Raw genomic sequence first — 46,915 nt, 5'->3', positions numbered from 1 at the left:
GGCGGGCTTGGTCGATCCGCCTATCCAAAACCGACTACCGCGGCGGGGGCGGGGCCCCGCCCGCCGCCGCGTTCACGTATCCCGGGCGCGCACACGCTGCTCGGCATCCCGCTGCGGACGTGCGTGATCGACTTGCGAGCGGATCAGGGTTGTCAACAACGCGGCGGGATCACCACCCGGCCCTGTCATGCGGCGGGTGAGCGTGACCACCTGAGATGCAAGGACCGTGATCACATCCGCACTCCCCTCGGGCCCGCGCGCCAGGACCAGAGCACGTGTCGCGTCATCGAGCCGGTCGAGTGTGGGATCGCCGCCCAAAGCGATGCCGAGCAGGTCGACCGGGATGTGACGGACGACCGCCACGGCATCGCCGACGGACTCGTCGACCCCGAAGTCGATGCCCGACCGGTTCCTCGGTGTGGCGGGGCCTCGGGTGGTTGGGGTTGTCGGCGCGTCGGCGGGGTTTTGTTGTATCGAAGAGGACAAAATGGGGCGGGATTATTGGTTTTTGTATGTCCTTGGGTGTTTTTGTGGTCGCGGTCGTCGTGTGGTGCTTCGTGTGCCGGTTGCGGCCTGTCGGTAGGTGTGGAGGGAAGCGGCTTGTCCACCTATCTGTTCCGGCTGGGGAAATGGGCGTTTCGGCGTCGGCGGTGGGTCGTGGGTTTCTGGCTCGCCGTCGCGGTGGCCGCCATCGTCCTGGCCATGGTCAGCGGTGGCCAGACCAACGACAGCTTCACCATCCCGGGTACCGAGTCGCAGCGGACGACGGACCTGTTGGAGCAGAAGTTGCCGGCGCTCGGCGGCGCGCAGACCCAGGTGGTGTTCGCCGTGAAGAGCCCGGCCAAGGTCACCGACCAGGGCCCTCGCGCCGGGATCGAGGCGGCCGTCGCGCAATTGCGGACCGTGCCGCAAGTGGCCTCCGTGTCGGACCCGTTCACCGATCAGGGGGTCGCGCCGGACCAGCAGGTCGCGTTGGGCTGGGTGCAGTACACGGCGCAGCCGGCGGACGTCGAGGATTCCACCCTGGACAAACTCGAGGATGCCGTGGCGCCGGCCAAGCAGGCCGGTGTCCAGGTCGAGTACTCGGGCAGTGTGTATCCGGGCTGGCGGATCACCCCCTCCGAACTGCCCGAGCTGATCGGTCTGGCGATCGCGCTGATCATCCTGCTGATCACCTTCGGCGCGGTGGTCGCCGCCGGCGTGCCGATCGTCAACGCGATCATCGGCGTGGTGATCGCCCTGATGGGGGTGACCGCGCTCGCGTCGGTGGTGGACATCGCGTCGGCGTCCACGACGGTGGCACTGATGCTCGGTCTGTCCTGCGGGATCGACTACGGGCTGTTCATCCTGTTCCGGCACCGCAACAACCTGATCGCCGGCATGACGCCGGAGGAGTCCGCGTCGCTGGCCCTGGGCACCGCCGGGAGTTCGGTGGTCTTCGCCGGGCTCACCGTGATCATCGCCCTGTGCGGGCTGGCCGTCGTGGGCATCCCGTTCCTGACCCTGATGGGACTGTGCGCGGCGGCGGCGGTGTCGGTCGCGCTGCTGATCGCGCTCACCCTGCTGCCGGCGATCCTGGGCTTCGCCGGTCCCAAGGTCGCCAAGTTCATCGACACCCGGTTGCGGCCCGGGCACCACGAGGAGGTCGCGCGGATCACGGCGACCGAGCCGGCCCGGACGTTCGGCGCGACCTGGGCGCGCTTCGTGGTGCGTTTCCGGATCCCGGTCCTGGTCCTCGGCGTCGGCCTGTTGCTCGTGCTGGCGATCCCTGCGGCGAGCATGGACCTGGGGCTGCCCAGCGCCGCGTCGCAGCCCGAGTCCTCCACCCAGCGCAAGGCGTACGACCTGACCGCGGAGAGCTTCGGTCCCGGCTTCAACGGGCCCCTCCTGGTGGTCGCCGACGGACCCGTCGACCAGAGCGGCGTGCAGGCGTTGGTGAACGCGCTGCGGCAACAACCGGACGTCGCGGCGGCGGGTCCGCTCGCCGTGAACAACGAGGTGGCCGTGGTGCGGGTGATCCCGACCACCGGACCCAACTCCGACACCACCGCGGACCTGGTGCACCACATCCGGGACAACCGCGCGGCGATCGAGAACGGCGTCGGCGCGCCGATCCTGGTCGGCGGCAGCACCGCCTCCAACATCGACGTGTCCACGAAACTCTCCGACGCGCTGCCGGTGTTCCTGCTGGTGGTGGTCGGGCTGGCCTTCGTGCTGCTGACCTTCGCGTTTCGGACCATCCTGGTGCCGATCAAGTCGATCCTCGGCTTCCTGCTGTCGATCGGCGCGGCCTTCGGCGCGGAGGTCGCGATGTTCCAGTGGGGCTGGGGCAAGGACATCTTCGACATCACCCCCACCGAGACGATCAGCTTCCTGCCGATCCTGATGCTCGCGATCATCTTCGGCCTGTCCAGCGACTACGAGGTGTTCGTCGTCTCGCGGATCAAGGAGGACTACACCACCACGGGCGATGCCCGAGGCGCGGTCGCGCGCGGCACCGGGTTGTCGGCGCGGGTGGTGACGGCGGCGGCGCTGATCATGTTCTCGATCTTCGTGGCGTTCATGTTCACCGACGACCCGACCATCAAGGTGATCGGCTTCAGCTTCGCGGTCGGTGTCTTCCTGGACGCCTTCGTGGTCCGGCTCACCCTGGTCCCGGCGACGATGGCGATCGTCCGGGCCAAACTCTGGTACCACCCGCAGTGGTTCGCGAAATACGTCCCCGACCCGGACATCGAGGGCAAACGCCTGGAGGAACGGCTGGCCGGCCCGGCGCCGACGGGCGGCGCGGGGCACTGATCCGGGTCGAAATCGGGGCGTCGGCGTGGCCCTCGGGGGGGGCGGGGCCGGGGGCCGGGACGAGGATGCCGGTGCACCCGAGGAGGTCGAGCGGTGGACCGGGTTGCCGTACCTGTACACGGGGCCGGTGTCCCACCGCCGTTCGATTCGGCCGAACCGGCGTTTCGCGGCCGAGGGATGGGAGTCCGGTCCGGCGTTGTCGACGGCGAAGTCGAGATCGCCGTACGTATCGGCCGCGCGCTCCACGGCCGTGCGTGAGACTTCCGCAAACTGATACTTGCGGCATGCGCCAATAGGCAAGAACCATGCGCGGAATGACTGATCCGGGTGCCATTGCTCTCGACATCCTGGATTCCTCGGCGGAATCGGCCGCGGGCGGGAATAGAGCCCACAAACGGGAAACATCATCGCCACGGGATCCGTTTCATGTCCCTCGAAGGTAGGCAGCCTGACGCTCGTAGTCGACGTCACCAGGGACGGCTGGCGGGTCGGTTCGACCGAGAAGAGCGGCAGCAACATCTCCCACCTGTCGGATACCGCCCTTGCCACCAACCGGTCCGGTTCGCAGAACTGGTGCACCGAGGTGACCGCTTACTGGTCTGGGGGGAACGTGCTGACCGGCCCGCCGTATTGCAAGAACTGGTGACCGCCCGCACGTGAAGTTGCCCGCGGTCTTGGCCCAGCCTGTGCTGGGCCCACCCCCCCCGGGTGCCGGGGGGGGGGGTTGGGTAGTAATTGGGGGGGGGGGGGGTTTTGAGGCCGGGCCGCGGGGTTGTGCGGGGGGGTCACGTGCCTCCCCGCCCCGCTTTATTCAAACACTTGCCCCCCCCCCCCTGTTTTTGTCCCCGGGGCGTTGGCCCCCCCGTGGGGGGGCCCAAGACCGCAGGATGCCGTTCGTTCGGTGAGCTTGACTCTGTCGGGGGTCTTGGTGTTTCCCGGCGCGCGAGCGTGATCGGTGGGCATGATCGGGGCTGTTTTGAAGGCCGATCGGTTACCGAGGTGTCCGTTGTCGCTCCTTCCCCGTTCCGGTGGGCAAGTCCCTTCTTTGACTGTGCAGATCCCCCGGGCGAGCAATCCGGCCGGGACGACGGCGATGTGGGCCGGAGACCGGCTGGACGGGCTGTGGAGCGACGAGGACTTCGCGGGCTGGTCTCCGCGCGACGGGCGTCCCGGGCTCTCGCCTGCCGACTCGCCACCGTCTGTGTGCTGCAGTTCCTGCTGGGCCTGTCGGACCGGCAAGCGGCAGAAGTGGTCCGCTGCCGCGTCGATTTCACATATGCCCTGTCCATGGAGCTGGACGACCCCGGCTTCCACCACAGCGTGCCGGCCGACTTCCGCGAGCGCATCGCTCAGGGCGACCGCGCCGACCAACTCCTCGACCTCGCGCTCGCGCGCCTGAAGAATGCCGGACTGGTACGCGAGCGCACCACGCAACGAACCGACTCCACTCGCGTCCTGGCCGCGGTGCGTGAGCTGACCCGGCTGGAACTGGTCACCGAGGCCGTCCGTGCCGCGCTGGAAGACGTCGCCCGCGCCGCTACGGTCGTCCGGTCCGCCTGGGCGAGAACCCCACCCGGCCCAAGACCGGAATCCTCGCTGCCGGCGACGACGCCCACCAGCTGTTGGAACGCGTCCACCGCCACGGACCGGGCTACCGACCCGGCCCGCAGGCCGAGGCCCTGCGGCGGATCGTCCCGCAGAACCACTACCGCAACGCGGCAGGGCGCCTGCGCCGGCGCACTGTCGCCTTCCTCCTCGGCGCTCGTCTCGGCCCTACGACACCACCGCACGCTACGTCCGCCGCGGGCACATCATCCGTTGGAAGGGATTCGCCGCGCATGTCACCGAGACATGCGCCTCCGACACCGTCAACGTGATCACGGATGTGGCCACCACCTCGGCGGCAACCAACGATGCGCGGGCCCTGCCCGGCATTCACACCCGCCCGGCGCGTCGCAGCCTGTCGCCCGATGAGCACCTGGTCGACGGCGGCTACACCTCCGTGGTCCACCTGGAACGGGCGATGCGCGAATACCGGGTCACCGTCAGCGGGCCGGCACGGCCCCTACCCGACCTCCTCGCCCACCGCGGCACCCCTGATCGTGGCGCGGTTCACCAAGAGTCGGTGCCGCCCCTGCCCGGCCCGCACCCGCTGTACCACCACCGCCGACAGCGCCCGGACCGTGGGCTTTCCCCCACGAGAACTCCGCGACCTGCAACTCCGCGTCCGTGCCGAGCAGCAGACACCCGAATGGGAGACCCGCTACGCGGTCCGCTCCGAAGTCGAGGGCACCATCGACGAGTTCGCCCACGGGCACGGAATGCGCCACTGCCGCTATCGAGGACAGCCGAAACCCACCTGCAACACGTACTCACGGCCAGCGCCGTGAACATCGAACGACTCAGCGGCATGCCACCGGCCGAGGAACCCCGATCACCACGACCGCCGACCGCCTTCCAATACGTCCTGGACCAACATGAGATCCCCCGATCGAAGTCTTGGCGAACCCTCGGCACCTGATCTCGACCGAACCAAGATCACCGACAGAGTCGGGCTCACCCCACCCAGGTCCACCTACCGGTTCGGCGACGCCGACCAACCCTTCGCGCAGGACTCCGGCCCACCCGGGGGTCTCCGTTGCCTGTTCGAGCGTTCGTACGACCTCCTGTTTCGTTCGGTTGCGCAGCGAACCGTGGCCGCGGCGACCGTCGCGATCTCGTCGCTCAGGGCGAACAACTGCGGCGCGTCGGCCCGATACAGGGCCGGCACGTTCTTGTCGAGGATGCCCAGGCACAGCGTCAGCGCCGCGGCTGATGACGGCCGTGACGACAATCCGTGAACACGCGGCCCGGGGTGGAATGGGGATGTAGTCGATATCCCATACCAGTCTGCGCCATTTGACGTTGCACACAGGCGCCCTGACCTACGGTGATCCCGGCTGAGGGGGTCCGATCCAAATCGGACCCCTGATTGCGCCCCCGATCGCGGGGGCCATTGCCGCAGCTCTTGGTCGGCGCGGCAGTCACCGTGCGTGGTCGAAGCAGGCCCCCGATCGAGCGTCGGCACGGGGCCGGCGTCGACATGTTCTGCGCTGGGGCGCCACCGGGGCGACGGCGCCCCCGGCTCTGGGAAACCCCGAGTGGAACGACTGCCGGCAGCGGTCGACGTCGGCGTCGGTAGCGTCGGTCTTGGACCGCAACAGCCAGATCGGCTCGGCCTCTCAGCCGCTGGGCAGCCGGTCGACTCGGAGCCGGACGATGGTCCCGGAGATCATCGGCAGCTCGCCGTCGAACCCTTGCCACGCGCTGCGTCGGGTCAGCCGGGGGTGGAGCCGATCCCACGCGGTGGCGACAGCGGTCCCGTAACGTGTGGTCTCGGTCGTTGTCACGGCCTGCGGATCGCCCCAGGTTTCGGGTTGCCCGAAGACGAACTCGCCGCCGTGCTTGGGCGGTCGCCCACCCGGCGGGTCGTAGACCCTGGGCGGGGTCGGGCAACGCAGTACCCGATCGGAGCGCATCCGGCCGAGCACCTCGACCGGCAGATCGCGCAGCAGGTATGCGATCCGCGGCACGTCGTAGCCGGCGTCGAAGGCGACCAGGACATCCGGGTCGCCCGGCTGCCACCGGTCCACGTCCGTCAGCGGTGATTCCCCGGCACGGTCCCGCGAGGGACCGACTCACGCCACCTGGTACTTGACCACCGCGTCGCCCGCGTTCGCGGCCGCGGTGAAGAATGTCCCGAGACGGACGAGCCTTTCGCACAACGACTCCTTCAAGGCGTCGTCCCACGGCACGAGGAGGTCCGACGGCGAATCCACGTCCTCGGCGAGCACGGGTTCCACAACCCGAACCCGTTCCGCGACGTCGACGTCGCGCAGGAATCGCGCAGCCTCGCGAACGTCCGAAGGCTCAAGCACCCATACCTCGGTACCGAGGAACCCGAATTCCGGGTGGACCTCTCCCTCCGTACGCACATCGCCTCCGTAGACGGGCAGTTGACAGGCCCCCTCTGCTCTCCCGCCGAACGTCAGCACGGCGTGCATGAGGTCGCCGAGGCGCTCGACCCCCATCACCATTCCCGCGCATCCAAGGGGGCCGAACTCCGGATCGAACCAGTACGGCACCATCGCGCCCAGCTCCTGCGGAGACCTGGTGGCCACCGTCTCGCCGGAGAGTCGCCGCCAGAAGAGATCCACACCCACCGTGACTCCTCGCCACTACCAACCATGGGCACCCGAAGCCCGGTCGGCAACAACGTAGGACGCGCCTCGGACATCACCTGCCGTATTGGTTGAACGACAAGGTGAGTACCTGTGTTTGAACCCCTTTTCGGTAACCCGGTCAATCGCCGGCGGCACTGTCCCTGCTCATGGAGCAGGGTGCCGAATCTGGCAGGCTGGTCGATTGATGGACAGCGATGGCGGTCATGCGGTGGCGGGCTGGATCTGGAACGCGAACGTCCGACCCTTCCTGGTGCTTTTGGCGCACTACGCCGGATGCGACTTCGATGGCACCGACTGGCAGGCCGTGGAGAGCGGCCTTGAGGCCGGCGATGATGAGTACCCGGATCGCTGGTACAGCTACCCGCTCGTCGGTTCGGAGCATCATGTCGAGGTGTACCTCGCCCAGGCAGTGGGCGGCGATGAGGTTTCCGTCCGGGTCACAGGGATTTCCGACGGCGAACTGCTGGTGAGAGCGGACACTTTGATTGCGGCCTTCGCCGCCGGCTCCGTGGCGTGACACGGTTGCCGACGGCGGGACGCCGGCTGCCGCGGTCGCGGGCGGTCTACTCGGCGGAGCCGGATGGACCGCCCCGGGGTCGGGCGCCGGTGATGAGGTCGAGGGTGGACTCGACCGAGTTGAGTTGAGCGCTGATGCGCCGGACCCACTACCCACTTGTCCTTTGGGAACAAGGCGGCGTGCGGGGCGACGGTCCCCGTGATCAACCGGCGGATCTCGGTGAGTTTCTCGCGCACCGCGGCGTGCTCGTATAGTCCGGCGCCGAAGTACGGATCGACCTGCTGTAGCCAGGGCACCTCGTGCCATCAGGTGGCCGAGTTCGAGTGTGACGAGCTCGTCCAGGACGGCGCGCAGGTTCTCGGGGGCGGGCTCGTCGACCGGGCACAGCCATCCCAGGGCGGCGACGATCCCGACCTCGGCGGGGCGTTCGGGGTCCGACCAGCACGCGTGGGTGAACCCGGCGGCGTCCTTGACGGACCGAAGCCGGCTCTTCCTCGCGTCCCGATGTCGCGATCTCCTCGAGTTCGCGACCGGCGATCCTCCGGCGTCCCGCCCTGCGGATCCCAGCGTCCACTGTTCGTCGGCGGGCGTGTCGGCGGACCTTCTCCGCCTCGGTGGTGGTGATCGTCGGCTTCATGGGCCGGTGAAGTAGGCACGTCACCGGCCAACGCGGCGGGTGCCGCGGCTCGCCGTCGACTGAGGCGGCCGTGCTGCGCCGAGCGCGGCGGTCAAGTTCGCCTCGGCGCCGCAGCGGATTCGGGCAGCGCGCGAGCCGGGGGTCCGCGTACGCCAGGCACGTCGACGCCGGACCTCGCCTGGCGAGGACGGCGTAATCCGCCTCGCCGACGGGAGGGCGCGGAGTGTTGTCCTCACCGTCGTCGGGTCGTTGGGCCCGCAGGAGGGCGTGGGCGCCGTGTCGTGAGACGGGGCCGGAGGGGGATCGGGCCGTCGCACCACGGGCGGACCGCGCTGCACCGGTCTCGGGTCGCCAGTTCCTCGGGGGTCCACTCGGATGCCTCGGGGGTGAGGCGTAGCCGCTCAGCCGCTGTGGCGCGGTTGCGGTGGAGGAGCCGCACGTCGTCGGTCGCGGGGCTACCGGGCGCCACGCGGCTTCCGTGTGCCCGAACCGGCGGGGATCTCGGATCAGTTGCCGAGGTTGAGCGTCCCGGTGTTCCCCAGGGTATTGGTGACGTAGACGTTGGCGAACGCCTTCTCGGTCGCTCCGCTCACCCGTTCGACGTGGGCGCTCATCGTGACGCCCACCGGAACGGTGCTCTTGTCGTTCTTGTAGACGGGTGTCACCTGGTAGAAGACCGCTTCGTCCGCAGGTGCGCATGCTGGGCGTGCCCGTGTTCAGGCCGGACTGCCGGCAAGGGACGAGGTTGTACCGTGTGAGCGCATCGTTGCCTCGTCCACCGAGGATTCTCGGCAGGCGTGACATGGGCTTGCACACAGGGTGCGGCGGGGTTCGGGACATGGCCGTCGTTCAGGACGTACGTGTCCCATTCGCCGTTGCCGAGGTTGGGGATCACCTCGGCGCACTGCGCGCCTGCGGCACCGCCCTCTTTCGCCTCGCCGAAGGGGAAGTCACCGCAGATATCGGCAGTGACGAGCTTCGGCTGAGCCTTGAACCCGCCGCACGTGCCGGCGGTGCGGGCAGAGATCGGCGCGGGCGCCCGATCGGAGCGGCGGCGCGGGTATCGGAGGTGGCAGCCACCGCAGTCGTCCAGGCGGTGGACGGCACGACGAACTCAGCGGCGTGTCCGCGAGTGGAACATTGGCTACAGAATGTGATTATTCGGTCATGTCTGCCTCGATCTTGTCGGATGAGCCCGCCGCGGTGCCGACAGGCGAGCCCTCGTTGCTGGATCCCCGCCGGCGCAACATCATCTTCGTGGCGATCGCTGCGGGCATGCTGCTGGCGGCCCTGGACCAGACGATCGTCGGCGCTGCGTTGCCCACCATCGTCGCGGACCTCGGCGGCGGCACGCACATGTCGTGGGTCGTCACCTCGTACATGCTCGCGTCCACTATCTCGACCATACTCGTCGGCAAGTTCGGCGACCTGTTCGGCCGCAAGATCGTCTTCACGGCGTCCGTCGTGGTCTTCATCGGCGGATCATTCTTCAGCGGGCTTTCCCAGAGCATGATCATGCTGATCCTGTTCCGCGGCGTGCAGGGCATCGGCGGCGGCGGTCTCCAGGTGACCGCCATGGCCCTGATCGCCGATGTGATCCCGCTGCGTGACCGGGGCAGGTACCAAGGCGCCCTCGGCGGCGTGTTCGGCGCGGCCACCGTACTCGGGCCGCTCCTCGGCGGCTTCTTCACGGACCATTGGTCGTGGCGGTGGTGCTTCTACGTCAACGTTCCCATCGCTGTGGTCGTCGTCCTGCTCGCCGTGCGGTACGTGCCCTCGCTCGGCGCCGGCGGGCGTCGGAAGGTGGACTATCTCGGCATTGCCCTCGTGGCCGTCGGGTCGTCGGCGCTGATCCTCGCCACGAGTTGGGGCGGCAACGAGTACGCCTGGACCTCGCCCACGATCATCGGCCTGTTCGCGGGCGGGGCCGCCGCTCTCGCGCTGTTCTGCCGGGTCGAGACCAGGGCCGCCGAGCCGATGCTGCCGATGTACCTGTTCCGGAACTCGGTCTTCGCGGTCTGCTCGGTGCTGTCGTTCGTCGTCGGCTTCGCGATGCTCGGAGCGATGACGTATCTGCCGTCCTACATGCAGTACGTGGACGGGGAGTCCGCCACGTTCTCGGGCGTGCGGACACTGCCCATGGTCGCCGGCCTGTTGGTCACCTCCACGTACAGCGGCAACGTCGTCGGCAGGACCGGCAAGTACCGGCGGTTCCCGATCGTGGGCTCGCTCGTGACCGCGCTCGGCCTCTACCTGCTCTCCCTCATGCATCGCGGCACCAGCCCATGGCTGGACTCGCTCTACCTCCTGGTCCTCGGGGCCGGACTCGGCCTGAGCATGCAGGTGCTCACGATCGCGGTGCAAAACACCGTCGCCTACAAGGACTTGGGCACCGCCACCTCGGGTGTGACGTTCATGCGCACGCTCGGCAGTTCGTTCGGCGCCGCGGTATTCGGCACGATCTACGCCAACAAGCTCGGCCCCGCACTGGAGTCGGCAGTCGCGCGGGCAACCGCGACCGGAGCCGCGACACCGCAGGAGCTGGCCCCGGCCGTCGGCGATCCGGCCTCGCTGCACCGGCTGCCGACGGTCACCGCCACCCCGATCATCGACGCCTACGCGTCCGTCATGGATACGGTCTTCCGCTGGACGGTGCCGGTCGTACTCGTCGGCTTCGCCGTGTCGCTGTTCCTCAAGGAAGTACCCCTGCGAGATACGGCGCGGGCGGGCTCGCGCGATGTGGACGGCGGACTGGGCACGCCGACCACCGACGAATCCCTCGCGGTGCTGGAACGCGCGGTGTCCGTCCTGCTCAAGGGCATCACCCAAAGCTCTGCCCGTCAGGTGCTGGAACGCTCCGGCACCCGCGTTCCACCGGCTGCGGCCTGGGCGCTGATGCAGACGGACCTCTATATCGGCGTGCTCGGCGTGGCGCGGCTCACCACCATCGCGGAGCAGCGCAGAATGCCGGACGAAGTCCTTCGCCCCGCCTTCGACAGTGCTGTGCATGGCGGATACCTCACGGAGGAAAGCGGCGTCTACACGCCGACAGAGCGCGGAGGTGTCGAGGTGCGGAAAGTCCAGGAGGCCGCGCTCGAGTGGCTCGCCGAGCACGTCGAACGCGTCGAAGGCCGGCCCGGCACGCTCGACGTTCGCCGTGCTCTCGACTCCATCGCGCGGCGTCTGCTCACCGAGGACCTCGCGGCGGGGATGGCGACCGCAGGCGGCGCCGAGCAAACCCTGGCTGTGGTGGGCGGCCGATAGCCACTCGGGTCCGGGCGGCGCCGGCCCTCCGGACGGCTGGGCCGTCTCCGTCCGGCCCGCGCGGCAAGGAGTGTGGTGTGCCGGAACACGAACGCGAACACGAACGACGCGGCGGAAGTCCCGGGGATGTCCGGGTACCGACTGCCGGCGCTGCGCGGTGATAGCGGTGGGCGCGTGCGTCGATGGCGATGGCGTCGACGGTCCGGACGAATCCGCTCCGGTCGACGTCGCGCGCCGCGCGCCGCACGCCCTGTGCGGTCGCCGAGGCGTCATCGTCGGCCGGGGGCGGGGTATTGAGGGGTGGTCGTCCGGGTCGGGGTGTCGGGCGGCTCCGGGGGTGCTGCCAGGCGTACCGCTCCCGCCACCGGCTCCCCGGTGTACACCGTCAGCGGTAGTCCGAACCGCTCCCGGAGTCGATCCCGGAGTGCCTGGGCCAGCGGGGGACGGCCGACGATCACGCTTCCCCCGGCGACCACGCGCGTGATGTCGGCTCCGCGCGTGACCAGGTGCCCGACGAGGGTGGTCAGGTCGTCCGCGCCGGTGAGCACGGCGGTGCGGGCGGCGGGTGAGCCCGCGTCCGCCGCGTCGAAGACCGTGGGGGCCCAGCGGGCCCAGGAGCGGGGTGGGGTGCTCTGCATCGTGCCCACGACGTCGCGCAGCGAACGGGCGCCCGTGTGCGCGAGCAGTGCCGGCAGCAGCGGGTCGTCGGTGTGCGCGCGGTCGTGGGCCCGGGTGAGCGCGCCGACCGCGTCGCGTACCGTCCCCCACGCCGATCCCGGGTCGCCGACCAGCCAGCCCCAGCCGCCCGCGTACAACGATCCGCCAAAGGTGTCGCGGGCAACGGCGATCGAGCCGGTGCCGACGACGAGCCCGGCGGCCGGGCCGCCGGCCGGCACCGCCGCCTCGAGCAAAAAGGCGTCGTTGACCACCCGGACCGGGACGGCGAGTTCGGCCTCCATCGCGGTGCGCAGTTCGGCGCACTCGGTGTCCGAGTCGCAGCCGTGTGCGCCGATCCCGACCGCGATCGGTGGACTGCGGGTGAGCGCGCGGATCGACGCGCCGAGTGCGACGGCCTTGCCCCGACTGTCGAGATTGGTCCAGTCGCCCGCCGGGTGGGTGACGTCTTCGAGCGTGTCGCCCTGCAAGGTGGCGAGGCGCAGCCGGGTCTTGGTCCCGCCCGCGTCGACGCCGACGATGTACTGAGTTTCCACGTGTGCCGGCACTCCCGTGCGTATGCGTCGTGACGACCGGCCGGGTGTCGGCGCGGTCTTCGAGGAGGTCAGCGGGCGCCGCGGGCCGCGTCGTAGAACGCGAGGCAGGTGGCGAGCGTCTGTCGGGCGGTGCGGACGGTCGAGCCGGGGGCGACTGCGTCGTTGACGGCGGCGAGCAGCGCGTCGAGGGTGTCGGAGGGGTCCGGGGGCAACGTTTCGACGGTCCACGCGCCGCCCTCCTCGGCCACGCCCAGGGTTCCGGTGGCGGTGGAGTGGAACACGGCGCCGCGCGAGCCGACGATGTGCGCGCGGGTCGACGACGCGCCGGCGGGGCTGATCCAGGTGTCCTCCACGGTGACCACGGCGCCGCTTTCCAGGGTGAGGACGGCGTGTCCGTAGTCCTCCAGGGGCAGTTCGCGGTGGACGAGGTTGGCCGTGGTGCCGGTGATCGCGGCGACCGGTGAGCGGAACAGCGCGGTGATGCGGTCGATCTGGTAGACGGCGTGGTCGATCCAGGCGCCGCCGGCGGTGCGTGCGGGGTCCGCCCACCATCCGGGTTCGCCGGCTCCGGGCCAGGCGGCGGGCAGTGTGCTGTGCATGGCGAAGGTGCCGGCGCGGAGTTCGCCGAGTCGTCCGGAGTCCACGAGGCCGGACAGGCGTCGGGCCAGGGGGGAGGTGTGGCGGGATTCGCTGGGTACGAAGACGATGCCGGCGCGTTCGACCTCCTCGACCACGCGGTCGGCGTCGGCGAGGTTGGTGGCGAGGGGTTTGACGGACACGATGTGTTTGCCGGCGCGGGCCGCGGCCACGACGAGGTCGGGGTTGCGGTCGACGCTGGTGAAGCAGGCGATCGCGTCGATCTCGGCGTCTTCGAGGATGAACGCCGGGTCGGTGGAGGTGCGTTCGCAGCCGGTGAGACCCGCGACGTGGGCGACGCGGTCGGGGTCGCGGTCGACGAGGGCGCGCAGTCGTACGCCGGGTTCGGCCGCGACGCGGCGGGCGAAGGGGATGGCCGCGTACCAGTGGTCGAGACCGATGACGCCGATCCGCAGCGGGGCGGGGGTGGCCGTGGGCATGGTGATGCTTCCTTCGGGCTGGGTGGGACGTGGGCTCGGGGTGTCACGAAACGGCGTCGCGGGCGGACGCCGGGCGGGAGGGCGTCGCCGTCAGGAGGCGTACGGCGGCCGGAACGTCGTGGTCAGGTCCACGAACCGCCGTTCGCGCGCCGAAACCGTCACCGCCGTCATGATCTCCAGTGCGTGGCGCGCGTGTTCGGCGGTCAGGACGGGCGTGGCCCCGTCGAGTACGACGTCGGCGAGGTGGCCGACGAGCAGGGCTCGGCCGTAGGTGTGGCGCAGGGTGTCGCGGGCGAGCGGCTCGGTGGGTTGCACCCAGCCGTCCACTCCCGGGGCGATGCCGGTGCGGTACAGCTCCAGGTCGGGGCCGTCGGGGCGAAGCACGCTCAGCACCCCTTGGCGGCCGAAGATCTCCAGCTTGGGGCTGCGGGAGGCGTGCACGTTGAAGGTGCCGTCGACCACGGCGTAGGCGGAGTCGCCGAAGTCGAGCATGAACAGGCAGTTGTCCGCGGCGGTCACCGACATCTCCAGGCCCTCGAAGGGTCCGCCGCGGACGGTGCGCACGGCGTCGGTGACGCCGGCGAACGCGGCGACCCGCAGGGCCGGTCCCAGGATGCCGGTGATCTGGTGGATGCCGTACACGCCCATGTCGAGCAGTGGGCCGGAGCCTTCGCGGTAGAACCAGCTCGGATCGGACTGCCAGCCGTGCGGGCCGCCGCCGGGTCCGGCGTGTGAGCTGCGGACCCGGGCGAAGGCGACGCGGCCGATGGCGCCGTCGCGCACGAGTGTCGCGGCGCGCGCGTAGGGCTCGTGGAGCAGGTCGGGTGGGGCGCACACGAGGGCCAGGTCCTGTTCGTGGGCCATCGCGATGAGTTCGTCGGCCTCGGCGAGGGTGGCGGCGAGCGGCTTCTCGACGGCGAGGTGTTTGCCCCGGGCGAGGATCAGGCGGGAGGTCTCGGCGTGTACCGGGATCGGGGTGAGGTTGACGACGGCGTCGAGGTCGGTGTCGTCGAGCATCGCCTCCAGCGATCCGTGCGCGACCGGGACGCCGAAGCGGGTGGCCGTGGCGCGGGCCAGGGCGAGGTCGGGGTCGGCTATCGCGACCACCTCCACCCGCCCCGCGTAGTGGTGGATGTTGGGCAGTACGCCGTAGGGGGCGGTGGCGATGCCGCCGCTGCCGAGGATCCCCACCCGCAGGACGTTGGCCATCCCGACCTCACTTCCATAACCGGAAACTTTCTTTCGGGATACTAGCCCTCGATCCGCCGCCGCACCAGAGAGTTGCCGTTTCGATCCGAACGAGCGGGCCGAATGGGGCATTGCACCCCCGATCGATAACGAATGAGTCACGGCTTGCTCGGCCTATTTCTTGAAAGAAACTTCCTGATACATTCCTGGCGTCATCAACCCGGGATCAACTCGGGGTCAACCCGGGAGCCACACCGGATCCACCCGGGAGTCGAGGAGGAGCCCATGGCCGTCAAGGGAACCCCGTCGTGGCTCGGCGATCAGAACGCCGCGACGGCCATGCGGCTCCTGCTCGACCACGGGCCGCTGAGCCGCAACGGCGTCGGCGAACTCAGCGGACTGTCCCGTCCGACCGCCACCCAGATGGTCGGCCGCCTCGCGGACAAGGGCCTGATCGAGGTGGTCGGCGAGGAGTCCATCGGCCGAGGCCCCAGCGCCGCGCTCTACGGCGTGCGCGACGACCTCGCCTACGGAATCGCCGTCAACGTCGACCAGCAGGCCGTACGGTCCGTGCTGGTCGACATCAAGGGCACCGAGTATCCGATCGCCCACGAGGCGGTCGCCGCGCTGCCCCCCGAACGCGGCGCGGCGCGCGACGTGGCCCGCGCCGTCCTGGCGGCCGGCCGGGCCGCGGGCGTGGGCCTGTCCGCGATCCGCCACGTCTGCGTGGGCGTACCCAGCAGCGTCGACCCCCGCTCCGACGAACTCAGTTCGGTACAGGGGTTGCCCGGATGGTCGCGCCGAAGCATCCGGCGACAACTGGAGCAGGCGCTGGGCTGCGAGGTACACGTCGACAACGACGTCAACCTCGCGGCCGTGGCCGAACGCCGCGCCGCCGGCCTCGCCCCCGAGGACACCTTCGCGTTGTTGTGGATCGGATACGGCATCGGCCTCGCGGTCGACGTCGCGGGCACCGTCCTGCGCGGCGCCTCCGGCGGAGCGGGCGAGATCGGCAACCTGCCGGTCCCACGCGGCGTGTTCGACCCGGAGACCGAGGCCGACGACCTCGAAGGGCTCCTCGGCGCCCAGGCCCTCGACCGCATCGGCCGCGAGGCCGGCGCGGGCGGGCACACGTTCGAACGGGTGCTCGCCGGCGAACCGTTGCCCGAAAGGGTGCTGGAGATCTACGCCCCCCGGCTGGCACAGAGCGTCATCCCGGTGCTCGGCGTGATCGACCCCAGCCTGGTGATCCTCGGCGGCCCGGTCGGCCGGGCCGGCGGATCCCGACTGGCCGAACTGACCCGACGGGCGATCCGCGATCACACCCGGTGGGACCCCACGGTGCATGTCACCCGGGTCTCGGACGACGCCGTGCTCGGCGGCGCCCGGCACACCCTGCACGACCGGGTCCGCGAGACGTTGCTCGCCCGTGCCGTCGGCTCGGACGAGGACGAGAACCGCGCGCACGTCATCGCGGCCAAGCCGCGCGACCTCGGCTGACCCCACACCGCCGGCCGCACCCGCGCGCGGCCGGCCCCACGACACCGGTCGACCCCACGTCGTCGACCGCGCACATCACCATCACGGCCGACGCCACGCCGTCGACCGCACCCCACGGTCGCCTCACCCGCCACCGGCCGTCCCCGCCCCGCCGACGCCTCGGGCATCCCGCCGTCGCCGCGCCGCGGGACCGGCATCCCCACGGAGGACCCGCACCACGACACGTCGTGCTCTCCCACAGGAAGGCTTCGCGATGACATCGGCGAATCCCATCCCACCCCCACGACCCCTGCGCCGCGCCGGCGCGCTGCTCATCGCGCTCGCGGCCGGCGCCACACTCGCCCTCTCCGGTTGCGCCGTCGCCGAGGACGGTCCGGTCGCCGCCGCGGCGCCGACCCACCTGTCCGGCACCGTGCAACTGTGGCACCACTACAACGGCCGCGAGGCCAAGGTCGTCGCGTCGATCGTCGACGACTTCGAAAAGCGCCACCCGGACGTCAGGGTCCGCGTGCACGCCGGACAACAGGACACCAAGATCACCCAGGTGGTCTCCTCCGGCGGCGACGTCGACGTGATGCTCACCAACGTCAACGCCACGCTCGGCACCGCCTGCAAGACCATGTCGGACCTCGCGCCCTACATGCGCCGGGACGGCGTCCCCGACGACGCCTTCCAGGGCATCTTCGCCCAGGCCACCGCGTTCGAAGGGCGCCGCTGCTCGCTGCCGACCACGTCCGACGTCTACGGCCTGTACTACAACACACGACTGCTGGCCGAGGCCGGCTACACCACCCCGCCGCGCACCCTCCGCGAACTGGAGGACATGGCGCTGAAACTCACCACCTACAAGAGCGACGGGTCGATCGGGACCCTCGGCTTCAACCCGCTGATCGGCTTCCAACAAAACACCTCCGCCACCCTCGGCGGAACCGCCGGGGTGACCTGGACCAAGGACGGCGACTCCGCCGTCGCCGACTCTCCGCAATGGGCCGAACTCATCGCCTGGCAGCACGACTTCGTCCGCAAGATCGGCTACGACAAGCTCAAGACCTTCACCGCCGGCCTCGGTGACGAGTGGTCGGCGAACAACCCCTTCCAGAACGGGCGCGTCGCGATGACCCTGGACGGCGAGTGGCGTGTCGCGTTCATCGAGGAACAGGCCCCCCACCTCGAGTACGGCACCGCCCCCTTCCCCGTCCTCGCCGGCAGCGGACAGGAGTACGGCGGCGGATTCGTCTCCGCCGCGGACATCGGCGTGGCCAAACGCTCCGGCAACAAGGAGGCGGCCTGGGCGCTGGTGAAGTACATGACCACGGACACCGACGCCGCGGTCAAGCTCGCCAACGGCCTCAAGAACATCCCCACCCTCAAGAGCGCCGTCGCCTCGCCCGCCCTCCAGGCGTCACCGCAGTACCGGACCTTCATCGAGGCGTCCGCCCACCCGGCCGGCAACACCAGCCCGGTCACCGAGATCGGCTCCACCCTCACCGCCACCATGGACGACTTCTGGACCGACTACCAACGGGGCTCCGGCGGAAACCTGAGACGCCGACTGGAGAAGGTCGACACCGACATCGACAACGCGCTCGGCCTGCGGCGGGCGAAGTGACCATGCCCGACGCGAACCCGATCGCGACCGTCCCGCGTGCCCGAGCCGCGGCCCACCACACCCCGAACACCCCCGAGGCACACACGAAACGGGCCGGCCGGCGCCGCACACTGCGCTCGCGGTTGTCCATCGGATCGATGGTGATCCTGCCCCTGATCGGCCTGGTGGCGTTCTTCCTGTATCCGCTGTGCGCCAACCTCTACTACTCGTTCACCAACTACGACCTGGTGGGCTCGCCGAAGTGGATCGGCCTGCGCAACTACGACTACCTGTTCACCCAGGACCCCCGCGTGGGCGGCGCCGCCCGCAACACCCTGTGGTTCGTGGTGATCCTGGTGCCCGTACGGATGGCGTCCTCGCTGGGCATCGCGCTGCTGCTGACCCGACGCAAGCGGGCCGCCGGATTCTGGCGCACCCTCTTCTACCTGCCGGCGCTCGTCCCGCCGGTGGCCTCCGTCGTCGGCTTCGTGTTCCTGTTCAACCCCGGAACCGGGCCGATCAACACACTGCTGCGCAAGTTCGGGATCGACGGACCGTTGTGGTTCAACGACCCGTCGTTGTCCAAACCCTCGCTGCTCCTGCTCGGCGTCTGGATGATGGGCGACGTCATGGTCATCTTCCTGGCCGCGCTGCTCGACGTGCCCAAGGACCAGTACGAGGCGGCGGAACTGGACGGCGCGAGTGCCCGGCAGAAGTTCCGGTTCATCACCCTGCCGAACATCTCCCCCGTCCTGCTGTTCTCCGCCGTCACCGGCGTGATCGCCGCGCTCCAGTACTTCACCGAGGCCGCCGTCGCCTCCAGCGTCGCCAACGGCAAGACCGGCATCGACGCGGGTCCCGACCGCCTCCTCGGCTACCCCAACGACTCCCTGCTCACCTACACCCAGTGGATGTACGTCCAGGGCTTCAACAGTTTCCAACTCGGCTACGCGGCGGCCATGGCGGTCGTGCTGTTCGTGGTGGCGGCGGCCGTCATCGCGGTCCTGCTCCGCCGAGCCGGCATGTTCCAACAGAAGGGAGCGTGAGCGGTCGTGCCCACCAAGAGAGCGCTCTCCTATGTGGCCGAGCACGCGCTGCTGCTGGCCCTGGCCTTCGTCTTCCTCGTGCCCGTGGTGTTCGTGGTGCTCACGTCCTTCATGGGCGGGAACCAGACCCTCACCGGCGCGTTGTGGCCGAACCCGTTCGAATGGTCCAATTACACGAAGGCGTTCGACACCGCGCCGCTGGGTCGTTGGTTCGCCAACTCCCTGCTGTACGCGGGTACCTCGACGCTGCTCATGCTCGTCTCCTCGGTGCCGGTGGCCTACGTGCTGGCCAAGGTCAGGTTCCGCTTCTCCGGCGTCGCGTTCTTCGTGGTGATCGTCGCGATGTTGTTGCCGCCGCAGGTGACCCAGGTGCCGTTGTACGCGGTGTGGGCACACTTCCGGGTCGTCGGCACGTTCTGGCCGCTGATCCTGCCGCACCTGTTCGGCAGCGCGTTCTCCATCTTCCTGCTGCGCCAGTTCTTCCTCTCCATCCCCAAGGAGTACATCGACGCGGCCCGGATGGACGGCAACGGCGAGTGGGGCATCCTCCTGCGGATCATGGTGCCGATGGCCAAACCCGGCATCGCCGCGGCCTCGATCTTCATGTTCTTCCAGTGCTGGAACGACTACTACGGGCCGCTGCTCTACACCTCGGAGAACCCCGACAACTGGCCCATCGCCTACGGCCTCGCCTCCTTCCACGGCTCCCACAGCACGGACTGGGGCGTGATCATGGCGGTCACCACGCTGGCCACCCTCCCCGTGGTCGTCGTCTTCTTCTTCGCCCAACGCACCTTCGTGCAGGGCATCACCCTCACGGGCGTCAAGGGCTGAGCGCCCCGCACGACCCACACCCGCCCGCACGCACTCCCCCGGACACACCCGCACGCCCGAACAGGCAAGGACACCTCTTGAACGGCAAACACGACGTGAACGACAAGCACGCGCGACCGCTCGGGATCGGCATCATCGGTTCCGGCTTCATCGCCCACTTCCACGTACGCTCCTGGCAGGCGATCCGCGGCAGCGACATCGTGGCCACCCAGTCCCGCACCCTGGACCGGGCCCGCGAACTCGCCGCCTACGCCGAGGACCTGCGGGTCGGCGTGGACGTCACCGCCTACGACGACATCGCCGCCCTCGTCCGCGACGAACGGGTGGACGCGGTCTGGGTGCTCACCCCCAACCACACCCGCGTCGAGGTCGTGCGGGCCATCTGCGACGAGGTCGCCTCCGGCCGCGCCCGCCTGCGCGGCATCGCGGTCGAGAAACCGCTGGGCCGCAACATCGCCGAGGCGCGACAGGTCGCCGACCTGGTGCGCGAGGCGGGCATCCCGCACGCGTACCTGGAGAACCAGGTGTACGCGCCACGCCTGACCCGGGCCCGCGAACTGATGTGGACCCGCGGCGCGCGCCACTCGGGCACGCCGTACCTGGCCCGCTGCACCGAGGAGCACTCCGGTCCGCACTCGGCGTGGTTCTGGGACGGCGAGGCCCAGGGCGGCGGCGTGCTCAACGACCTGATGTGCCACTCGCTGGAGGCCGGTCGTTTCCTGCTCACCCCGCCGGGCGTGGCGCCGTCGCAGTGGTTGCGACCGGTATCGGTGACCGCGACGATCGCCTCGCTGCGCTGGGGGCGGGAGCGGTACGCGGCGCGCCTGGAGCGGGAGTTCCCCGGCGTGCAGGACTATCGCGACACGCCGTCGGAGGACTACGCCAACGCCACGTACACGTTCGTCAACGGCGACGACGAGCCGGTCGTCGTCGAGGCCATGACCTCCTGGGGCTATGTGGGCGCCGGCATGCGGTTGTCCTTCGAGTTGTTGGGGCCCGAGTACTCGATGAGCGCGAACTCGTTGAGCGGCGACGCGACCGTGTTCTTCTCGCGGAACCTGGAACAGGCGAGCGGCGAGGACATGGTGGAGAAGCAGAACGCCGAGCAGGGCCTGATGCCGGTGATCGCCGACGAGCCCGCCGCGTACGGCTACACGGCGGAGAACACCCACATCTCCGGGATGTTCGCCCGCGGCGAGCAACCGCTCGAATCGCTGGACAGCGGGGTCGAGGTGACCGAGTTGCTGATGGCCGCCTACTACGCGGCGGAGACGCAGACCGTGGTGCGGTTCCCGGTGGATCTCGGTGACTACGTGCCGGCGGTCGCGCGGCGCGCCTGGCGCCCCCGGTCGAAGTCGGGCACGCCGTCGGGAACGGAGGCGGGCGCGTGAGCGCGGCCCCGATGTACGGATACGGGTACGAGGAGGGACGGCGGGCCGAGGTCGCGGCGCTGCGCGAGGTGGTGGCCGCGATGCCGGGCCGGACCCACCTGTGGCCGCCGGGTCGGCCGCGGGTGTTGCTCGCGGGCATCGGCGCCAGCCACGCGGCGTTGGCCTCCCCGCTGTACGCGTTGCGCGCGGCCGGTCTGGACGTGGCCCGGACGGACTGTTCGGACCACCCCGTCGCGATCGGCGACGTGGAACTGGTGGTCGCGTTGTCGCAGAGCGGGCGCAGTCGGGAGACGGCGGATCTGGTGACCCGATTCCGTGCGGCGGGCGTGGACACGTTGGCGGTGACCAACGCCGAGACCGGTCCACTGCGCGAGGCGGCGGGTGCGGCGCTGACCCTCGGCGGTTTCCCCGACAGCCGGGTGTCCACGGTGGGTTTCGTGGTCACGTACGCGGCGCTGGGCATGCTCGCGGACGAGGCGTCGACGGGCCGGGTCGACGACGGCTGGCGGCGGTTGCCCGACCTGATCGAGGAGGCGGTGTCGGCCAACGACGCGGTGCTCGCCGACTTCGCGGCCGGCGCTTTGGCGTCGGGGTCGGTCGACGTGGTGGCCTCCGCGGCGCAGCAGACCACGGCGGAGGCGGTGGCGTTGCTGCTCCGGGAGGGCCCTTTGGTGCCGGCGACGGCGTACGGGACCCGGTCGTACCTGCACGGCCCGATGGACTCGGCCGGCGCCGACACCGCCCATCTGGTGATCGGCGACGCCCGCGAACTCGCGTTGGCCCGCCAGCTCCTGGAGAAACCGACGGCGGTACTCACGGTCACCGACGGCACGGGCGTGGTCCCCCCAGGGGCGGTATCGGTGACCGTCCCGACGGGTTTGACCGGACCCCAGCGTGCCCTCGTCGAGGTGTGCGTGCTCCAAGCCCTGGTGTCCCACACCGCGGCGGCCCGGGGCAACGCGGTCGACGAGATCGCGTTCACCCGCGAGGACACCAAGATCGCCGCACTCGCGGAACTGTGACCGTACGCGGCCGGTCCGCGTGAGGCCCCCGCGACGTGGAACGGGCCGGGCACGAGCACAAGGTGCCCGCGCCCGGCCTCGGTCGCCCCGGCCGCGTGGGCGGCGGCGGGGCATTCGCGGGCTATGCGCGGGTGCGGATGGTGCCGCCCGTGCAGGGGAGGATCTGGCCGGTCAGGGACGGGAGACGGGCGTCGCCGAGGAAGGCGACGGTCTGGGCGACGTCGTGCGGTGTCGGTTCGGCGAACCCGTCCCGGGGTGGGGCCGCGACCGCCACCGCGTTGACCGCGACGCCCACCGGGCCCAGTTCGCGGGCCAGGGTCTTGGTCAGCGCGATCGCCGCCGAACCGACCGTCGCGTCGACGGTGGCGCCCGCCTCCCCCGCCAGACCGCGCGCGTCGAGGACGAACACGATCCGTCCCCCACCCGTGGCGGCGAGGTCCCGCCCCGCCCCCTGGGCCAGGGCGAACAGCGTGGACAGCCGCCGCTCGACGGCGGCCCACCAGGTCGCCGGGTCGGTGTCCGCGAAGTCCGCGGCCGGCCCCGGCTCGGTGGTCCCGATCACGAACAGATCGGGCGCCGGCCCGTCCGCGTCGGCCGCGGGCGACGTCACCCGTCGGCCGCGCGCGCCCAGCACCTGTGTCGCGGCCCGGCCGACCTCGGTCGGCAGGCCGACGAGTACGGCGTGGTTCGAGAACGACCGCATCAGATCACCGTTCCCGCGTTGGGGGACACGACCTGCCCGGTGAGCGCGCCGCGGCCGGACAGCAGGAAGGCCGCGGTGATCGCGATTTCCTCCGGCCGGACGAGTGCGCCGGTGGGCAAAGTGGCCAGGTACGCCGGGTCGCGCCAGATCGTGCCGGCGGCCAGCATCGCGGTGTCGGTGGGGCCGGGGGCAACCGCGTTCACCCGCACCCCGGTCGACGCCAGTTCGGCGGCCAGCGCTCGGGTCAGGCCCAACAGTGCCCCCTTGGCGGTCACGTAGTGGGCGGCGTCCTCGCCACCGGTGATCGCCAGTTCGGAGGCCACCGTGACGATCGCGCCGCCGCCTCGATCCACCATGGTCGGCAGGGTGGCGCGGGTGAGGTTGTGCAGACCGCCGAGATGCACGCCGAGCATCCGCCGGAAGGCCGCGGGCGAGATCTCGGCGAGCGGGATCTCCTCGACGTAGCCCGCGGCGCTCAACACACCTGTGGGAGGCCCGAGTTCGGCGGTGACCCGGGCCACGAAGCGCGTGACGGCCGCCGGATCGGCGACGTCCACCACCGCGTCGAGGTCCGCCTCGCCCCCGGCCCGCAGGTCGCATCCGGCCACCAGCCAACCCTGTCGCCGCAGTTCGCGGACACAGGCCAGGCCGATCCCGGCCGCCGCGCCGCTGACCACGGCCACTTCGGCCGGGGTGTCACAGCCGGTACCCGTGCTCATCGCTCCACTCCCCCGGCCGCGCCGAACTCGGCCCGTACCACGGCGGCGATCGCCTCGGCGGCACCCTCGAAGATCGCCTCGCCGATCGCCGCCGAGCTGCCGTGCGCGGTGCGCAGCACGCCGGAGGGGTCGACCAGGCCCGGCCGTTCCGGCAGCACCGTGTAGGGCGGCGGGGTGATCGCGACCGTCGTCGGGCTGATCGCGTCGGCGTGTACCCGGCCCGGATCCAGGTGCATCATCAGCGACGTCTCGACGATCCCGGCGTGTTCGGCCTCCCAGCCGGGGAAGTCGCCGGCGAAGATCCGGTCCAGCGTGTCCGCGCCGATCACCTCCCACCAGTTCACCATCAACACCCGTACGTCGGCGCCGCGTTCGAGCGCCAGGTCGACTCCCTCGACGGCGGGCGCGGTGTTCTCGAAGTGGCCGTTGACCAGCACGATCCGCCGGTGTCCGTGTCTGGCGTAGTTGACCACCAGGTCGCTCACGAGCGCGCTGTGCGTGGCGGCGCTCAGCGAGACCGTGCCGGGGAACCGCTCGCCGCCGCCGCTGATCGGCCGTGATCGCGACCCGTAGGTGTACCCGGGGGCGACCAGGCCGCCGACGCGGGCGCACACGGCCTCGGCGAAACGCTCGGCGATGTGTGTGTCGGTGTCCACCGGCAGGTGCGGGCCGTGTTGTTCGATCGAGCCGAGCGGCAGGAACAGCACCTCGTGCGCCGCTCGGGCGGCGATCTCGGGGCCGGTGAGGTCGCGCAGCCGGGTCGGGTCGGTCATGGGGTCCTCCGGTGAGGGTCGTGGTGATGCCGGGTGAGGAGGTCGGTGAATCGCCCGCGTGGTTCCCAGCCGAGGGCGGCGCGCGCGCCGTCGGTGCGGACCGCGCCGGCGTGGGGGTCGCGGGTGAAGCGGTCCCGGTCGAGGTCGGCGGGCATCTCGCCCACCTCGCGGGTGTACCAGTCCAACGTCGGGTCCGGGTGGGCGCAGTCCGCCGCGGCGAGCAGGTAGGGCCCGAAGGTGGGCGTGGTGGTTTCCACGGCGGCTCGGAAGGCGCGCGCGACGTCCTCCGCCGTGACGTAGTCGTGCAGCGTGCGCGGGCCGACTCCCGTCGCCGGGTCGACGAAGGTGTGCAGGTTCTCCGGGAAGACCACCGCGCAGGGGCGCAGGCACACCACTTCCAACCCGCCCGCGTCGGCGAAGCCGCGTGCGGTCACCTCGACCATCGCCTTGCTGATGCCGTACGCGTCCACCGGCCGGCTCGGATGTGTGTCGTCCACCGGCAGTCGGGTCGGGGTCCATCCGGCGCGCAGTTCGTGCAGTCCGGTGGCCGCGACGCTGGAGCACACCACGACGCGGGTGACGTCCTGTTCGCGGGCCGCCTGGAGCACGTTCCAGCAGCCGAGGGTGTTGACCCGGACGCAGGCCCGCGGGTCGGTCGCGTGGTCGTAGTCGATCCCAGCGAGGTGGACCACCACGTCGGCGTCGGCGAACGCCGAGGCCAGGGTCGCGGGTTCGAGGATGTCGGTGCGGCGGAAGGCGACATCGGGGCCGTCCTTCCCGGGAGTGAGGTCGGCGTTCAGCACGTCGTGCGCGCCCGCGAGTTCGGTCAGTACGTACCGGCCCACCCGACCGGAACCGCCGGTGACCACGACCCGCTTGCCCTCGGCGCTCATCGGGCCGGCGCCGCGGTCGCGCCCGGACGCTCGGCCTCGGGCGAGTCGTCGTCGAGCCCGCGCCTGCGAACGAGCAGCAGGACCAGACCGCCGGCCATCCACACGACGACCACCGGCAGTGCCCACACGAACGGGCTCTCGGGCAGCGGGTCCAGTGATTCGTACGCCACCAGGATCAGCGCGGCGCTGCCGAGGAACGGAACCAGGGCGTGTTTGAGCCAGGTGAACTCGTGCCGTGCCATGGTCCGGTACATCCGCCACACCGCGACGCTGCCCATCACGTACACCACGGCGAGGGCGAAGGTGAACATCAGCCCGGTGAACGAGTAGACGTTGTACAGCCCGACGGTGCCGATCATCGCGAGCCCCACCACGACGTTGATCACCGTCTGTACCCCGATCGCCGCGGCCGGCGTTTGATGCCGGCTCAGCCGGGCGAGCGGTTCGGGCAGCGCACCGGCTCGGGCCATGCCGTACATGAACCGGGCCGAGGCGTTCATGCACGCGATGGCGCCGCCGATGATCGAGTTGAGCAGCGCCAGCAGGGCCAGAAACCACAGCGGGCCCCAGTACTTGTGCGCGAGGACGAACATCGGGATCTGCTCGGAGTCGACGAAGCCCTGGATGTCGCGAATCCCCCAGCCGGTCAGTTGCCCCCACGTGGTCAGCACGACGAACACGCCCAGGATGACGATCGAGCCGAGCACGGCCTTGGGGATGTTCCGGCGTGGGTTCGCGGTCTCCTCGCCGAGCGAGGCCGCGGCGTCCCAGCCGGTGTAGGTGTAGATGCTGAACACGAAGCCGAGGAAGAAGCCGTTGCCGGTGGGCGCTCCGCTCCCGGTGAGCCAGTTCAGGCTGGTCCCGCCGGCACCGGGCTGGATCAGGCCCCAGACGGAGAGCGCGACCATCACCACGATCTCGAACACGCCCAGCGCCACGGTCACGCCCACGGCCAGTTCGACGCCTCGGTAGGCCAGTGCGGCGACCGCCACCAGGAGCAGCATCATCGGCGCCCACCACGGCACGTCCCAGCCGTATTCGCTCAGCAGCACCCGGTGCGTCGTCGAGCCGAACAATCCGCACAACATCGCGGTGGCGACCGGGTAGAACAGCAGGTACGCCCACGCGGCGAGGAATCCCCAGCGCGGGCCGAGCAGTCGGCTGACGAAGCTGTGGTAGGTGCCCGCGGAGGTCATGTGTCGGGCGAGTTGGGCCAGCGAGTAGCCGAGCAGGTAGGACACCACGGCGGCGAGCAGCACCACCAGCGGGCTCGCCACGCCGGCGGTGCCGGCCAGGAACGGCACGGTGAAGGCGACCGTGATGGCCGGGGACATCGTGGTCACCGACTGCATGAGGGCGCCGGAGAGCCCGATGGCGTTCGCCTTCAGGCCGGGCGCGGGCGGCTGTCCCGCCGGGACTCGGTCGTCGGTTCTCATCGTCGTGCTCCTCGCGTGGCCGGGGTGGGGTCGGTGTGGGGCAGGGCGGGTGTCGGGCCCGGCGGCGTGCTCATGCGCCGTCGGTCCGTTCCGCGTGGGTGGGCTCGAACATCCGCAGCAGGGCCGGCAGGACGACCACCCGGGGGCCGGGGGCGGCCAGGGCCGCGGCGAGATCGCGCCTCAGCGTGGCGGGTGTGGTGAGCGTGGCCGGAACGCCGAAGGATTCGGCGAGCCGAACGAAGTCGGGGCGGGCCAGTTCGGTTCCGGTCGTCTCGCCGAAGGTGCCCGTCATGTATTCGCGCAGGATTCCGTAGCCGCCGTCGTCGACGATCAGCCACGTGACGTTCAGGTTCTCCTGGCGGGCGGTGGCCAGTTCGGCGATCGAGTACATCGCGCCGCCGTCCCCGGAAACCGCGAGCACCGGACGCGCCGGGTCGGCGGTCGCCGCGCCGAGCGCGGCCGGGTAGCCGTAGCCGAGTCCGCCGGCGCCCTGCGCCGAGTGCATCGCGCCGGGCCGTCGGGCGTCCCAGGCGGACCATGCCCAGTAGCCGAGGATGGTCATGTCGAAGAAGACCGGCGAGTCGTCGGGCAGCGCGGCCCGTACCGCGGCGAGCACGGCCTGTTCGAGATCGAGCCCCTGGTCCGCGATCCGCGCGGCCACCCGCTCGCGCAGGGTACGGGCGATCGCCGCGCCCGTGCCGGGCGATCGCGGCGAGACCGAATCGCCGAGCACGGCCAGCGCGGCACGCGCGTCGGCGTGGATGCCGAACGCGGGATGGACGGACTCCAGCTTGCGCGGGTCGGCTTCGATCTGGACGATCCGGCCTCGTGGGGCGAGCGTGTGGTAGTTGGTGGAGAGTTCGCCCAGTCCGGAGCCGACCACGAGCAACACGTCGGCGTCGTCCAGGAGTTCGGTGGTGTGCCGATCCTCCAACCAGGACTGGAGCGAGAGCGGGTGGGTCCAGGGAAAGGCGCCCTTGGCGCCGAACGTGCAGGCCACCGGCGCGTCCAGGATGCGCGCCAGGCGCAACAGTTCCGCGCTCGCGCCGGCGCGGATCACCCCGCCGCCGGCCAGGATCACCGGCCGTTCGGCGGCGACCAGCAACGCCGCCGCCTCGGCGAGCAGTTCGGGGCGGGCGAGCGGCACTCGAGGGCGTACCCGAAGCCCGGTCACCCGGGGCACCTCGGTGCCGGCGAGCAGTATGTCCTGGGGGATCTCCATCCACACCGGACCGTACGGCGGGGTGAGCGCGGACTCCCACGCCGCCGCGAGCGCGGAGGGGATCTGCGAGGCCGCGCCGACCAGGTGCACGGACTTGACCACGTCGCGGAAGCTGGCCTGTTGGTCCACCAGTTCGTGCAGGTGGCCGCGTCGGCGTCCGCCGAGGCCCGACGAGGGGATCTGGCTGGAGATGGCCAGGACCGGCACCGAGGCGGCGGCCGATTCCTGGAGCGCCGGGAGCGCGGTGAGCGCGCCGGGGCCGGTGGACAGCAGCAGCGGAGCCACGGTGCTGGCGCTGCGCGCGTAGCCGTCGGCGGCGAAACCCGCGTTGTTCTCCACGCGCAGTCCCGTGTAACGCAGCGGCGAGCGACGCAGCGCGTCGAACAGGCCGAGCGCGTGTTGACCGGGCACGCCGAAGACCCGGTCGGCACCGAGGTTGACGAGCGATTCGACGACCAGGTCGCCGCCGTTGCGGGTCGCGGGCGCCTCGGGTTCGTGGTGCGGCTTCATGCCCGTTCACCGGCGATCCGTCGCGCCGTCGGGGTGGTCGGTGCGTGGGCGGTGCCCGCGCCGGTTGGCACCACGATGTCGGTGGTCGGGACTTCGTCCGTAGGGGGCAGGCGGGCGAAGGTGTCGGGGCCCGCGTGGCGCGGGATGCGGGAGGAGTCGACGGGGCCGCGGGCGGCGGTGGAAGTCATGGCGGAGGACCTCGCAAGGACGGCAGGAATCGCCTGCGGAAGGGGAATGTGGGGGCGCCGGGGAAAGCGCGGACGCCGTCCGGAACCGAGACCGGGGCCGAGGCCCGAAGCGGCGGGTCGGCGGTGGTTGTCGTACCGGGGGCGGCGCGGCGACCGCTCGCCTTGTGGGTATGAACCTACGTCCGGGCGACAACACCGGAGAAGTGGCTTTTCTATCCATTATGATCAGCCGAAATAGATGAATCATCCCGAGCGGAAGGTGTCGCCATGCCGTCGGTCGACACGCCTCGTCCGGCCGGGCCGAACGAGGACGGACTCGGGCTCGACCTCACCGTCGACCCGAGCGTTCCCGGTGTCCCGCTGAGCGTGCTGCTCGCCGACCCGACGCTGGGGCTGCGACAGATCGCCGGCCCGCGCGAGGACCGGCCGATCTCCTCGACCGGCGTCACCGAATTGGAGGATCCGACGCCGTATCTGATCGGTGGGGAGCTCCTGCTCACCGCCGGGGTACCGCTGCCCAAGACGCCCGAGGGCATCGACGCGTACGCGGGTCGGATCGCGCGGGCGGGCGCCGGCGCCTTGGGTTTCGGCCTGGTGCCGGTGTACGACGACGTGCCGACGGCGCTGATCGAGGCCTGCGATCGGCACGAGCTGCCTCTGTTGCGGGTTCCCGACGGCACTCCGTTCGTCGCGGTCAGCCGGGCCGCGCACGCCGCGATGACCGAGTCGCGCTATCGGGACCTGCGCCGGGTCAGCCGGGCACAGGGCGCGTTGGTCACGGCCGCGGTCCGCGCCGACGCGCTGCGGTCCGTACTCGATCGGCTCTCGGTGCAGCTCGACGCGTGGACCGTGCTGCTCGATCCGGCCGGCAACGAACTGGTGGCCGCGGGCGTGCGGCCGGATCCGGAGGCGGCGGAGCGGCTGCGCGCGTTGATGGCGCGTACGATCGCGCCGTCGGGCCACGGCGCGGCCGGTCGGGATCGGGTCGCGCCCTCGACGGCCGCGGACCACGTCGGCGGGCTGCATCTGACCGTGCACGCGTTGCCGGGCGGGGACACCGGCGGGGTGCCGCCGGCGATCGGGGTGGTCTCGGGCACCGCCCCGACGGCGGTACAACACTCGGTGACCGCGGTGGCGGCCGTGCTGTTGTCCCTACTGACCAGCCCGCGGCACGCCCTCGGCGGCGACAGCCGCAGCTCGGCCGCGCTGGTGCGGCTGATGCTCGGTGGGTCGCCGCAGGAGGTGGCATCGCTGCTGATGCCGTCGACACCGGGTGCCGGTTGGGTGGTGGTCCGTGGTCGGCTCGGCCGACAGCGACCGGGCCCGGGGGCCGACTCGGGCGACTACCCGGTGCAACTGGCCGCGTTGGGTACCGCGTTGGCCACGCCATACCTGGATCTGCGCGAGCGCGACGTGTACGCGCTCGTGCCCACCGCGCCCGGCTCGCCGGCCCCGGATCCCGCGGCGGCGAATCGGCTCGGGTGGACGCTCGGCTTCAGCGCGCCGTCCGCCACGGTCGACCTCGCGGTGGCCGCCAATCAGGCGGAGCGCGCGTTGCGGCACGCGCTCGCGGCGGGGATTCCGAACCGGCGGCATCGGGACCAGGATACGAGCATGCACTCGCTCGTTTCCGCGGCCGACGCGGGGGCTCTGGCACGCGCCCGATTCGCGGCGCTGGTCGATGCGCCCTCGCCCGGTTACGAGATGCTGCTGGAAACCCTGCGCACCTGGCTCGCCCATCACGGGAGTTGGGACCGCGCCGCGGCCGCACTCGACCTGCACCGCAACACCGTGCGCCAGCGCATCGCCAAAATCGGTGACCTGCTGGACCTGGACCTGCACGATCCGGACGTTCGGATGGAACTGTGGTTCGCCCTGCGCTGGTTGCCGGGCGAACGGCCGAGCACCGGGCGGGCGGAATCCGTCCCCGAGTAGGGCCCCTACGGCAAGGCCGACGCCGTCGTACCTGCCACGGGTGCTTGGCGGCCTTCTCGAAGGTCTGTACGGCGGTGGTCACGTCACAGTCGCTCTTGTCCGTCGGCGAGTGTCGGATGCCAGGGCGGACTCGTCGCGCCGTTTGGGCAAGTAGGCGTCTTCGCATTCCAGTTGGGATGGAAGTCTTCCTTGTCGAAGCCCGGATGCGTTCGGGAGGTGGGGGCAGCCGCACCGGTCGGCCCATCCTCCGAGGCCGACCGGGCGGGTCACGGGCGGACTCCGGTCGATACGACACCGGCGTCCGCCCGCGACCTGCGGTGGCGCGACCCGTGGTGGGCAACGGCGCACCAAGGGGACGGCGTCGCGTCGTTGTGATGGTTACGCGAGAGGTCAGCGGTGGGTGATCCACCACACGAGCCACGTTCCGGCGGTGGTGCCGACGCCGGTGGCCAGGCCCCGGGCGGCGCTCGTGACGAGAACTCGGCCGGCACGGGCCAGACGAGCGCGGGCCGTGCGGCCGGGAGCGGGGGTGGGGGCGGCGGCTTGGTCGTCGTTCATGGTGGTCTCCCCGAGTGGGTGCGAACCCCGGGCGGGTTCGTCTCGCCTCATCGGGCGCCGGCGGAGGTTTTTCCGGCGACCGCTCCCGGGCCGGTCGTGTGTCTTTAGGCTGCTGGGTCCGGGGGCGCGGGTTTTCCGGTGGGGGTTCGGTCCGGATCCGGACCGGACGGGTCGAGAGGGTCGAGGTCCGGGGTCGTGGCGGGAGATGCGGGCGGCAGGGCGGCGGAACTGGCCTATTCGCTGCGGGAGCTGTGGGAACGGGCCGGATCACCCACGTACGCGAAACTTGTCCGTCAGGGTGCCGGGCAACAACCGGCGGTGGTGTTGAACCCCGGTGTGCTCAGCGACTGGCTCAACGGGCGCGGTGTGCCCGCCGATCCGCGCCGGTTCGCGTTCCTGGTGACCTGGCTCGGGCACGAGGCCACCCGCCGGGATCACGCCTATGTACCGACGCCCGTCGCGGTGTGGGAACGCCTGCGCGGCGAGGCCGAGCGTGAACGTCGTCCCGCCGGACGCCCCCACGTGCCCAGGGCGGAGGCGGCCCCGAGGGATGGGGAGCGCCTGGTCGGGAGGCCGGTGCGGGAGTTCACGGACCCGTTCGCCCTGGAGGTGCACCGTGCGATCGATGCCCCCGAACACGAGCGGGCCGGGCTGCCGGTGCTGCCGGTGTACGTCCCGCGCGCCCACGATCGCGAGCTGCGTGCGGCGGTGGAGCGTGCGTCGGGCGGGGAGAGCACGATGGTCACGTTGGTGGGCGGGTCCTCCACCGGCAAGACCCGCGCCTGCTGGGAAGCCCTCCAAGGCGTGCCGGACGGGTGGCGGTTGTGGCACCCCATCGCCCCCGGACGACCCGAAGCCGCCCTGGCCGAGTTGTCCGCGGTGGGGCCGCACACGGTCGTGTGGCTCAACGAGGCCCAGTTCTACCTGGAACCGGCCGGCATCGGCGAGCGCGTCGCGGCGGAGTTGCGCGAGTTGCTGCGCGATCGCGCCCGGGGACCGGTGCTCGTGCTGGCGACGCTGTGGCCGGACCCGTACTGGAACACCCTCACCGGTCAGCCCTCAGCCGACCATCCGGATCCGCACGCGCAGGCACGGGCGCTGCTCACCGGCACCGATCTGCGCGTACCCGAGACGTTCACCGGTACCGACCTGGAGACCCTGCGCACCACAGCGGACGAGGACCCGCGATTGGCACACGCCCTCGCCCGTGGGGACGACGGGCGCGTGGCCCAGTTCCTGGCGGGCGCCCTCGCACTGCTCAAACGCCTCGACCTCGCCCCGGCCCACGCACGGGCGGTACTCGAAGCCGCCATGGACGCCCGCCGCCTCGGCCACGGACCCGTCCTGCGACAGGCGTTCCTCGAGGACGCAGCCGACGCGTACCTCACCGACGACGAGTCCGACGCGCTGGCCGACGACTGGTTCGAACAGGCCCTCGCCTACACCACAGAACGCGTCCACGGCGCGGTCGCACCCCTGACCCGCATCCGACCACGACGACGCACCCGCAACCCGGCCTCGAATGACGGACCGACCTATCGCCTCGCCGACTACCTCGAACAACACGCCCGCAGCACCCGTAACACCTTGTGTCCCGGCGCTTCGTTCTGGACCGCCGCCCACGACCACGCCCACACCTTCGTCGACACCTTCAACCTCGCCCACGCCGCGCGCGAGAGGCTGCGGCTGCGCCATGCCGAACACCTCTACGCGAGGGCTGCGGAGCTCGGAGCTCCGCGCGCTCCCGCCGCCTCGACCGGCTCGCGGGACGGGAGCGATGGTGCGGCTCGCGGCGCCGGCAACGCCATTTCCCTGTTGTGGTTGGCCGAGTTGCGAGAGCAAGCGGGAGATCACGAGGCCGCGGAACGGGTATGCCGCGCGGCCGTCGACGCCGGGAACACGCGCGCGTTCACCCGGTTGGGCGACATGCGGGAGCACGCGGGAGACCATGACGGCGCCGAACGCGCCTACCGCATGGCCGTCGACGCCGGAAACCACGACGCGTTGACCCGGCTGGTCGAACTGCGGGTGCGTACGGGACACCACGACACCGGACTCCTCACCCGCGAGGCGATCGACGCAGGTGATGCCCACGCACTGACCCTGCTTGCCGACTGGCACGCGCGGACGGGACGGGGTGCCGACGCGGAACGCCTGTATCGCCACGCCGCCCTCGCCGGGAGTACCGACGCGTTGATGCGATCGGCCTGGATGCACGAGAGAGCCGGACGGCGAGACGACGCCGAACGCCTCTACGGCGAGGCAGCCGACGCCGGCGAGCCCGGTGCGCAGCGACGGCTGGTCGAGCTGCGCCACCAGACCGGGGACAGCAGCGGCGTCGAACGCTTGGCTCGCAAGGCCGCCTCCGCCGGAAATCCCGATATTCTGGCCCGTCTTGCCGGGATGCGGGAACGGGCGGGGGATCATGCCCACGCCGAACGCCTGTATCACGAAGCCGCCGACGCCGGGAGCGCGGACGCCCTCGGATGGCTGGCCGAGGCGGCCGAGGACGCGGGCGACCACGACGGAGCCGAACTCTGGTACATCCGGGCCGCGGACGCCGGATCCCGCCACGCCATGACGCGCATGGCGTGGCGGCGAATCCGAGCGGGTGACGGCGCCGGCGCCGAACGTGCGGCCCGCCGGGCCGCCGGCGCCAAAAACACCTACCCGCTGAAGCGGCTTGCCGAGTTGCGGGAAAATGCCGGGGACCACGACGCGGCCGAACGCCTGTGCCGGGAGGCCATCGACGCGGGAGACCCACACGCCCTGATGTGGCTGGCCGACGCGCGTGACAAGGCCGGACAGCACGACGCGGCACAACGCATGTACCGCCGGGCCGCCGACGCCGGGAACACGCGCGCGTCGACATCGTTGGCCCTCTCCCTGGAACGGACCGGAGACCACGAAGGAGCCGAACGCGTCGCCCGCGACGTCGCCGACGCGACGCAGAACCTCTACACCCTCGCGCGGTTGGCCAAGACGCGTGCGGACAAGCGGGACGCCGCCGGCGCCGAGCGCCTGTTGCGGCGGGCCGTCGACGCCGGGTACACCCCGGCACTGCCGCTGTTGGCGGAGCTGCGCGAAAAGGCGGGCGACCTCGACCACGCCGAACGCCTCTACCGCGAGGCCGTCGACGCCGGATACGCCCCGGCGCTGCCGCTAATGGCCGAGTTGCGGGAGAGAACCGGAGACCTCGACGGCGCCGAACGCCTCTACCGCGAAGCCGTCGGCGCCGAACCCGCCCACGCCCTGGGACAACTGGCCGAACTGCGGAGCAGGGCGGGCGATCACGTCGGGGCCGAACGTGTCGCCCTCGAGGCCGCCGATGCCGGGAACACCTCGCCCATGGTCCGGCTGGCCGAGGCGGCCGAGAACGCGGGAGAACACGCGCGGGCCCGAAGGTGGCGGGCATGGCTGCGACACGGCCTCGACGCCGACGACCCACCGCCCGTCGACACATGACGATGCGGACGCGCGCACGCGGGGGCTCGGCGACGGGACGGAGCGTGGGCGTCGAAGGAGAACACGAACCACCACTGGGTCCTCCCACACCTTTCTCGCCCGGCTCACCCGGTTCTTCGCACGGCGGTACCGACGAGGCGGCAGTGACTCCGGCGGCCGGGCGGGCCGCGGCGGAGGCGTCCGACGAGCGGTGGATCGTGGCCGGCCCGGCCGTCGGAGCAGCCTTGGGGTTGTGCGGGATGGATGCCCGGCGCCATCGGCCCCACAACAACCGGTTCTCGCGGGTCGCTTCGGCATGGACAGGGACCGTCGAGAGTGTGGAGGTGCGACCGGTCCTCGAAGCTTGCGGATTCCCGAACGCCGCCCGGCGTGCTGTCGTACGGTTTTCGTGTCGTGCCGTGCAGCCGCGTCCGTCGGGGGGATCCGTGCGTCGTCGCCGTGTGTCGTTCGTCGCGTTCGGCCTTGCCATGATCGTCTGTGGTTGTTCGGGAGGCGGGGGCGACTCCGCCGCTCGTACGCCGACCGATCGGGTATTCGCGTCGGCCGATCCGACCCCCGGGAGTGCCGGAGCGGACGGTGGGGATCCGGGCCTCGCGTCGGCTCCCGTCCTGCCGAGTGCCGGTCGGCTCGTCCGCACCTTCACCGACGAGTCGGGCGCGCGGTTGGACGGACCGCTGGCCTTCAGCCCGGACGGTGGACACATAGCCGGTCCCGGTCAGGGCGCCGACGCCTTCGTCTGGAACAACACGTCCGGCGCCGCGACCAAACTGACGGACGCGATCTTCCCCGGGCGTCCCGTCTCTTCGCTGTCATATACGCGCGACGGCGGGGAGTTGGTGACGACGGGATATCAGGACCGCGCCTGGGATCCGACCACCGGCGCGCTGATATCGAACGGATTCCCGCCACCGACGGCCGCCCAGAACGTCGGAGGGAACCCCGACAGGGGCCTCGGATTCGGCCGCGACGGCACGACGTTCTACGTGTACACGGGGGTGTCCGCACCCACCGTCGCCGTAGGCACGTACACGCTGTCCGGCACCGCGCTGACCGCGGGCGCGTCGCATCACCTGGCGTCGGCGCTCGATACGGCGGCCTACCCGCCCGTCGTCAGCCCGGACGGCCTATCGGTCGTCGGCGCCACCGCCACCGCCACCGGGCACGCCCCCTACCTGATCGACCTCGCCTCGGGCAACGCCACCCCGATCGCACTGCGACCCGCCGACACGAGCCCGGGTGCCGATACCACGGCGGTCGGATACAGCCCGGACGGCAGCCTCCTCGCCGTGGCCCGGTTGCAGTCCGGCGGGGAGGCGGTGACCCTGTACGACACGACGACCTGGACGAAGACCGTGTCGTTCCGCGGAAACGCGTTCGCCTTCAGCCCCGACGGCACAACGATCGCCGTCGGAAGCAACGACACCGGCCCCGGAGTGCAGCTGTACACCGTCGCCGACGGCAAACGCATCGGAACCCTCTCGACCGCGAGCGAACTCGCCCATTCCCCGGGGCCTCTGGCCTTCAGCCCGAACGGCCGCGAACTCGCCGCCGCAGAAGGCCTGGCGGGGATCGAACTGTGGAGCCTACGACCGTAGTTGAACCCCGCGCCCACTGACCGGCCCGGCCACCGCGCCCAACGGACGCCACCGCATCCAACCGCCGGAGTCACCAACCCCACGACCCCTCACCGTCGCAGCACCAGCCGACGCGGCCCGGGCCGTCGGCAACACCCGGCAACCACACCGAGCCGCGAAGTCGTGCGGTGACGCGTCGGGAAGGCAGCGATTCTCGCCGAGCAGCGCGCCACCGGACGCTCCATCGGCGTTGGGCGACGCCGTTTCCGCAGTCGCGGGTGATGGCTTCATCAGCCCGAGAATTCCACGAGGAGCGTCGTCGTGATCGACCGGACACGCGGACGCGGAACATGCGCTCGGGAGCGGAATGGACGTGCCCGTGGAGTGGGTGGACGCACGCGAACGGCTGCCGGCGGACGGCATGCCGGTAGCGGCGGCGGCAACCGGCCGCTATCCGACCCACCCGAGCGACGAGGAGTCCGGTCAGGACTTCCGGCTGGTGCTGCCCATGCGTTTCGCTGCCCGTTACGTCGACGAGGACGGTGCCGAGCACCGCGACTGCTTGATCGACTCCGACCGGGTCATTCGGCTGCCGTACGGCCGACCCTGCGCCGAACCTGTCACCCACTGGGCCGCATTACCGACGCTGCCCGGCACGAGCGTGCACTCCGTGGTGGGCGACGGCGTACGCTCGGCTCGGCAACACGTCCTGGGGTAGGGCTTGTTCTTGCGCTTGGTCGGGTCTTCGGGGGAATTTCCCTGACCCCGACCGGCTGCTCGATCGGTACCGGACACGGATCCGGGGTCGGAGGCGCGCTGTCGAGCGTGCGAGGCCGTGGACCCGGCGCTCAGGCCCGGCGCCCGCGCCGCGGGAACGGGGGTCGCCGGGTCGTGAGGGGCGGCGATCAGGCGGTCGGGAACGATCAGGTGGTCAGGAAATCGAGGACCAGGGGGGCGACCAGGCCCGGTGCCTCCAGGATGGGGCTGTGGCCCTGCTTGTAGCGGAGCAGGCGGGCGTCGGGGATGCCTTCGAAGAGTTCGTCCGACCAGGCGGGCGGGCGGCCGAGATCCTCGGTGCCCGACACGATGAGCGTCGGTGCCTGGATCGACGGCAGGAGTTCGAGGCATCCCTCCCGTTCGAAGACGCCGCGCACCGCGTGTACCAGCCCCGGCGACAGTTCGGCGATGCGGCCTCGCCACATCTCGTGGATGTCGCGACGGCTCTCGTCGGCGAGCGTGCCGGCACCGAACATGATCGTCATCACGATGTCGACGATCTCCCGGGTGAATCCCTCCCGCTCGATCCGGTCGGGCAGGTCGGCGAACTCCCCCAGGTCCTCCCGGGTCTGCGCACGCGCCGACGAACCGAGCAGGACCAGCTTCTCGACCGCCGCGGGGCGCCGTGCGGCGATACGGACGGCCACGTCGCCGCCCATCGACTGCCCGACGAGCGAGTAGCGTTCCAACCCCGCCGCGTCGATGGCGGCGAGGACGTCTTCCGTCACGTCCTCCATCGTCACCGTCCGGGACACTTCGCCGACCCGGGACACCTGCCCGAGCAGTTCCGGAGCGAGGACCCGGATTCGGCCGTCACCGGCGGCGGCCAAGCCGTCGAACATCCGAGGGTCGAGAAAGAGCGAGTGCAGACAGACGACGGGGGCCGAAATCGGTGAATTCATCATGGAACACCCTTTTCTTTCGAAGGCGTTGCAGCCGTCGCCGGACAATCGCCGCGCCCTGAATGGCGCGTCGGTATCCATGGTCGATCGACCATGGCGAGGAACATGAAAGGTGAACGTACGGCGGGAATTTGCTTTCAGCGCACGCCGGCGGCACCCAGGAACGCGGTCATCGCCGCGGCGGTGGTCGTCACACACTCGACATAACGCTGCCGGTGCCTGTCCATACGCGTGGTGGGCACGACGATTCCCACGGCGCCGTACACGTCGTGGCGGGCGTCGAAGACCGGCGCGCCAACGCTGGAGATACCGATGTCGGAGTCCTGTTCGTCCAGGGACCAGCCGCGCTCGCGCGTGGTCTCCAGATCGCGTGCGAGTTTGTCGAGCAGGGAGCCGGCTTCGGCTTCGGAACGGCCGTCGACGATGTTCCCCAGCAGCGCGGTGCGGCGGTCCTCGTCGAGATGGGCCAGCACCGCCTTCCCCGACGAGCGCAGGTGTTCGTTGCCGGATTGACCGACGAACAATCCGCTGACCCGCAGCGGCTGCGAACCCTCGGCGAGGATCCTGAGGATCACCCGATTTCCCTCGAGCGCCGAGAAATACGAGGTCTCGGCGGTTTGTGCCGCCAGCCGATCGACCGACTTCCGCAGATTGTCGTCGACGTCGAATCGCTGCTGATACGAACGGAACAGGGCCCCCACGCCGTCCCCCAGCGTGAGCGTCAGGTTTTCGTGGCGCGCGATGTATCCGCGAGCGACGAGTGTGCGCAGGAGGTGGTAGCAGGTGGTGATGTTCAGTCCCAGCGCCTCCGACACCTGCTGGACCGTCGGCGGTTCGGGAGCCTCGGCGACGTATTCCAGAAAGGTGAGTGCACGATCGACCGTCTGGAGGGTGGGTTGCTTCGGCGTCCTCGCAGCGGGATTCACGGTCGGAAAGTATCACAGGCGATCACGGTCTCAGGCCCGCGCCGATGGGCGGTTCAGCCGGTCCGCGCGGGCGTCCCAGGCCCGCACCGGAGCGTAGGAGTCGGGGTCCACGATCACGTCGAGCACGGTGGTGGTGCCCGATTCCAGGGCCGTGCGCAGCTCCTCCTCCAACTGTTCGGGGTCTTTGACGGTGATGCCCCGGGCGCCGCTCGCCTCGGCCACGGCCGCGTGATCGACGGGCGCGAATTCGATCGCCGTGGTCGTGGTGCCGAAGAAGTGGTTCTCGGCGTGCCGCTGATATCCGAGAATCGAATTGTCGAGGATCACCACGACCACCGGAAGGTCTTCCCGCACGGCCGTCTCGAGTTCCGACCACACGTGGGCGAAGCCGCCGTCACCGACGATGGCGATCACCCGTGACGCCGGTGCGGCCTCCTTCGCGCCCAGTGCCAGCGGCAGCCCCCAGCCGAGGCCGGCCATCCCCCGGGGGACGAGGAAGCATTGCCCCGCCTTGCGGGCGGTCAGGTATCCGGTGGCCCAGATCGACGCGTAACTGGCATCGGCCACCACGATGTCGTCGGGTCCGATGAGCCGGTCGATGGTCCCGAGCACCCGCTCGGGTGCGATCGGCGTGTCGGTGCGGGACACGAGGGAGTCCCTGCGCGTGTGGTGCGCCCGCCGCCCGGCCGCGATCGTGGCGATCAGGTCGGCCGAGGCCGATGTACGCCGGCCCAGGTCCAGGCGCTCGAGTTCCTCGACCAGATCGCTGAGCGCCGCACGCGCGTCGCCCAGCAGGCGCAGTGCCTCGTAGTTGCGTCCGATCTCGCCGGGATCGACGTCGATGTGGATGTAGCGCGCCGTGGGCGAGGTGAGGGTCCACGCGTCGGTGCCGTTCTCGTTCGTGCGCGTACCGACGAGCAGGACGACGTCCGCTTCCGCGATCAACGGCAGATGGAAGTGCGCCGGTCCGTTGCGGCCGGTGATGTTGGCCGCGACGCCGAGGGACAGCGGCGCCGTCTCGTCGACCGCGCCCTTGCCCATGTTCGTGGTCGCCACCGGCAGCCGCGCCAGTTCCTGGAGGGCGACCAGTTCCGCCACGGCGCCCGACACGTGCACGCCCCCGCCGGCGATGACGACGGGCGAGCGGGCCGAGGCGAGCCATCGGGCCGCCTCGCGGACGGCCGAGGCCGCCGGGCGCGGCCGATCCAGCGGAAAGGTGCCGAGCGTCGCCGATCGCGGGAACCGGCTCGCCTCGGCGGGGAGGTCGAGCACGTCCCTCGGCAACAGAAGTACCACCGGTCCGGGACGTCCCCCGGTGGCGGCCGTGATCGCGAGGTCGACGTAATCCTCGGCGCGACCCGGGTCGTCCACGCGCCGCGTCCACTTGGAGACGCCGGCGAACAGGGCGGTGTGGTCCAGTTCCTGGAAGGCGTTGCGATCGCGAGCGGCCGAGGGCACCTCCTGGACGAGAACGAGCATCGGGACGGACGCCTTGAGCGCCTCCGCCATGGGCGCGACCAGGAGCGTGGCCGCGGGACCGTTCTGCGCCGCGACCACGCCGATCCGGCGGGAGATGCGGGAGTAGCCGTCGGCCATCACACCCGCGGCGTTCTCCGTGCGGTACAGGATCTGACGGATGCCGATCCGCTCCGCCGCCAGCAGCAGTGCCGTCGGGTTGCTCTGCCCGTAGATGGTCGAGACCCCGTGTCTGGCGAGGGCCCCGGCGATGACATCGGCCACGGAACGTCCCATGGCTCCTCCGTTTCACTATCTGAAGCTCATTTCAGATGGTGAACCTAAGCCCTGTCGGAGACCCAGGCAAGACCCTCGCCACCATCGATTTCATTTATTGACATCGACTTCACTATCTGACATGGTCCTGGGCCTCGTCACTTCACGGACAAGGCGGACACTCGATGACGTCGATTCCCACGGCACGAGGCGCGATCGACAGCGCCGACCTCGGCCGCACCCTCGTACACGAGCACGTCTTCGTGCTCGGCGAGGAGCACCGGCTCAACTACCGACCCGACTGGGACGAGGCGCGAATGCTCGATCAGGCGGTCTCCGACCTGACCGACCTGAAATCCCGTGGCATCGACACGATCCTCGACCCGACCGTCCTGGGGCTGGGACGCTACATACCGCGCATCCGGGAGATCGCCCGTCGAGTCGAGCTCGACATCGTGGTGGCCACGGGGCTGTACACCTTCAACGACATCCCCATGCAGTTCCACTACCGGGGTCCCGGGCTGTTGTTCGACGAACCCGAGCCGCTCACCGAGCTGTTCGTCTCCGACCTCACCGAAGGCATCGCCGACACCGGAGTGCGCGCGGCCTTCCTGAAGTGCGCGATCGATCAACCGGGGCTGACCCCCGGCGTCGAGCGCGCCATGCGCGCGGTCGCGCGCGCCGCCAGGGAAACCGGCGCCCCGATCACCGTGCACACCAACGCCGCCGAGCAGACCGGCACGATCGCGCAGCGAGTGTTGCGCGAGGAGGGAGTGGACCTGACGAAGGTGATCATCGGCCACGCCGGGGACACCGCCGACCTGGACTACCTCACGCGCCTCGCGGACGAGGGATCACTGCTGGGCCTGGACCGGTTCGGCCTGAACGGCTTCCTGTCCTTCGACGAACGTGTCGGCACCGTCGTCGCACTGATCGAGCGCGGCTACCTCGACCACATCGTGATCTCGCACGACGCGTCGTGTTTCATCGACTTCTGGGACGCGGACGCCAAGAACACGCTGCTGCCACAGTGGAATTACCGGCACATCAGCGACGACGTGATCCCCGAGCTGCGCCGTCGCGGCGTCACCGACAGGCAACTCGAGGCGATCCTGGTCGACAATCCGCGTCGCTACTTCGAGTAGGGGATCGAATCCCCATGGCGACCGGTGAAAAGGACGGAGCACAGGCCATGATCCCGACCGCGATTCCGGTTCCGCGGCTCGCCGGGGCGACCCGACTCCTGCAGATCTGCTTCGTCGTCGACGATCTGCCCACGGCCATGGTCGATTTCGGCACATGCCTCGGCGCGGGACCATGGTTCCTCGGGCCGGAGCCGACGGACGCCCCCGACGGCACGGTCCACCGGGGCGTCCCGACCCCTCTGGGCGCTCGCATCGCGCTGGGTTACGCCGACGGGCTGATGATCGAACTCGTCGAACCCCTGCCGGGATCGACGACCGTCTTCTCGGAGGCACTCGCCGAACGCGGCCCCGGACTGCACCACTTCGGCTTCGGCACCACCGACTTCGACGCCACCGTCCGGGACCTGATCGATCGAGGTCGTCCCCCGGTCTTCCACAGCGTCACGCCTCGCGGTGCCCGCATCGTCATGGTCGAGGACGTGATCGGCCACGGCGCGTTCGAGGAGTACATCGAACTCACGCCGGAGGGCGAGGCGTTCTACGCGACCATGCGAGCGGCGGCGGCCCGCGAGGGCGAGTAGCCACGCCCCGACGACCCGAAGCCCCGAGGCCCGGGGAGGGCTCGGGGCTTCCGGGTTCGCCCGGCCACGCAGCGGGGACGGCTTCCGGGTCGGCCCTCGGGTCCGGCGTGGCGGGCGGCGCGCCGGGACGGGCTCCACGGGCGCGGCGGCGTGTTCGCGCCGAGGCGACGGAACAACAGTCCCCGGGCCGAGGACCGGGCACCCACCAACGCCCTCGAGGTGGCCTCGTCCCCAGTCGATCTTCGGCGCACCGTTCGCACACATGGCGGCGTCCATCGGGGAGCCGGCGGGCATCGCCGTGTCTACGTCGGACATCAGCGGGCGGGCAGGCGGTCCGGTTTTCGGTGGTGGTGACGGTCCGGGTGCCGTCCGCAGTGAAGCCATGGGACGCGAACGAAGTGCCCGGGAGAGGGCAGGAACGTCGAAGGAGTCCCCGACCGGTGGGCGTGGGCTACGTCAGTGCCATTGGGCGTTCATGTTCAGGTGCTTCCACAGTGAAACCGGGCTGCCCTGGCCGTACTGTCCTCGGTGGATCTTGAGGTGCGACGCCTCCCACGGACCCAGGACTGTGTAGTGGTAGGTGCCGCCGTCCGTGGACACGGGCTGGACATAGAAGTCCTGGTTCTTCCCGTTGTTGCAGGTCCATACGATCAGTTCCTGGCCCTCCCTGTACTTCCCCGCGGGGACGTCCAGGCACAGGTTCCGGTTGTCCCAGGGGCGCAGGTTGTAGGCGTATCCCCTGGGCCCGGGCGTCAGGCACCATTTTTCGTTGCCTTGACCGCCGGCCCACGGCCACGTGATGACCTTGGCTCCCTTGCGGCTGCCGCCCCCGACGTTCAGGTACACCGAGGAAGAGCCGGGACCACCGGGCACGGAAAACGTGTAGGGGTGGTTCTGCTTGCACGACACCGCACTATGGGACTCGGCTCCCTGGGCCGCGTGCGCGGTTGCCGGCAACACCCCGACAGCCAGGACGACCGCTCCCAGAGCGCCCGTCACTCGACTCTTCCTCATCGACATCGTTTCTCCTTGTTGTCAACTCGTAATGTCGCCATGGACTTCATCGCCTTCAAGGGCCCTGCGCCGCGTCGAGGACTCCCGACCGGCCAAGGCATCGTCCGGATCGCGTTTCCGTCCCGCTTCTTCCGGCTGGTGTGCGACGGGCCGGGGTCGTGTCACGGTGGGTCCGCGCTCGAAGCGACGAATACCTGTTTCACCCGAGCCCGAATATGGATAGAGCTTGAACTTCACGACCGGCTGTCTTGTCGACGAGCCGCGTCGACATCCCCATCGTGTCGCGCTGCCGGCCCCGTGTCGTTGGCATGGGGCGCCAAGTCGTAGGCCCAGAGCGACATCGGCCACGTCGGCGGTCCGGACGCAAGGTGCGCAGGGTCGCGCCCAACCACGGCCGCGAGTGGTGTGCGCGTTCTCGTGTTCGTCGATGGCGGGTCCGACTCGCGCCGCCGTCGTCGGGAACGGATTTGGAAGAATCCCGACATGCACCCGTCCGATGTACGTTCCGATCCGCTCGACCGTCTCGGGAGGTGGCCGGGTCTCGCGGCGGCGGTGTGGGGTTTCGCCTTCGCTGTTCCCAGCTTCTATTGGGCGATGGGCGGCTCGGCCGGGGTTTCGTCCACGCTCGCGCCCTCGCTGATCGAGCAGGCACGGGACCGGAATCCGGGCTTCCTGGCGGTGCTGTGGGTAACGGGCGTACTCAAGGTGGTCGGCGGAGTTCCGGGTTCGGCGCTGGTGCGCCGGCGCGCCTGGAGTCGCGGTGGGCGGCCGGACAGCAGGTCGTGCCGGCGTGGGCCGGTCGGAGGGTTGGATATTGTTCGGCACCATGCGCGGCCGCACCTGTCCGAACCGACCGGGCCGGGCGCGTACCCCACGACGCGCAGCACGTGCTCGGCCGCGCCGAAACGACTCACGACTCCGCGCGCGACGTCGCCCTGTTTCCTCCCGCGTTGGGAACGTGCCCGGGCGTCGAGACGACGGTGGCCGTCAACTCCCGCTCAGCCGAGGTGTTTTCACCGTTCCATGGCGTTATGGTGTGGTCTCCGCAGTGTTTCGGATCGGATGAGAGGTGTCGCCATGCGCACGACATCGAACGAGATCCCCGTCGGCGAGATCATCGACGCTTGGCGCACGGGTGCCGAAGCGCCCCGGGGTCTGCCGAACCCGGCCGGCTCCCGCTACGTCGGAGGGTCGGCGACCGAGCGCGGACTGACCGAGATCGACGTCGCTGCCCAGACCTGCGGCACGGTGTGCTCGGTCTCCCGCACCCACACGTGTTGTTGAACCGGACGGAGGGAGCGCGTGTAGCGTCGCCGCCGACGATCGGTTTCCGCGCACGCGGTATGCACCGCCGGCCATCGAGCCGGGGACCGGCCCCGGGTCAGCGAAGCCGGCTGGTCCCCCGCGGCTCGCGTCCGTGACCCGCTCGCACGGGGTGGCGGGGACGCGACAGTTGTTGTCAGGAGTCGAAGTAGGCCCTGGCGACGGCGTAGGTGTCCTCGTAGAGGTGGTAGCGGGTGATCCGGCCGTCCCGGACCGTTGTGTGCAGGGCGAACGCGGTATCGATGTCCCGGCCGGTCTTCTTGACCTCGGAGACCATGCGCCCGACGAGAATCACGTCGTCGCCCTCCGCGATCACCTGGTGCAGGTCGAACTCCTTGGGCTGTATGTGGGTTTGGAGCAACTCGAAGAACGTCCGCATGCCGTCCGCCGAGTCGACCACCGGCACCCACGGAATACCCGGCGGGTGCGGGATCGAAAACGACACCGAATCGGCGAACAACGCCGCGGCCTCGGCGCTCCTCCCCTCGGCGAGCAGGGGAAACAGGCGTTGCACAGTCTGCGCCGGTGATTCTGCGGTCATGCGTCGTGACCCTACCGCCACGACGGGATGCGAGTGATCACAACGTGGGGTGGAAACCGGTCCCGTATCGAGCCGCGAACGAGCGGACGCGCCGGATTCGGCTTCGTACCGTCGATGTGCCCGCGTGCGAGGCCAAGCACACCGTGCCCCAAAAACCCTACGCGGCAGGCCACTTCGAGGCATTGTCCCCGCACCGGCGCCCGCACCCGCGTCGTGGTTGGTGTCAGTGGGCGAGCAAACCCATGCGAGCGGCCAGGACGGCCAGGCGTACGCGGTTGTTCGTGCCGGTCTTGCTCATCATCGTGGCCAGGTGGGACTTGACCGTCGTCACGCCCACGTGCAGGCGGTCGGCGATCTCGAGGTTGGAGAGGCCGTGGCCCACCAGGGTGAGTACCTCGATCTCGCGTTTGGTCAGCCGCCTCCCCTCGGCCGGCTCACGCGCGTCCCGTGGGCCGTGCGGCCTCGACGTGGTCTCGGCCGCGACGGCCCGGGCGACCACGCGGCGCAACGTCGCGGGGCTGAAGGGTGAATTCCCGACCGCGGCACGGCGGATGGCGTCGAGGAGTTCGTCGGGAGCGACGTCCTTGGCCAGGAAGCCGCAGGCACCGGCGGTCAGCGCGGGATAGAGGTGATCGTCGTCGTCGAACGTGGTGAGCACCACCACCTTGATCGTCGGGCGTTCGGCCAGGATCCGGCGGGTGGCTTCGGTGCCGTCCATGCCGGGCATGTGCAGGTCCATCAATACGACGTCGGGGCGCAGGCTCGCGGCGAGTCGGGTCGCCTCCTGGCCGTTGCCGGCCTCCGCGACCACCTCGAGGTCGTCGGCCGGCGCGCACAGCATGCGCAGGCCCGCGCGGACGAGTCGTTGATCGTCGACGATCAGAAGCCGGATCATCGGGCCGCTCCCGCGCCGACCGTGGCGGCCGAGGAGCGGCCGGCGCCGGCGGCCGGCAAGGTGGCCACGAGTAGCCAGCCCTTCCCGGTCGTCGGATCGGGTCCGGGGTCGGGGCCGGCGCGCAAGGTGCCGCCGAGCAGCGTCATCCGCTCGCGCAGTCCGACGAGGCCCAGTCCCTGATCCGCGCGCGATGCGCCGTCCCGGGGCCTGGTCGGTGTCGCTCCGCCGTGGTTCCCGATCTCGACGCGGGTCGCCCCCGTGGGGTCGGGGCCGACGACGACTCGGACCGTCGGGGCCGACCCGCCGTGCCGAGCCACGTTGGCCAGCCCCTCCTGGACCACGCGCAGTAGGGCCAACGCCCGCAGTGGGTCGACCTCGCGCACGCTCGGATCCACCTCGACCCGCATCCGGGCGCCCGCGGGTCGGCCGCGCTCGATGGCCTCGTGCAGTGCCGGGAGCAGTTCCTCGGGGGCCATCGACCGGTTCTCGGTGGAGGCGTCCGGGCCGCAGTCGCGCAGGAGCCGCACCAGTTGCCGCAGATCGTCCATCGCCTCGGTCGCCGTCTCGTGTACGTCGTCCAGCACTTCGCGCACGGCGGCGTCGCCGGCCGGGATCACGTGCCGGGCGACCCCCACGCGCAGCACGATCGAGGCCACGTGGTGCGCCACGAGGTCGTGGATCTCGCGTGAGATCGCGGTTCGTTCGGCGGTACGGATGGCCTGATCCGCGAGTTCGCGGCGGCGTTCCGCCTCGGCCGCGTGTTCCCGGGTCTCGTACAGCAGCCGGCGCGTGGAGTGCACGTACACGC

39 protein-coding genes and 3 pseudogenes (1 of these 42 running past the window's edge) are annotated in these 46,915 nt (G+C 70.6%); 19 read left to right on the top strand and 23 right to left on the bottom strand.

Annotation, left to right across the window (positions count from 1 at the left end; translation table 11 throughout):
- Positions 1-72: 72 nt before the first annotated feature.
- Complete coding sequence (locus ACFRCG_RS17740; protein WP_380032476.1) at positions 73-363, bottom strand: hypothetical protein; 291 nt, start codon at positions 361-363, stop codon at positions 73-75.
- 237 nt (positions 364-600) lie between these two features.
- On the opposite strand from ACFRCG_RS17740, the gene ACFRCG_RS17735 reads away from it, so the two are divergent.
- The 3 genes from ACFRCG_RS17735 to ACFRCG_RS17725 all read left to right on the top strand — a co-directional run bounded on the left by ACFRCG_RS17735 (position 601) and on the right by ACFRCG_RS17725 (position 5,189).
- Positions 601-2,799: an MMPL family transporter gene (locus ACFRCG_RS17735; RefSeq protein ID WP_380032475.1), complete on the top strand. Its 2,199-nt coding sequence runs from the start codon at positions 601-603 to the stop codon at positions 2,797-2,799.
- Positions 2,800-3,573: 774 nt separating this feature from the next.
- The gene (locus tag ACFRCG_RS17730; RefSeq protein WP_380032473.1) at positions 3,574-4,773 is read left to right on the top strand and encodes a transposase; all 1,200 of its coding nucleotides are present in this window, start codon (positions 3,574-3,576) and stop codon (positions 4,771-4,773) included.
- The gene (locus ACFRCG_RS17725) at positions 4,683-5,189 is read left to right on the top strand and encodes a transposase (protein WP_380032472.1); all 507 of its coding nucleotides are present in this window, start codon (positions 4,683-4,685) and stop codon (positions 5,187-5,189) included. Before ACFRCG_RS17730 ends, ACFRCG_RS17725 begins: the two co-directional genes overlap by 91 nt.
- 753 nt (positions 5,190-5,942) lie before the next feature.
- On the opposite strand, the pseudogene ACFRCG_RS17720 reads toward ACFRCG_RS17725, so the two are convergent.
- Together ACFRCG_RS17720 and ACFRCG_RS17715 are read right to left on the bottom strand one after the other, a co-directional pair.
- Positions 5,943-6,440 (bottom strand): annotated as a pseudogene (locus ACFRCG_RS17720) (transposase); the annotation flags it as partial.
- 36 nt (positions 6,441-6,476) lie between these two features.
- Entirely contained in the window at positions 6,477-7,001 is a 525-nt protein-coding gene (locus tag ACFRCG_RS17715; RefSeq protein ID WP_380032470.1) for a hypothetical protein, read from the bottom strand.
- Positions 7,002-7,206: 205 nt separating this feature from the next.
- Here ACFRCG_RS17715 and ACFRCG_RS17710 point away from each other — a divergent pair, with 205 nt between their 5' ends.
- Complete coding sequence (locus tag ACFRCG_RS17710; RefSeq protein WP_380032468.1) at positions 7,207-7,539, top strand: hypothetical protein; 333 nt, start codon at positions 7,207-7,209, stop codon at positions 7,537-7,539.
- A gap of 46 nt (positions 7,540-7,585) precedes the next feature.
- Here ACFRCG_RS17710 and ACFRCG_RS17705 read toward each other — a convergent pair.
- Together ACFRCG_RS17705 and ACFRCG_RS17700 are read right to left on the bottom strand one after the other, a co-directional pair.
- A pseudogene (locus ACFRCG_RS17705) lies at positions 7,586-7,790 on the bottom strand (hypothetical protein); the annotation flags it as partial.
- Positions 7,791-8,682: 892 nt separating this feature from the next.
- Positions 8,683-8,841, bottom strand: coding sequence for a hypothetical protein (locus ACFRCG_RS17700; protein WP_380032466.1), 159 nt, complete (start codon positions 8,839-8,841; stop codon positions 8,683-8,685).
- Between the two features lie 502 nt (positions 8,842-9,343).
- Between ACFRCG_RS17700 and ACFRCG_RS17695 the strand changes: the two genes are divergently transcribed.
- Entirely contained in the window at positions 9,344-11,440 is a 2,097-nt protein-coding gene (locus tag ACFRCG_RS17695) for an MDR family MFS transporter (RefSeq protein ID WP_380032465.1), read from the top strand.
- 269 nt (positions 11,441-11,709) lie between these two features.
- Here the strand turns inward: ACFRCG_RS17695 and ACFRCG_RS17690 are convergent, their stop codons facing one another.
- The 3 genes from ACFRCG_RS17690 to ACFRCG_RS17680 form a co-directional block, all read right to left on the bottom strand.
- Positions 11,710-12,651 (bottom strand): N-acetylglucosamine kinase, encoded by a 942-nt coding sequence (locus ACFRCG_RS17690; protein WP_380032463.1) that lies wholly within the window; start codon positions 12,649-12,651, stop codon positions 11,710-11,712.
- Between the two features lie 68 nt (positions 12,652-12,719).
- Positions 12,720-13,727, bottom strand: coding sequence for a Gfo/Idh/MocA family protein (locus ACFRCG_RS17685; RefSeq protein WP_380032462.1), 1,008 nt, complete (start codon positions 13,725-13,727; stop codon positions 12,720-12,722).
- 90 nt (positions 13,728-13,817) lie between these two features.
- A complete protein-coding gene (locus ACFRCG_RS17680) occupies positions 13,818-14,936 on the bottom strand; it encodes a Gfo/Idh/MocA family protein (RefSeq protein WP_380032461.1) in 1,119 nt (372 codons plus the stop codon).
- A gap of 264 nt (positions 14,937-15,200) precedes the next feature.
- Between ACFRCG_RS17680 and ACFRCG_RS17675 the strand changes: the two genes are divergently transcribed.
- The 6 genes from ACFRCG_RS17675 to ACFRCG_RS17650 all read left to right on the top strand — a co-directional run bounded on the left by ACFRCG_RS17675 (position 15,201) and on the right by ACFRCG_RS17650 (position 22,296).
- Positions 15,201-16,415 carry an ROK family protein gene (locus tag ACFRCG_RS17675; RefSeq protein ID WP_380032459.1) on the top strand — a complete coding sequence of 405 codons (1,215 nt, stop codon included), beginning with the start codon at positions 15,201-15,203 and terminating at the stop codon, positions 16,413-16,415.
- Positions 16,416-16,668: 253 nt separating this feature from the next.
- Positions 16,669-18,024, top strand: a complete 1,356-nt coding sequence (locus ACFRCG_RS17670) for an extracellular solute-binding protein (RefSeq protein ID WP_380032458.1) — start codon at positions 16,669-16,671, stop codon at positions 18,022-18,024.
- A 137-nt stretch (positions 18,025-18,161) separates the two neighbouring features.
- A complete protein-coding gene (locus ACFRCG_RS17665) occupies positions 18,162-19,049 on the top strand; it encodes a carbohydrate ABC transporter permease (RefSeq protein ID WP_126638274.1) in 888 nt (295 codons plus the stop codon).
- Positions 19,050-19,055: 6 nt separating this feature from the next.
- On the top strand, positions 19,056-19,883 hold the full coding sequence (locus ACFRCG_RS17660) for a carbohydrate ABC transporter permease (RefSeq protein ID WP_126638144.1): 828 nt from the start codon (positions 19,056-19,058) through the stop codon (positions 19,881-19,883).
- Positions 19,884-19,960: 77 nt separating this feature from the next.
- Positions 19,961-21,274, top strand: coding sequence for a Gfo/Idh/MocA family protein (locus ACFRCG_RS17655; protein WP_380032456.1), 1,314 nt, complete (start codon positions 19,961-19,963; stop codon positions 21,272-21,274).
- Positions 21,271-22,296, top strand: coding sequence for an SIS domain-containing protein (locus tag ACFRCG_RS17650; RefSeq protein ID WP_380032454.1), 1,026 nt, complete (start codon positions 21,271-21,273; stop codon positions 22,294-22,296). The genes ACFRCG_RS17655 and ACFRCG_RS17650 overlap by 4 nt, the downstream gene beginning before the upstream one ends.
- A 121-nt stretch (positions 22,297-22,417) precedes the next feature.
- Here the strand turns inward: ACFRCG_RS17650 and ACFRCG_RS17645 are convergent, their stop codons facing one another.
- The 7 genes from ACFRCG_RS17645 to ACFRCG_RS17615 all read right to left on the bottom strand — a co-directional run bounded on the left by ACFRCG_RS17645 (position 22,418) and on the right by ACFRCG_RS17615 (position 28,740).
- Entirely contained in the window at positions 22,418-22,999 is a 582-nt protein-coding gene (locus ACFRCG_RS17645; protein WP_380032452.1) for an SDR family oxidoreductase, read from the bottom strand.
- A complete protein-coding gene (locus ACFRCG_RS17640; RefSeq protein WP_380032450.1) occupies positions 22,999-23,718 on the bottom strand; it encodes an SDR family NAD(P)-dependent oxidoreductase in 720 nt (239 codons plus the stop codon). Before ACFRCG_RS17640 ends, ACFRCG_RS17645 begins: the two co-directional genes overlap by 1 nt.
- Positions 23,715-24,491 carry a creatininase gene (locus ACFRCG_RS17635; protein ID WP_380032448.1) on the bottom strand — a complete coding sequence of 259 codons (777 nt, stop codon included), beginning with the start codon at positions 24,489-24,491 and terminating at the stop codon, positions 23,715-23,717. The genes ACFRCG_RS17640 and ACFRCG_RS17635 overlap by 4 nt, the downstream gene beginning before the upstream one ends.
- Positions 24,488-25,384 carry an NAD-dependent epimerase/dehydratase family protein gene (locus tag ACFRCG_RS17630; RefSeq protein ID WP_380032447.1) on the bottom strand — a complete coding sequence of 299 codons (897 nt, stop codon included), beginning with the start codon at positions 25,382-25,384 and terminating at the stop codon, positions 24,488-24,490. The genes ACFRCG_RS17635 and ACFRCG_RS17630 overlap by 4 nt, the downstream gene beginning before the upstream one ends.
- Entirely contained in the window at positions 25,381-26,820 is a 1,440-nt protein-coding gene (locus ACFRCG_RS17625; RefSeq protein WP_380032445.1) for an APC family permease, read from the bottom strand. Before ACFRCG_RS17625 ends, ACFRCG_RS17630 begins: the two co-directional genes overlap by 4 nt.
- 70 nt (positions 26,821-26,890) lie before the next feature.
- Entirely contained in the window at positions 26,891-28,552 is a 1,662-nt protein-coding gene (locus ACFRCG_RS17620; protein ID WP_380032443.1) for a thiamine pyrophosphate-binding protein, read from the bottom strand.
- Positions 28,549-28,740, bottom strand: coding sequence for a hypothetical protein (locus tag ACFRCG_RS17615; protein WP_380032442.1), 192 nt, complete (start codon positions 28,738-28,740; stop codon positions 28,549-28,551). The genes ACFRCG_RS17620 and ACFRCG_RS17615 overlap by 4 nt, the downstream gene beginning before the upstream one ends.
- A gap of 267 nt (positions 28,741-29,007) precedes the next feature.
- On the opposite strand from ACFRCG_RS17615, the gene ACFRCG_RS17610 reads away from it, so the two are divergent.
- Entirely contained in the window at positions 29,008-30,675 is a 1,668-nt protein-coding gene (locus ACFRCG_RS17610) for a helix-turn-helix domain-containing protein (protein ID WP_380032440.1), read from the top strand.
- 390 nt (positions 30,676-31,065) lie between these two features.
- Here ACFRCG_RS17610 and ACFRCG_RS17605 read toward each other — a convergent pair whose 3' ends face one another.
- On the bottom strand, positions 31,066-31,233 hold the full coding sequence (locus tag ACFRCG_RS17605; protein WP_380032438.1) for a hypothetical protein: 168 nt from the start codon (positions 31,231-31,233) through the stop codon (positions 31,066-31,068).
- A 195-nt stretch (positions 31,234-31,428) separates the two neighbouring features.
- On the opposite strand from ACFRCG_RS17605, the gene ACFRCG_RS17600 reads away from it, so the two are divergent.
- From ACFRCG_RS17600 to ACFRCG_RS17590, 3 genes are all read left to right on the top strand, one after another.
- On the top strand, positions 31,429-34,698 hold the full coding sequence (locus ACFRCG_RS17600; protein WP_380032436.1) for a tetratricopeptide repeat protein: 3,270 nt from the start codon (positions 31,429-31,431) through the stop codon (positions 34,696-34,698).
- Positions 34,699-35,123: 425 nt separating this feature from the next.
- Positions 35,124-36,293, top strand: a complete 1,170-nt coding sequence (locus ACFRCG_RS17595) for a WD40 repeat domain-containing protein (protein WP_380032434.1) — start codon at positions 35,124-35,126, stop codon at positions 36,291-36,293.
- A gap of 346 nt (positions 36,294-36,639) precedes the next feature.
- Complete coding sequence (locus tag ACFRCG_RS17590) at positions 36,640-36,990, top strand: AQJ64_40280 family protein (protein ID WP_380032432.1); 351 nt, start codon at positions 36,640-36,642, stop codon at positions 36,988-36,990.
- A gap of 205 nt (positions 36,991-37,195) precedes the next feature.
- Here the strand turns inward: ACFRCG_RS17590 and ACFRCG_RS17585 are convergent, their stop codons facing one another.
- The 3 genes from ACFRCG_RS17585 to ACFRCG_RS17575 form a co-directional block, all read right to left on the bottom strand.
- Positions 37,196-37,954, bottom strand: a complete 759-nt coding sequence (locus ACFRCG_RS17585) for an alpha/beta fold hydrolase (RefSeq protein ID WP_380032430.1) — start codon at positions 37,952-37,954, stop codon at positions 37,196-37,198.
- Between the two features lie 134 nt (positions 37,955-38,088).
- A complete protein-coding gene (locus tag ACFRCG_RS17580; protein WP_380032428.1) occupies positions 38,089-38,877 on the bottom strand; it encodes an IclR family transcriptional regulator in 789 nt (262 codons plus the stop codon).
- 30 nt (positions 38,878-38,907) lie between these two features.
- Entirely contained in the window at positions 38,908-40,629 is a 1,722-nt protein-coding gene (locus tag ACFRCG_RS17575) for an acetolactate synthase catalytic subunit (protein ID WP_380032426.1), read from the bottom strand.
- A 164-nt stretch (positions 40,630-40,793) separates the two neighbouring features.
- On the opposite strand from ACFRCG_RS17575, the gene ACFRCG_RS17570 reads away from it, so the two are divergent.
- A complete protein-coding gene (locus ACFRCG_RS17570; RefSeq protein WP_380032425.1) occupies positions 40,794-41,753 on the top strand; it encodes a phosphotriesterase in 960 nt (319 codons plus the stop codon).
- A 14-nt stretch (positions 41,754-41,767) separates the two neighbouring features.
- The gene (locus tag ACFRCG_RS17565) at positions 41,768-42,334 is read left to right on the top strand and encodes a VOC family protein (protein ID WP_380032423.1); all 567 of its coding nucleotides are present in this window, start codon (positions 41,768-41,770) and stop codon (positions 42,332-42,334) included.
- A 456-nt stretch (positions 42,335-42,790) separates the two neighbouring features.
- Here the strand turns inward: ACFRCG_RS17565 and ACFRCG_RS17560 are convergent, their stop codons facing one another.
- Positions 42,791-43,348 (bottom strand): RICIN domain-containing protein, encoded by a 558-nt coding sequence (locus tag ACFRCG_RS17560; protein WP_380032421.1) that lies wholly within the window; start codon positions 43,346-43,348, stop codon positions 42,791-42,793.
- 483 nt (positions 43,349-43,831) lie between these two features.
- Here ACFRCG_RS17560 and ACFRCG_RS17555 point away from each other — a divergent pair.
- Together ACFRCG_RS17555 and ACFRCG_RS17550 are read left to right on the top strand one after the other, a co-directional pair.
- Positions 43,832-44,092 (top strand): annotated as a pseudogene (locus tag ACFRCG_RS17555) (DUF3995 domain-containing protein); the annotation flags it as partial.
- 333 nt (positions 44,093-44,425) lie between these two features.
- On the top strand, positions 44,426-44,632 hold the full coding sequence (locus ACFRCG_RS17550) for a DUF6229 family protein (protein ID WP_380032480.1): 207 nt from the start codon (positions 44,426-44,428) through the stop codon (positions 44,630-44,632).
- Between the two features lie 175 nt (positions 44,633-44,807).
- Here ACFRCG_RS17550 and ACFRCG_RS17545 read toward each other — a convergent pair whose 3' ends face one another.
- The 3 genes from ACFRCG_RS17545 to ACFRCG_RS17535 form a co-directional block, all read right to left on the bottom strand.
- A complete protein-coding gene (locus ACFRCG_RS17545; RefSeq protein ID WP_380032419.1) occupies positions 44,808-45,212 on the bottom strand; it encodes a nuclear transport factor 2 family protein in 405 nt (134 codons plus the stop codon).
- A 223-nt stretch (positions 45,213-45,435) separates the two neighbouring features.
- Entirely contained in the window at positions 45,436-46,107 is a 672-nt protein-coding gene (locus ACFRCG_RS17540) for a response regulator (protein ID WP_380032417.1), read from the bottom strand.
- Positions 46,104-46,915, bottom strand: partial view of a sensor histidine kinase gene (locus tag ACFRCG_RS17535; protein ID WP_380032416.1) — the 3' portion only. The gene runs 439 nt beyond the window's last position; the window shows 812 of its 1,251 coding nt (coding positions 440-1,251); its start codon lies beyond the right edge, outside the window; its stop codon occupies positions 46,104-46,106. The genes ACFRCG_RS17540 and ACFRCG_RS17535 overlap by 4 nt, the downstream gene beginning before the upstream one ends.

This window comes from Embleya sp. NPDC056575, assembly GCF_042793325.1.
Lineage (GTDB): Bacteria > Actinomycetota > Actinomycetes > Streptomycetales > Streptomycetaceae > Embleya.
The sequence above is the reverse complement of the archived record's forward strand: the minus strand, read 5'-3'. Positions and strand labels throughout refer to the sequence as shown.

Excerpts from the sequence above, each read along its gene's own strand:
- ACFRCG_RS17725 (WP_380032472.1), top strand. The coding sequence starts at position 4,683 with ATGTGGCCACCACCTCGGCGGCAACCAACGATGCGCGGGCCCTGCCCG.
- ACFRCG_RS17615 (WP_380032442.1), bottom strand. The coding sequence starts at position 28,740 with ATGACTTCCACCGCCGCCCGCGGCCCCGTCGACTCCTCCCGCATCCCG.
- ACFRCG_RS17605 (WP_380032438.1), bottom strand. The coding sequence starts at position 31,233 with ATGAACGACGACCAAGCCGCCGCCCCCACCCCCGCTCCCGGCCGCACG.
- ACFRCG_RS17585 (WP_380032430.1), bottom strand. The coding sequence starts at position 37,954 with ATGATGAATTCACCGATTTCGGCCCCCGTCGTCTGTCTGCACTCGCTC.
- ACFRCG_RS17620 (WP_380032443.1), bottom strand. The coding sequence starts at position 28,552 with ATGAAGCCGCACCACGAACCCGAGGCGCCCGCGACCCGCAACGGCGGC.
- ACFRCG_RS17570 (WP_380032425.1), top strand. The coding sequence starts at position 40,794 with ATGACGTCGATTCCCACGGCACGAGGCGCGATCGACAGCGCCGACCTC.
- ACFRCG_RS17640 (WP_380032450.1), bottom strand. The coding sequence starts at position 23,718 with ATGAGCACGGGTACCGGCTGTGACACCCCGGCCGAAGTGGCCGTGGTC.
- ACFRCG_RS17635 (WP_380032448.1), bottom strand. The coding sequence starts at position 24,491 with ATGACCGACCCGACCCGGCTGCGCGACCTCACCGGCCCCGAGATCGCC.
- ACFRCG_RS17575 (WP_380032426.1), bottom strand. The coding sequence starts at position 40,629 with ATGGGACGTTCCGTGGCCGATGTCATCGCCGGGGCCCTCGCCAGACAC.
- ACFRCG_RS17630 (WP_380032447.1), bottom strand. The coding sequence starts at position 25,384 with ATGAGCGCCGAGGGCAAGCGGGTCGTGGTCACCGGCGGTTCCGGTCGG.
- ACFRCG_RS17665 (WP_126638274.1), top strand. The coding sequence starts at position 18,162 with ATGGTGATCCTGCCCCTGATCGGCCTGGTGGCGTTCTTCCTGTATCCG.
- ACFRCG_RS17710 (WP_380032468.1), top strand. The coding sequence starts at position 7,207 with ATGGACAGCGATGGCGGTCATGCGGTGGCGGGCTGGATCTGGAACGCG.
- ACFRCG_RS17645 (WP_380032452.1), bottom strand. The coding sequence starts at position 22,999 with ATGCGGTCGTTCTCGAACCACGCCGTACTCGTCGGCCTGCCGACCGAG.
- ACFRCG_RS17550 (WP_380032480.1), top strand. The coding sequence starts at position 44,426 with ATGCGCACGACATCGAACGAGATCCCCGTCGGCGAGATCATCGACGCT.
- ACFRCG_RS17545 (WP_380032419.1), bottom strand. The coding sequence starts at position 45,212 with ATGACCGCAGAATCACCGGCGCAGACTGTGCAACGCCTGTTTCCCCTG.
- ACFRCG_RS17625 (WP_380032445.1), bottom strand. The coding sequence starts at position 26,820 with ATGAGAACCGACGACCGAGTCCCGGCGGGACAGCCGCCCGCGCCCGGC.
- ACFRCG_RS17565 (WP_380032423.1), top strand. The coding sequence starts at position 41,768 with ATGGCGACCGGTGAAAAGGACGGAGCACAGGCCATGATCCCGACCGCG.
- ACFRCG_RS17610 (WP_380032440.1), top strand. The coding sequence starts at position 29,008 with ATGCCGTCGGTCGACACGCCTCGTCCGGCCGGGCCGAACGAGGACGGA.
- ACFRCG_RS17680 (WP_380032461.1), bottom strand. The coding sequence starts at position 14,936 with ATGGCCAACGTCCTGCGGGTGGGGATCCTCGGCAGCGGCGGCATCGCC.
- ACFRCG_RS17670 (WP_380032458.1), top strand. The coding sequence starts at position 16,669 with ATGACATCGGCGAATCCCATCCCACCCCCACGACCCCTGCGCCGCGCC.
- ACFRCG_RS17560 (WP_380032421.1), bottom strand. The coding sequence starts at position 43,348 with ATGAGGAAGAGTCGAGTGACGGGCGCTCTGGGAGCGGTCGTCCTGGCT.
- ACFRCG_RS17695 (WP_380032465.1), top strand. The coding sequence starts at position 9,344 with ATGTCTGCCTCGATCTTGTCGGATGAGCCCGCCGCGGTGCCGACAGGC.
- ACFRCG_RS17675 (WP_380032459.1), top strand. The coding sequence starts at position 15,201 with ATGGCCGTCAAGGGAACCCCGTCGTGGCTCGGCGATCAGAACGCCGCG.
- ACFRCG_RS17590 (WP_380032432.1), top strand. The coding sequence starts at position 36,640 with ATGGACGTGCCCGTGGAGTGGGTGGACGCACGCGAACGGCTGCCGGCG.
- ACFRCG_RS17685 (WP_380032462.1), bottom strand. The coding sequence starts at position 13,727 with ATGCCCACGGCCACCCCCGCCCCGCTGCGGATCGGCGTCATCGGTCTC.
- ACFRCG_RS17540 (WP_380032417.1), bottom strand. The coding sequence starts at position 46,107 with ATGATCCGGCTTCTGATCGTCGACGATCAACGACTCGTCCGCGCGGGC.